Below are 57,494 nucleotides of genomic sequence, written 5' to 3'. Positions count from 1 at the left end.
CTTTGATCACTTTCTCCGCGGCGAACTTGGTGTAATCCAGTTGGTCCCGCTGGGCGCGCTTTTTATAGTTCTCGAATTCCGCGTACAGGCGCAGATAGCGCTCCTTCGCCTCGGCGAATTCCCGTTCCTTCTCTTCCAGCTTGGCCGCCGCATCCTCAGTAGGCGCTTCGGCGGACTCGGAGTGCCCAACCGCCTCCGAACCGGTTTCCGCACCAGACCTGACGTCTTCGCGTGGTTGCTCCATCCGTTCTCCTGGGCTGATACGTGTCGCGCCAAACCCGGCCGCAGGTACGTCAGTCGTGGGGACCGGCTACGCGCGGGCCAGCCAGGCACTCGCCGAGCAGGGCGGCGACCCGACTGACCAGGGGGATAACTCGCTCGTATTCCATTCGCATGGGGCCGAGGACGCCCAGCGTGCCGTACGTTTGCTCTCCGCAGCGATAGTTCGCGACCACCAGACTGAGATCATTGACGCCCAGCGAGGCGTTCTCCGACCCGATGGACACGGCCACGCCGTCGGCAGCGAGACTTTTCTCGATGAGCGTGGTCATCATGTATTTTTCTTCAAAGGTCTTGAACAGAGCCTTCATGCGCTCGACGTCCGAAAACTCCGGGAGTCCCAGAATATTCCCCGTGCCCTCGACGTACACTTCACCGTTATGCTGCGCCATGGCCCCCTGAGCCGCGGCCAGAACCCGTTCCATGAGACGGTCGTAATCGCGTTTGTGCTCGCGCATCTCCTCCAGCAGCGTCGCGCGGACCGCAGCCATCTCGTGGCCGGAGAACCGGGTGTTGAGCTCGTGGGCGATACGGCGGAGTTGCTGGGGCGACGGATCGGAATCCATCTCGATCCGCTTGTGCTGCACCAGGCCGTCGGCCGTCAAAAACACGGCGAGCACCTGGCCGCCGCCCAAACGGAAGAACTCCACCTGCCTCAATCGCAGGGTGACCGGTTTGGGGGTCACCACCACGCCGGTGTAATGCGACAGGAGCGACAACAACTTGGAAGCCTCCTGCAGCGTATCTCTGAGATCCTCGGCGGGCGCGAGGCGGACGGTTAATGCCGCGGCATCGTCGCCCAGTTCATTCTGTCCGGTGCTCAACAGGTCGTCCACGTAGAAGCGGTAGGCCTTCTCCGTGGGAACACGGCCTGCTGACGTGTGGGGTTGCGCCAAATACCCCAACTCCTCAAGGTCAGCCATCACATTCCGAATGGTGGCCGAACTGAGGCCCAAATCCGAGGTTTTGGTGAGGGTCCTGGACCCCACCGGAATCGCTGTTTTGATGTAACACAGGATCGTGGCGCGTAAAATCTCCTGATCCCGGGATGCGAGGTCCATGAATCTCCTAGCCAGATTCCTCTAGAAACACAACGTGTTAGCACTCATCGCTAACGAGTGCTAACAGCAATGTAGCAACCAAAGGGCCCAGTTGTCAAGGTTTCGCGCGGGGATGTTTGGAGCGACGGGGTCTGCCGGTCGACATGCGCGGCCGCGGAAGTATGCGTCCGGTCGACCGAGCAAGGAGGTCACCCGAATGTCGAAGGCGTTCGGCGATGAGGACGAGTCCCTCAAGCGTCAGATGGGGTCTGACGGTGTCGATGCACTCGGATGCGGGTTCGATCAGGGACGTCAGGCCACCGGTTGCCACCACCCGACAGCGCGTCCCGAGTTCTTTTTGAATCAAGCGCACGATACCGTCCACCAGGCACGCATGGCCCTGGATGACGCCCGTTTGCATGCTGCTGGCTGTGTCCCGTCCGATGGTGGTGGAGGGACGGACCCACTCGACCTTCGACAACTTGGCCGCCCGACTGGTGAGGGCATCGGCGGAAATTCCGACTCCCGGTGCGATCACGCCGCCGCGATACGCGCCGTCCGCCGTCACGACGCAAAACGTGGTCGCGGTGCCGAAATCCACAATGATAAGCGGACCTCCATACGCCGCATAACCCGCAGCGGCATTGACCAGCCGGTCGGCTCCGATTTCCTCCGGGTTCGGATACGCGATTGTCAGGCCGAACGGTGATTCGTGGGTCACCACGTGAGGCGTGATCCGAAAATATCGATTGAGCACGTCCTGGAACACCGGAGTGAGGTTCGGGACGACACTGGAGAGAATTCCCTCCGATGGTGTGGATGGTTTGAGGTCGCGGACCAACTCGCGCACCGTGAGCCCGTATTCGTCGGCGGTCCGACCGGCTTGGGTCGCCAGGCGCCACTGGCTCAGCAGGGTACGACCGCGGAAGATGCCGATCACGATATTGGTGTTGCCGATGTCGATGGCGATCAGGGTCGGGCCGGTGCGGGGTGTCTGTTGAGCGTGTGGCATGGGAGGTTACGCCACGGGGGGTGACATGGTGCGAAGCAACAACACTTCTCCGGTATGCACGGCATGGGTGCGGCCATCGCGTGTCCGAATGATCAACCGGCCCAGCGAATCCAGCCCATCGTCCACGCCCTCGATCAGGCCGGTTGGGGTGGACACCGCCACCCGGCTGCCCGCCGTCGCACTGGCGGCCGTCCATCGAGACCGCAGGGCATCTGCGCTGTGCGGCAGTCCGTCGAGTTCGGTCGCCAAACCGTTGAGCATCTCGGCAACCAAGACGCTGCGATCGATGATCGTCCCGGTGGCATCCAAAATCGATGTGGCGGAAGCGGCGAACGATTCGGGAAGGGTCGCCGCGCGATTGTTGACGTTGACGCCGATGCCCACCACTACGGCGCGACGCTCCGTCTGGAGAGGGTGCCATCGTGTTTCAGTCAGCACGCCGGCCACTTTTCGTCCGTTGAGCAAGATATCGTTCGGCCACTTGAGGCGCCCCACCGCTCCGGAGACGCGTTCAACCGCGTCCCGGGTTGCGACCGCTGCAACCAGACCGATCCACGGCCACCACTCGGGACCTGAAGAGGGTCGAATGATCGCCGAGAGCGCGATCGCGCTGCCTCGATGCGTTCGCCACTCGCGGCCTTCTCGGCCGCGCCCCGCGATTTGGGAGTCGGCCAGTACCGCGGTACGGTCCGGTGCTCCGGCCTCCGCCAGGTCCAAGGCCACTGTGTTGGTGGACGTGACTTCGTCGAAAAAGTGAAGGCGCCAGACAACAGAGCTGTCCAGGTGCCGCTGCACCGCGGCCGGCGTCAGGTCCGCCATAGTTCGAGGTGCAGATCCGCTGCGGGCGCCGAGTGGGTCAACGCGCCGACTGAGATACAGTCAACGCCCAGGGCCGCGATGTCTCGAACCGTGGCCAACGTGACACCCCCGGATACCTCGATCACAGCGCGGCTTTTGACCGAAGCGACCGCGGCACGGATGTCGTCCAGCGACATGTTGTCGAGCAAGATCGCGTCCGCACCGGCTTCCAGGGCTTCTCGAGCCCCCGAAACGGTTGAGACTTCGATTTCGACTTTGACGAGGTGTCCCGCATGGGCTCTGGCCTGTCGAACCGACTCTGCAATGCCGCCCGACAGCGCGAGGTGGGTGTCTTTGATCAAGATGCCGTCGTCGAGCCCGAAGCGGTGATTCGAGCCGCCCCCGCAGCGAACGGCGTACTTGTCGAGCATCCGCCATCCCGCCGGCGTCTTCCGCGTATCGGTGATTCGGCAGGCGTAGCCGCGCACGGCGTCGACAAATTGGCGGGTCAAGGCGGCGATCCCGCAGAGACGTTGGAGAATATTCAACGCGACGCGTTCGCCGGTCAGAATCGAACGGCCGTCGCCGCGGACCGTGAGCAGTGTCGTCCCGGCCTCAACGGACTGGCCGTCTTCTGTGTCCACCGTTGTCCAGATCGTCGGATCCAGGGTCTGAAATACCAGCGCGGCGACCGGGCCGCCAGCCATGACCGTCGATGCCTTCGCGGCGATTCGGCCTTCGGCCAGCACCGCTTTGGCGAAGAGCGCATCGGTCGTGGCATCGCCGCGACCGATGTCCTCGGCAAGGGCGCGCTCGACGAATTCTCGGAGTGCTGACAGTGGGGCGATCAACGCGCCGCGCTCCCGCCGAGTTTGGAGAGTTGTTCAGACAGTATTCGATTCTGCTCGGAGAGGTCGGCACGGCGACGCTCGTGATCAGCCACCACATCCACCGGTGCTTTGGCGGCAAACTGCGGGTTGTTCAGTTTGGCAGCGATCCGTGACAGTTCGCTCTGTACCTCCAGAAGGTTCTTCTGGAGTCTGGAACGCTCCTTCTCCAGATCGATCCCCGCCAGTACGAGAAACACTTCGCCGATCGGTATCGCGTAGGAGACCGCGTCTTCGGGTTTTTCGATGTCCGGTGCCGCCTGGAATGCCGACAAGCGGGCAAGGCGCATGATGTCGCCCTCGCCGTGGTGCAGAACCAGCTGCGCCATACGCTCCGTGGTTCTTAGCCCAGCTCGGAGCTTCTGGGAAGGAGAAATATTGAGCTCGCTTCGCATCGTCCGAATGGCTGTGATGACGGTGATGATCTCGCCCATGACGCCTTCGAGGGATTGGTCCTCGATGGAAACGGGGGCGGGGCGGGGATATGGCGCCAGGACGATCGTTTCTCCCGCGTGGGGCACTTTCTGCCAGATTTCTTCCGTAATGAACGGCATGAAAGGGTGGAGCAACCGCAGAATCGTCTCCAGCGTGGAGACCATGGTCTCCCGGGTAGCGGTCGCCTGATGCGGGGGCGTTTCAGGTGATAGCCGCGACTTGGCGAGTTCGATGTACCAGTCGCAGAACTCGTGCCACACGAATTGGTATAGGTGGTTCGCCGCTTCGTCGAATCTGTAGGTCTTCAGATCCTCCGTCACTGTGTCGATCGCGTGATTGAGACGAACGGTAATCCACCGGTCGGCAAACGAGCGGTGTTCCGTTCCCACCTCGGTCGGACGCTGGCCTAGATTGATCAAGACGAACCGCGAGGCATTCCAGAGTTTGTTCGCGAAGTTGCGATAGCCTTCGATCCGCTGTTCCGACAGTTTCACGTCACGTCCCGGCGAGGCCATCGCCGCGAGCGTGAAACGCAGCGCGTCGGTCCCATACTGATCCATGATGCTCAAGGGGTCGATGACGTTACCCTTGGACTTGCTCATCTTCTGCCCTTCAGCGTCGCGAACCAGGGCATGGATGTAGACGTCTCGGAACGGCACGTCGCCCATGAACTTGAGTCCCATCATGATCATCCGTGCGACCCAGAAAAAGAGGATGTCAAAGCTCGTCACCAGCGTCGACGTGGGGTAGAACCGTGAGAGTTCCGGCGTCTGCTTCGGCCAGCCCAGCGTCGAGAACGGCCACAGCGCCGAGGAAAACCACGTGTCCAGTACATCGGGATCTTGAATCAACGTCTGTGACCCACACCGGGGGCAGGTGCGAGGGTCTTCCTGCGGGCGGTCGCCAGCCGGTTTGATCGCCACGGCATCTTTCCCGATGTGGAAGGCAGTGTCATTCTTCTGTCCGACCGGCGTGATGGCCGGGTCACACGTCGTGCAGTACCACACCGGGATGCGATGCCCCCACCAAATTTGCCGTGAGACGCACCAATCCTGGATGTTGGTCATCCAACCCAAGTAGTTGTTGACCCAACCTGGAGGGATCAGTCGGACTCGTTCATTCTGGACGGCTTCGATCGCGGGGGCGGCAAGAGAGTTCGCCGGGTTATTCATGGCGACGAACCACTGTGGCGAAGAGAGGGGCTCCACGATCGCCTTGCACCGGTAGCACTTGCCGATTGCGTGACGGTGTGTCTCGGTTTTGATCAAGAAGTTGTCCTGTTCGAGTCGCTGAACGACCTTGGTGCGGGCGTCTTTGATCGCCACGCCGGTCAGCGAGCGTAGCTCTTCGATCACGTTGGCACTCTGGCGCAGGGTATCCCCGTCGACTCGTCCGTGCGTGTCGAAGAGGGAGATGGTCGGCAAGCGGTGACGTTGTCCTGCTTTTTCGTCGTTGAAGTCGTGGCCGGGAGTGATCTTGACGGCACCGGTCCCGAATTCGCGATCAACCAGGATCGCGTCACCGACGATCGGGATCGTCCTCTTCGTGAGGGGGAGCGAGAGGTGTTTCCCGATCAACCGATTGAACCGCGGATCGTCAGGATGGACCGCGACCGCGGTATCACCGAGCATGGTCTCGGGGCGGGTCGTGGCGACGGTCAGGGACTGGGACGGATCCTCGGCAAGGGGATACCGGATGTAGTACATGGTCCCGGCAGCGTCTTCGTGTTCGACCTCGATGTCCGACAGGGCCGTGCCGCACCGCCAGCACCAATTGATCAATCGTTCGGCGCGGTAGATCAACCCCTCGTGGTGGAGGCGTACGAACACTTCGCGTACGGCCGCAGAGAGCCCCTCGTCCAGCGTGAACCGCTCCCGGCTCCAATCACATGACGCCCCAAGCCGCTTGAGCTGTTCGACGATTCGACCGCCGGACTCTTTGCGCCACGCCCAGACGCGCTCGATGAATCGCTCGCGCCCCAATTGTTCGCGCGACGTGCCTTCGGCCTTGAGTTGACGTTCGACGACATTCTGGGTCGCGATTCCCGCGTGATCGGTGCCGGGCTGCCACAACGTAGCGTCGCCGCGCATACGATGCCAACGGATCAGGATGTCTTGCAGCGTGTTGTTGAGGGCGTGACCGACATGCAGCGAACCGGTGACGTTGGGCGGCGGGATGACGATACAGTACGGGGTCCCTGGGGTCGAGGCGTCGGCCCGGAACAGATCACGCTCAAGCCAGAAGCGGGACCAGCGAGCTTCGACGTCCTGCGGGCGATAAACGGTCTCGAGGTCGGCCATACGCATTTAGGCGCGCTGGGCGCGCGAAAAGTGAGGCCATCATATCATCCGGGCCGAAAGCTTGTAAAGAAAACGTCTGGCTGAAGATACCGGGAAGGACTGTATGGCGAGCGTGGTGGCGGCGCGAACGAGTTACCCGTTGTCGCGGGTGAGTCGCTCGATCTCTTTTTTGATTGCCGCTTCCGCGATCGATGGGACCACGTCCCAAACGATGCGTTCGACGACCTCGTTGACCACTCGCTCCAACGACTGTTTTGCCAGGCCGGGGAGCACGTCCCAGGCCACTTTTTCCACCACGTTCCGCGCGATCGCTTTCGCCGTGTCCTCGACGGCCCGTTGAGGAGGCACGCCGCGCTCTGTACCGGAGAGTCGTTTGGACGGTGTCAGGGGGGCCGATATCTCGGGCTCGTTCGAGCGCGCGACGGGAGCCGGGGCTGGCGGGGAGTCTGCCGCGTCCGTCTCCGGTGTCAACGGGAGGTCGGGGAGTCCGGCAAACGCCTCGTCGGCGTCGTTGACGCTGGTGGGGTGATCAGTCGGCGTGAGCTCGTTTCGGTCGAGGAATTGAGTCGTGTCCAGCGCGCCCGAGGAAGTATCCGCGGAGGGTAGACTGAAATCGAACCCTGCGGACCGATCCTGGGAGAGCTCTGAGAAAGGCGACGGCGCGTCCTGAGACCATCCCAGCAAATCCTCGATCTTCCCTGGAGCTGGTTCAGCCGGGGCCGCGGCCGCCGCCGTGGGCGCCGCCGAGACCGGTGTAGGCACCGGATTGTACCGTTTCACGCGGTCGATCATCTCTTTGGGGTTGAGCGGTTTGCGAAGGAAATCAGTGACCCCGACGAGACGAAGGGTCAGCTCGTCGTACACGTCCCCGGGACTGACGAGCAGGAGGAGCGCGACGTTTTTCAGCACATTTTTTTGCTTCAGCTTTTCGAGGAATCGGAAGATGTTGGTGCCTTCCATCCGATAGTCGGCCAAGATCAGATCCGGAGTGGTGGCGAGCGCCACGTCGAGTGCCGTGAGGCCATCGCCCACGGCGGTGACTTCACAGCCTTCGGCGCCCAACGTCGCTTCGACGGCACGTTGGACCGACGGGTCGTGGTCAATTACAAGGAGTCGGGGTGCGCTCATCGCGTGAAAAGGTTGTTTGAGTCCGAGGTGTCCGGACGCTAAGCTAGCATTCGCCGCAGGGGTTGTCAAACAATCAGAGGACTGCTTGCGCTGGGGCGCCTCGCAAACCGCTCGGCGGACGCCTCAGGAGCCGCGAGTCGGTCACTTTTGCGCGAGGGTGCGCAGGTAACTCACGACGTTCCAGCGGTCTGATTCTGTCAGAGTCGAGCCCCAGGCGGGCATCCCGGTTCCGGGACGCCCGGCAGTCACCACGTCGAAGAGATGCTGATCGCTCAACTCGGCCATCCGCTTGGAATCGGTTAAGTTCGGCGTTGCTCCACCCAGGCCGGCCCCGGTCTTGCCGTGGCAGCCTTGGCAGTTTTTTTCGTAAATCATTTTGCCGCGCAGAACGTCTCCCTCAGCCAGCGCGACCCGCCCGCCCGCGACCGTGGTCGCGGTTCCGAGTACAGCGGCTGCAACCATCGTCCACCCGTAAGTTAGCTCGCGCACGCCGCCGATTGTGGTCCGACAATCTCTCGCTGTCAAGAGGCTTGGTTCAACGGACCGTCAGGGAGGGGTCACGGGTTGGGACATCAGGACGTCGAGTTGACGCAGGGCCTCGTCCATGCGGTACATGCGCTCATCGAGTGCCTCGATCAGAGCACGTGCGTCACCGACTTGCCGATCCAACGTCTGCCAGTGCGTTTCGAACCCGGCCTCGCGTTCCGCCAGCGTGCGATAGAGCGCCAGTTCCTCCGTCAATAAATAGTGGACGGCTTCCGCCCGTCGCCGAAGGACATCGTGGCGTTCTCGCTGGTCGCGGAGCAACAGGGTCTGCTCGGTGAGCGTCGCGGGGTCCGGCGGAAGGAGGAACGCCGTCGATTCGTCGCCCGGAGGCATCGAGGGAAGCGTGGGGGAAGGTGGGTAGAGGGTGAGAAGAGCGCGGATTTCCGCTCGATCGTCCGCATCGGTTGCACCCGAGGTCTCGGACACGATCTGTAGAATCTCGTCACGGACCCCTGTCCGGAGCCGCGTGAGCGCCTCGTCGATGCGAACGCCCAACTCGGTGCGTTGCCGTTGGAGCGATTCGCGCTCGTCCAGGACCGCGCGCAGTTGCTGGAGGGCGGTCTCCAGTCTTCGCGGTCCGAACGGCCCGGACTGTCCGCGCGAGGTTGACTTGAGCTGTTTGATGGCGCGACTGAGTTCCTCCTGTTTGTCCAGGAGGCTCTGCTCGCGGTGGTCAAGGGTGGCCTGCGCCGTTTTCAGCGTTCGGAGTTCTTGACGGAGGTCTTCGATCGGCGCGGAAAACCCGCTCGTGCAGAACCACACGACGCTGACTACCGCGATCCCCCGAAGGCGCCTCATCGTCGTTCGGGCGGGAGATCGGCGCAGGGCGGGGTGGAATCGACCGGCTGGCGCCGATCTGTGGCCGGCGTACTACGACGAAGGAAAATAGAGCCCATATTTTTTCAGTTTGTATTGGAGCGAGCTTCGTTTGAGACCGAGGAGTTTGGCGGCGCGGGTCTGGTTGTGCCCGCAGTCTTCGATCGTGCGACGAATCATCTCACGTTCGAGTTGGCCGATCCGATCAGCGAGCCCGTCGACCGACGCGGGCTGCGGCGTGGAACCGAACAGTTCCTGAGGAAGGTCCGTATACTCGATGCGGTCGCCTTCCGCCAACACGATCAGTCGTTCGATGAGGTTCTCGAGCTCGCGAACGTTGCCCGGCCACGCGTACGACATGAGACAGGTCAAGACCTCCGGAGCCAGTGTGACCGGCTTGTGCAGAGCAGCCGAGTACCGCGCCACGAAGTATTCGACCAGCTCGGGGATGTCTTCGAGCCGCTCGCGAAGAGGGGGGAGCGATATAGTAACTACATTGAGGCGGAAAAACAAGTCCTCCCGAAACCGACGCTCGGCAATCTCGTTGCGAATGTCGCGATTGGTGGCTGCGAGAATCCGTACGTCGACGGTGAGCGGTTTCGTTCCGCCGACCCGTTCGAAGGTCTTGTCCTGCAGCACCCGGAGCAGCTTGACCTGTAGCGCGGGGGACAACTCGGCGATCTCGTCCAAGAACAGCGTGCCCTTGTCCGCGAGCTCGAAGCGCCCCCGTTTCTGGAAGAGGGCTCCGGTAAAGGCGCCGCGCTCGTGGCCGAACAGCTCGCTTTCGAGCAACCCTTCGGACAGTGCCGCGCAGTTCACCGCGATAAACGGCTGACTGGCGCGCGCGCTCTGTTGATGAATGTCCCGCGCCACCATTTCCTTCCCGGTCCCGCTCTCACCCAGAATCAGCACGGACGGGGAGCTGGCGGCGACCTTGCGGATCAGCCGATGAACCTGCTGCATCTTTTCGCTGCGCCCGATCATGCGTCCGACCTGATGCGAGAGCGTTTCTCTGAGGTAGTCGTTCTCCGACAAGAGGCGGCTTTGGTCGAACGCACGCTGCGCTTTGATCTCGATTTCGCTGATGGAAAACGGTTTGACGATGTAGTCGAACGCGCCTTGGCGGATCGTCTCGACCGCCTGTTCGATCGTGCCGTACGCCGTCATCACGATGACGGGCGTTCGAGGCAGGACCGCCCGGCACTCCTTCAGCACGGTCAGGCCGTCGGCCTTGGGCATCTTGACGTCGGTGATGACCAAGTCGAGGGAGCCTTCGCGGAGGCGGGCGACCGCTTCGTCGCCGTCAGCCGCCTCCACCACCTCGAACCCTGTTTCGTGGAAGACCTGGCGCAGCATGTGCCGCATGGAGGCCTTGTCGTCAACGATGAGGATACGCTTCATGAGCAACCCTTTCCAACGGAATGCGAATGGTAAATGCCGATCCTGCGCCGGGGGCGGTGTCCACCTCGATGACGCCGTGGTGACCCTCGACGATCTTGTGCGCGATGGCCAGGCCCAACCCCGTGCCCTGGTCCTTGGTGGTGAAGAATGGGGTGAAGATCTGTTCCTTGACGTGTTCGGGAATGCCGGGACCGCTGTCCCGAATGGTGACGGTCAGGTGGTCGTCGGAAAGGTCGGCCGCGACATCGAGCGTACCCCCTGAGGGCATGGCCTCCAGTGCGTTGCGGACGATGTTGACGATGGCCCGACGAAATTCGTTCGGATCGAGCACCACCGGTGACAGCTGCGGCGGCAGCGTCGTCTTGAGCGTGACCGGTTGCGGGTGGGTGGAAAGCAGGAGGGTCAGCGTGCCCTCGATCAAGGCTCCGACGTCGGTGGGCTCGAAGTGGAGCTGCGGCTCTCGGGCGAACGTGAGGAAATCGCCCACGATCCGGTTGAGGTGTCTGACCTCCTGCACGATCTCATCGAGCAAAATGCGCGCGCTGTCGTCCTGGATTCGTCGGACCAGGAGCTCGGAGAACCCCTCGATCGCGGCGAGGGGATTTCGAATTTCGTGCGCGATCCCCGCCGTGAGCTGACCAATCGCGGCGAGCCGGTCCTTGCGCCGCACCTCTTCCTGCAGCTTTCTGACCGCGGTCAGGTCGGTGAGCAGCGCGGAGGCGCCGATCAGCACGCCGTCAAGATCGTGTAATGGAGCCGTGTGGACCCCCACCCACTTCTGACGGCCAGCGCCGGTCTGCAAGCGGATCTCTCGGAGCGGCTGGCTGCTGCGGCCGGCGAGCGTGTCGTCCAGTAAGACCATGATCGGATGATCGCGTTCCAGGACCGTCCCGGATCCCTCGACGGCGGCGTCGGCGGGAAGGTCCAGAATGTCGAGCGCAGCCGGATTCACGCGGGTCAGACGTCCGGCGAAATCCACCCCGATAACGCCGGTCGTCATGCTTCGCAAGAGGAAATCGCTGTATCCGCGGTGACGGTCGGCGCGTTGGCGTTCCTGTTGGTACAGTTGGGTCAGGAGGCGGTCCTTCTCCGCCAGCGCATCCACCATCTCGTTGAACCGTCGACCGAGATACCCGATTTCATCCTGGGTCAGAATCTCCACTTTAGCGGGGGGCTGTCCCTTGCCCACTCGGTCCATCGCGGACACCAGGGCCGAGAGCGGTTTGAGGATCGAACGCGAAAGCCACCATCCGATGGGAAGGAGAATGAGCAGGCTGATCGCGACGGTTCCCGCCACGTGCCGTTTGGTGGCGGTGAGGGCGTCGAAGAAATCGGCACCGGCTTCCACGGCGACCACCGCCGCGATGCCCCCGTCTTGGTCGCGCAACGGCGCATACCCGGATTTGTAATACCGGCCGTCTTGGCCGCGATACAGCACCGAGGCGGCCGACCGTCCCTGCCACACCTCGTCCAACTCGGCCAAATCGAGTTTGACGAACAGGTATTCGCGGCCGACCGGAGTGTGCTCGTTGGAGTCCAGCAACATCCGATGCTGGCGGTCCAGCACGTAAATGTGGCTGGCATTGGACGCTTGCTGGACGCGTTTGAGATCGCCGAGCAACAGGGCGTAGAGCGTGGTGCCCTCGCTGCCGGGCCGCATCTGCATGAGATAACGGGGATTGATGGCGGAGCGCACCGTTTGTGCGACCGTAATCAGGCGCTTGGTCAGCTCCTGATCCAGCGCATCCTGCGCCGCGTCGTAAAAGAACCAGCCGCTCACCGCGAGCGTGCCGATGATCAGCAACGCGTACGGGAGCACGAAACGCCGAACCAGGCGGTGACGTCCGAGTGGAGGATGGACGTCCATGGACGCCCATGAGCTTAGGGGAAGTCTCGGCGGGAAGTCAACGGCGCAGGTGGGATATACTGGCGGTCGCTATGGTAGAGAGCAGGGTTCAGGGCGACAGCCCGCGTCAGCCCGCAGGCGTGGCGCTTGCGTTGAGTGGCGGCGCCGCGCGCTCCGCGGGACACGTCGGCGTGCTCTGCGCGTTGGCCGAGGCAAAGGTCCCGATTGCGGGGCTGGTGGGCACCAGTGGGGGAGCGTTCGTGGGGGCGCTGTTTGCGTCCGGGCGCTACTCGACGCAGGAACTGGATCGCATCGGGCGCGGGCTGAAGTGGCGCGACGTGGTGGCTCCTGCGCTGTCCCCTCGGGGGTTCTTTGCCAGCGAGCGGGTGGGAGCGGTGCTCCGTCGCTTGATCGGCCGGATCGGATTTGACGATCTGCGATACCCGTTTGCCGCGGTGGCCTGCGACATCCGCACAGGCGAAAAGGTGGTGCTCGGCCACGGTGAAGTGGCCTTGGCTGTCCAGGCCAGCTGCAGTCTGCCCGTGTTTTTCACCCCGACGCTCGTGGGTGGGCGTCTTCTGGTGGACGGTGGCGCCGTGAGCCAGCTCCCGGTTTTGGCGGCACGCGAACGATTCCCCGCCGCGCGCGTGGTGGGCGTGGACGTCAATTACCGGGCGGCGGAGACCGCGCGACTGGGTAACCTGGTGTCGCTCGGCGTGCAGGTCGTCTCGTTGTTTGCCCGACAGAACGCGGCCCGGGAACGCCAGGAGGCAGACGTGATGATCGATGTCGATGCGTCGGACGTCTCCCTCTACGACCTGGCCAAGAGCTCGCTGATGATCGGCCGCGGCCGCGACGCTGCAGCCGCCGTCCTCGCGAAGGGCAGGTTGACGACGGGCGCAGCGACCGGTTGGCGCTGATCGACCCGGAGCGACGTCGAGGATCAGCGGGCGCGTGCGAACCCCAAGGATTTTGGGGGAAATCGGCTCGAATAAACCTCAGAAAGGAGGTGTCTTAGTGCATGTGGACCAGACCACGGTCATCCGAAGGTGCGTCCCGAGTCCACGCCGTGCGGTGCTAGGGCTCGGCGCGGGCTTGCTGTTGGTTTTCACGGTGGTCGGCGCGCGCGGTGTGCACGCCACCATGCCGTCTGCCCCGCTTGAGATGGTCCTGGAGTCCACCGGAGTGGTTGCGGTTGATGCTGATTTGACCGTCACGCTCACGGTTCGTCCCCTGGTTGATGCCGAGCGGGTGGCGCTCGCGATTACCCTGCCGGAGGGGGTGGATCTGGTGGCCGGTGAGACGGCGTGGGTCGGACCCGTTCGCGCCCAGGAGAATCGAGTCCTTAGCGTGACGGTTCGTCCTCGCCGGGCCGAGTTCTCCGTGATCCAAGGCGCCGCGCGGATCGAGTTTCCCGATGGAACGGTACTCGGCGACGTGCGCTCATTGAGCCTGTCGTTGGGCGAGCGCTCCAAACAAACTCTCGGCCTTTCCCCTCCTAAAAAAACGACCACGGGTGAATCCGTTATCGAATTTCGCGACGCGCCGTAATCGACCACGGCGATGGAGCGCGACATTGGGCGCCATCCTGCTCGTGGGCTGCGGCGTCGGAGGCGGCACGCCGACCGATGATCTGATCTGCCGCGGCAGCGGGGTCATCGTCGGCGGGAAGGTCACGTTCATCAAGCGCCTCTACAACGAGCGGGGTCTCACCGGAGGGCGCGACGTCAAGCCGGTCCGCCACGCGCTCGTCGAAATGGTGCTCGAAGTCGACGGGCGGGTGGTGGGAACGAGCTATACCGATGAAAACGGGAACTACTGCGTTCAGGCGAGGGGTGTGCCCATCGAGTTTCCCGCCGTGTACCCTCGCGTAGCCACCAGGACGAACCCGTCCCGCTTCAAAATCGCGGTCGTCGACAGTATCAATAACCCCCAAGCGAGTCTGTACAGCCGCCCCGGCGCGTCGCTCGACGGAACAAGACCGGGAACGTATAATCGGGACATCGCTGTCCCGGTACTGGCGGATCTGGGATCGGGTCTGGTGTTCCCGCTTTCGGGAGCGTTTAATATTTTGGACGTCGCCACCGAGGGAGCCGAGGCGGCGATCGCTCTGGCCGGCCGCCCACCAAGCGCCGAACTGCTGGTAGGCTGGACCCCGGGCACGGTGTTCGGGTCCGGCACGATCGGGACGTACTTCGTGGGGGATGATCCGACCCAGCGCCTGGCCGGGATCGAGCTTTCTGGCGGAGCGGGAGGCGCGGACCCGGATTCCGGTGATCACGACGAATTCGACGACGACGTGATCCTTCACGAGTTCGGACACTTTATGGCGTACAGCTTTTCCAAGCCGGCGGAAGCCGGCGGGACCCACTACCTCAACGACAATACCCAGGACATCCGCCTGGCGTGGTCTGAGGGCTGGGCCACCTTCTTTTCTGCGGCGGTGAGGAATCGGAGCGTGATGGTCAACACGCGGGGAGGTGACCCCGGCCATCCCGAGCACGACTTTAGTTATTCCTTTGAAATCGAGACGCCGCACTCGGACATCCTGTCCGCGCCGCAGATCGGGACGCCGCTTGAGGACCACGGCATCTATACGACCAGCGAAGTCTCGGTCTCGTCTGTGCTTTGGGATCTCTACGACTCGCGGAACGAATCCGGGGATCGCTACGCCATGGGTCTACAGGGCGTGTGGGACCTGTTTACGCGCCTGGTGACCGCTCCGTCGAACGTGTCGCTGGAAACGTTGGCCACGTTGTTTGAAAACCAGGTTGGCCCGTCCGGGATCACGAATCTGGCCGCAACCGCCAAGCTCCGGCGGGTGCAGTTCTTCCCCGACGAATATGAGACTGGGTATGGCGATTACGACGACAACCAGATGGCCGATGCGCCGACAGTTGGTCCGGGTGTTCCGGGGGTGGTCAATGAATTCACCACGTGTCACACGCTCTATCCTGCCGGGGACGTTGATTTCGTCCGAATCCAGCTTACGACGCCGCGTTCGGTAACGATTGAGACGTTTAATCTCTCAAACGGTGCTGACACCGTCGTGCAACTTCTGGATGCCAACGGCAATGTGGTGCAGATCGACGTGAATGGTGACGGCACACTTGAGCGACTTGACAGTGACAATGCGCCCGCCCCCAGGCTGTTCACCCCGACGATCTGTGGAAATCGCGTCGCGCAGATCCCTCAAGCCTATTTCGATGCTGGAATCAATAATGGGGCTCGGTTGGCCTCGACGGTATCGACGGGCCAGGTCGTCCTTCCTGCGGGAACCTACTACGGAAAAGTCATTTCTCGGGCCACCGCCGGCATCGGGCGCAATCCAGCGGCTGGTACCCTCGGGTCGTATGACTTGATCGTGACCCTTGATTAGCGGTAGACCGCTAATTATCCACAAGCTGTAAACAGGAATTCTCAGCCAAGACACAGTATAATCCACAATATCTTGGTGCCATGTGTCGCCACTAACCCACGATATTGTGTTTTTCCCCTTGACACCCGGAATGCGAAGGGAGTACGATCACGCCTCGCGTTTGGCGGAGCGCGATCCGATCTGCCACGATCCGACATCCTAAATTAATTCCCCCGACGTCGTACCTGAAACCAAGGAGGGTACTGTATGAGTGAACGCGCCCAGATGACCGGCGATTCGGCCCCGACCGTCTCGAAATCTCCCGCTCCACGCATCTCGCCGAATGCGCTGAAGGTCCTTCAGAAGCGGTACTTGGCGAAGGATGAGCAGGGCCGCGTCGTCGAGTCCCCGCAGGAACTGTTCGAGCGCGTGGCGCGGAACATCGCGCAGGCCGAGCGGTTGTACGGGACCGACGCCGAAGTGGATCGCGCGTACGAACGGTTTTATACGATCATGGCGGAGTTGGACTTCCTGCCCAACTCCCCGACCCTGATGAATGCAGGCCGGGAGTTGCAACAATTGTCCGCCTGCTTCGTCCTGCCGGTCGGCGACTCGATGGAGGACATTTTTGAAACGGTCAAGCAGGCGGCGATCATTCACAAGACCGGCGGAGGAACGGGATTCGCCTTTTCACGGTTGCGGCCCAAGGATGATGTGGTGCGCACAACGGGGGGCGTGGCTTCGGGGCCGGTCTCATTTATGAAAGTGTTCAACCACGCGACCGAAGCCGTCAAACAAGGGGGGACACGCCGCGGGGCGAACATGGGCATCCTGCGCGTGGACCATCCCGACGTGCTCGAGTTCATCACCTGTAAGACGGATACCAAGGAGATTACCAACTTCAATATCAGTGTAGCGATTACCGATCGATTCATGGCGGCGGTTGAGCGGGGGGAAGAGTACGACCTCGTGAGCCCCCGCAACGGTCAAACCGTGCGACGACTGCCCGCGCGTGAGGTCTTCGACCGCATCGCGTCTTCGGCTTGGCGCAACGGCGAACCCGGATTGTTTTTCATCGATGTCACCAACCGCACCAACCCGACGCCGCACGTCGCGGCCATGGAAGCGACCAATCCTTGCGGGGAGCAACCCCTGCTCCCATATGAATCGTGCAACCTGGGGAGCATCAACGTCGAACGCCACGTGATCCGGCAGAACGGCTGCTACGAGATCGATTGGTCGCGATTGGAACAGACGATTCGAACCAGCGTTCGATTTCTGGACAACGTGATCGACATGAACGCTTACCCGATTCCGCAGATCGAAGCCATCACCAAGGCGAATCGGAAGATCGGCTTGGGGATTATGGGGTTCGCCCGGCTGTTGTTTAAGCTCGGCATCGCTTACGATTCCAATGACGGCGTTGCGATGGGGCGGCAGATCATGAAGTTCTTCCGCGATATCGGCTACGACGAATCACGGCGGTTGGCGGACGAGCGCGGGCCGTACGCCTATTGGGAGGGATCGCTGCACCAGAAACAGGGCCACCGACTGCGCAACTCGTACGTGACCACCGTAGCGCCGACCGGGACCATTTCCATGATTGCGGATACGTCGGGCGGGTGTGAGCCTGAATTTTCCTTGATCTGGTACAAGAACGTGATGGATGGGGAGCACCTCCCGTATGTGCTGGAGGACTTCATCGAGGTGGCTAAGCGGGAGGGATTCTGGCGCGATGACCTCATCCAGCGCATCCTCGACAACCACGGCTCGGCTCGCGGTTTGAGCGACGTCCCCGAGCATTGGCAGCGGGTGTTCGCGACCTCTCACGACGTCGCGCCGGAATGGCACGTTCGGATGCAGGCGGCGTTTCAGGCGCACACCGACAGTGCCGTGTCCAAAACCATCAACTTGCCGGCCAGCGCCACGGTGGAGGACGTCAAAAAGGCCTACCAACTTGCGTATACGCTCGGTTGCAAAGGAATTACCGTCTACCGAGACGGCAGCCGTGACGAGCAGGTACTCAATATCGGGCAATCAGCGAAGACATCCGTCTCCGTCGGATCAGAGGCAGCCCTCGGGGCACCGGCCGCCACATCGGTGGTCGACCAGGTGGCGCTCCCGGTTGTGCCGCCGGTCCTGCCACCTCCCGCGGGAGGAACGCCGTCGCTGATCATGCCCAAGCCGCGCCCTCGTACGACGACCGGCAGCACCAGCCGCACGAAGACATCATGCGGGGATCTGTACGTGACCGTCAATCAAGACGAAACCGGTCGCGCGTTTGAGGTATTCAACATGATGGGAAAATCCGGTGGTTGCGAGGCCTCGTTTAACGAAGCCATCGGTCGCCTGATTTCCCTGGCGTTGCGAGCCGGCGCTGACCCTCGTGCGATCGTCAAACAGCTGGTCGGCATCCGCTGCGACAAACCGTATGGCGTTGGTCCCGACCGGGTGTTGTCCTGCTCAGACGCCATCGCGAAAAGCGTCGCGGAGTATCTGGCGGCGAAGGCTCCAACCACGCTGGACGCCGAGATAGAGCCGCTTGCCGTGTACAAGCGGACGGGAAAAGTCGCGTTTCCGTGTCCCGATTGCGGCTGCGAACTCAAGTTTGAGGAAGGATGTGAGAAATGTGGGATATGTGGGTATTCGCGTTGTAGCTGAGGACTATGTACTGACTTACACAGGTGAGAGCATGGTAGGGGATTTCCCTTCCCATCCTCTCACCTTCCCTCCCTATGCATTGACGGTGGATTAGCTGTTGAAAACTGGTCCGCGTCAGGCCTAATAGTGGAAAAGTTTGGGAACCTTTTCCCATTAGACGCACTCCCAAGCTCCAATAGACCCCCAAAAACTGCCCTGAGAGTTCTGGCGTCAGGCTTGCAGCGTCTCCACCCTGTCCGTGGGCAAGATCGAATCACCTTTCTGGGGGGCGGGGTAGAGACGATGGAAAACGCAGTGATGACGCTGGAAGGACCCGGAGCAGCAAAAAAAGCCGAGTTTGAGGATCTGACGCTCAAGTATCTGGACTCACTGTATGGTTTTGCGCTGGTTTTAACCGGCAACAGCGATGACGCACACGATTTGGTTCAGGATGCGTATCTTCGGGCTTTCCGTTTCTACCACCGGTATGAACACATCGCGAATTATAAGGCGTGGTTGTTTACGATCACCAAGAATCTCTTCATCAACCGCTACCACCAGCGTGCCCGTGAGGTCTCGCTGACAGAGCTTGAGATTGTGGAGGACGACCCCTACGAGTCTCCGAAAGAAATTTTGGTCGCCGCGAGCGACCGCCATCAACGCGGGCTCTTCCGACAGGACTTCCAGCGGGCCATGGATTCTTTGCCGCACAAACTTCGTTTGGCCGTTCTCCTCAAAGATGTCGAGGGGTTTGACTATAAAGAGATCGCTGAAATCATGAGTTGTCCGCTCGGCACCGTGATGTCGCGCTTGTCCCGCGGGAGGAACCTGCTGAAAAAATCCCTCAAGGATTATTGGGCCCATCGCCAACCCCGCGCGGTGTCAGCGAGCCACCAACACGCGGTGGCCTAGCCAATACTCCGCGTTCCGAATCCCAGACGCGCCCACTCCCGCCCACCACACGTTCTCGTGGTGTCCTGTCGCCAGGACACTTGCAGCGTAATGAGCGACTGCGACGGCATCATGAAGTTCTTGTATCCGTATCTGGACGGAGAGCTCGACGAGCGTGACCGCACTCGAGTCTACACCCACCTGCTGGGTTGCTTGACCTGCCAGAACACCTTTAACGTGGAACGGTCCTTTCTTCACCTTCTGAGGACCAACACAACGAGTTCTCCGGCGCCCATGACGCCTCGCCAAGTCGCAGAGTTCGTTCACAAGCGCTCTTCCTCCGACCCCCAGCAGTAGACCCCTCCCGCTGCCTGGAGGTCGGGTCGCTTCGATGCGGCCCGGCGGATCCCGACACTCCGAACAGTCGGGATTTGAGATTTCTACGGCGGCTTGATAGCGTCGCACCGTGCCCCCGTGGAACTGCGCAGAGGGTCAGATCGTCGGGTCCCCGGTAATTTGTGGATATCTGGGGGCAAAGCGGGTGAGCCGCATCACGCTTCTTGCCGCGTGGGGAGTGCCGTGTTCGTGCTCTACCTTGGGGCCTGACGTCTTCGTGCCGCGTCGCCGAAATTCTCGCTCCGATGGTTCCACGTCCACCTTCCGGTGCTGGCGGTGGTTCCCCTGCGACAGTGGTTCGAGCTGACCTTTTGGGCCGTTCCATTCTTGGTCGGGATATCGGTGATGGGCCAAGTCTGCGGAGGCCGAATGAGCTGGAGCAATTGAAAAGACAAAGGAAATATCCTTGACTTTCGGCGGTCGCTTCTCTAGACTGTTTCGGTTGCGGTAACGACGACGCCCTCGATGAAAGAGGCGTCAACGGCTCCGAGCACGCTGGGGCACGCGGTTTAGGTGGCGGTGCGCTCGATGCGACTCGTAGCAACGGGAGTCATTTGACGGTGTGGACCGGGGTCAGGGAAAAGTTTGAAAACGTGTTCAAGCGCTTGCGTCGCCGCGGTTTGTTGGACGAAGCCGCGGTAACAGAAGCCCTTCGCGACATCCGACTGGCATTGCTTGAGGCCGACGTCCACTATAAGGTTGTCAAAAGTTTGATCGATCGTGTGAAGCCGCGCGCGCTTGCGCAGAACGTTCTGCAAAGTCTGTCGCCCGGCCAACAGGTCTTGACCATCGTCTGGGAAGAGCTGGGGGCGTTGATGGGGCACTCGCATCGAGCCATCCAGTTGGCGGCTAACCCGCCAACCGTGATCATGCTGGTGGGACTCCAAGGCGCGGGCAAGACCACGACGGCTGGAAAGATCGCCAGGGTTTTCTCGTCAAACGGCCGACGCGTCCTGCTGGGCGCCGCGGACCTCAAGCGGCCGGCGGCGGTCAGGCAACTCGAGGTAATAGGTCAGCAAATCTCGGTGCCGGTTTACGTGGCTGGCGAGGAAACGACGCCAGAGGCTGTTTGTCGGGCCGCGGTGGCCAAGGCTGACGCGCTCGCCATGGATATCGTGATCCTCGACACCGCGGGTCGTCTCGAGATTGACGACGCTCTCATGGCCGAGTTGTCGGCAATTCGCGAGGTGGTGGCTCCTCACGAGGTCTTGTTGGTGGCTGATGCGATGACCGGTCAGTCGGCCCTGTCCATCGCTGAGCAGTTCGAACAACGCATCGGATTGACGGGAATTGTGCTGACGAAAACAGAGGGTGATGCTCGAGCCGGGGCGGTGTTGTCGATGCTGGCGGTCACCGGAAAGCCCGTCAAATATTTGGGGACCGGGGAGTCGTTGACGGCGTTGGAGCCGTTTCACCCGGATCGCGTCGCCTCTCGGATCTTGGGGATGGGTGATGTAGAGGGATTGGTCGAGCGAGCGCGCGAAGCATTTTCGGCAACCGACACGCAGCGGATCGCCGACTCGGTCAACGCCGACTCGTTCACGCTGGAAGACTTTAGGGCGCAAGTCCAACAGGTCAAGAAGCTGGGGCCGCTCGCGGACGTGCTGGCGATGATTCCCGGAGGGGATAGACTTACCGGCCGCCTGGAGGGCAGCGCGCCGGAGCGAGATCTGGCGCGCGTTGAAGCGATTGTGAACTCGATGACGCCACGCGAGCGGCGCCATCCCGAGGTGATCAACGGAAGTTGCCGAAAACGCATCGCCCGGGGAAGCGGGACCACGGTTCAGGATGTCAATCAGCTCCTTCGGCAGTTTATCCAAGCCAAACGGATGATGAAGACGCTGAAGACCGGACGCGGCCGACACCTGGCGGCAAGACTGTTTTCCGCCTGACGCCCCAGGCCGCATCACCGCCGACTCAGGAGGGACCCGTGGGGTTCGAGATCGAGCGGGAACGGGTGAAAGAGTTGTTTCAACACACCTCGGACGGGGTGATGGTCATCGACCGGGCCTTGCGCATCGTGGCCCTCAACCCGTCGGCTGAGCGGCTCACCGCGTGCTCGGCTGACACTGCGTTGGGGCAGCGAGTGTGCAACGAGGTTGCGGTGTGTCAGAACGCCGAGGGGTTCGAACTGTGCGAGACGGCCTGCCCCGGTCTGGCGGCGCTGGAGCGCCAGGAGACGAGTCCGGTCCTCGAAGTGAATTTGCCCGGTCGCGGCGGACAGACCGCGCCGGCGGCGTGTGTACCGTTGAAGGCGGTAGACGGGTCAGCGTTGGCCATGATCCTGATCCGAGACGTGACAGATCGCGCTGCGCTCGAAGAGGAGATTCTGTCGGTCGATCGGGTGGATCGGGTGTCGGGGTTCTACGCCCGAACCTACTTCGACGACCTCTATCGGCGTGAGGTCAAGTTGGCCGAGCGCCAGCGACGGAAGCTGGCGGCCGTCGTCGTCTCCATGTCCGGGGAGGTCTTGGACGGGCCGGACGCCGATCAGGCCATCCGGGCGGTCGGTGAGGCGGTCCGTGCGTCGCTTCGGAAGGTTGACATCGCGGGACGGTATGATCACGCGGCGTTCGCGATGGTATTGCTCGACACGGATTCGGACGGTGCGGCGAGTTTGGTGTCTCGGATCGAGGCGAGACTCAAGGCTCAGAAGGCCGAAGGTCGGTTGCGCGGCGATTTGTCGGTTTCGTACGGCGTGGGCACCGTGTCAAACGACGGCTACGCGGGCTTGATCAAGGCGGCCAAACACGCGGTCAAGCGAGTGGAGTAACCGCTGTTTCGGCGGGAATTTCCTGAAACGAAGGAAGCAGGCAGAAGGAGAAAGGACGAATATGGTCAAGATTCGGTTGGCACGACACGGTCGACACAAGCGACCGTTGTACCGCATCGTGGTGGCGGACTCGCAGTCGCCACGAGACGGACGGTTTATTGAAGTGTTGGGCACCTATGATCCGTTGCCCGAGCCTCCCGCGGTCCGCGTGGATGCGGCGAAGGCGAAGGCTTGGTTGGAGCGGGGAGCACAGATGACGACCACGGTTCGCCAGCTGTTAAAGCGCGCCGGAGTCGGAGCCCCATCCGTGCGCGCGGTGTGACCGACGCGGCGCCGACGAGTGCAGGGGTGAAAGAACCCCGATCTGGGCCTCGCGAACCGGTGATGGTGGCTCGCCTGTTGAGGCCTGTTGGCCTTCGCGGCGCGGTCAAAGCCGAATCGTGGTCCGACGTTCCGGGCCGGTTTCAGGTCGGAGCCGGTTTCTGGGTGATGGCCCAGCCGCCGGTGCGTGTGACCTTGGCCGGGGCCGAAGGTGCGTCGGGGGGGACCCTTACCCTCCGGTTCCAGGGGTGTACGTCGATCGACGCGGTCGACGGTTGGCGGGGATGCGCTTTAGCGATTGAGGAGTCCGAGCGCGCGCCATTGGAGAATGATCGCTTCTATTACGACGAACTGAAGGGCATGGCGGTGGCGACGGAGTCTGGCGTATCCGTTGGGACCGTGCGGGACGTGTGGTCCACTGGACCGTACGACCTGTTGGTGCTCGACGACGGCGGGACCGAACGCTTGTTTCCCCTGGTGCGAGAGCTCGTGATCCGTGTCGATCGTGAGACGCGTCGGGTGACGGTTCGGCCGCCGAATGGATGGTTGGATGACGCTGCAGTGTGACATCATCACGTTGTTCCCCGACATGCTGCGGGCCGTATTGGGGACGAGCATCTTGCGGCGCGCGTGCGAGCTCGGGCGGTTGGCGGTGCGCGTGATCGACTTGCGGGACTTCACCGAAGATCGTCACCGCACGGTGGACGACGTTCCTTATGGGGGCGGCGCCGGCATGGTCTTGAAAGTCGAACCGGTTGCCCGCGCCGTGGACGCCCTTCGAGTCGATGCGCAGCCCAGGCACTGGGTGTTGACGTCGCCGCGCGGGCGGCTCTTTACCCACGATGTCGCTGAAGCGTGGAGCCGTGAAACCCGGCGGCTCACCTTCTTGTGCGGTCACTACGAAGGGGTGGACGAGCGCATCCACGGCACGGCGCCGTGGGAAGAGGTCTCGATCGGCGATTATGTGTTGACAGGCGGAGAGTTGGCGGCGCTGGCGATGCTGGACGCCACCACGCGGCTGGTTCCCGGTGTGCTCGGCGACCCCCAGTCGACCCGTGAAGAGTCGTTCGTGGAACGGCTGCTCGAATACCCCCAGTACACCCGCCCCGCGGAGTTCCGCGGCATGCGGGTGCCCGAGGTGTTGCTGTCCGGTCATCATGAGGAGATTCGTCGATGGCGGCGGGAACAGTCGTTGCGGGAAACCTCCCGTCGGCGGCCTGACCTCTGGGTCCGCGCGCACCTCAGCGACGAAGAACGGGCGCGGATTATCCGAGACGATGCCGCGTCCGTGGCGACCGGTTCGATGGGTGAACCGAGCGAATTGACTTGATCGATGCGAACGGGAACCGGAGCAGTGGCTCCCGATGTTCTCCGGGCAAGGAGGATCCATGAACCAGATGCAGCGGATCGAAAAACGATGGCTCAAAACCGGGGCTCCGGAGTTTGAGGTGGGCGACACGGTCCGCGTCCACGTCAAGGTGATCGAAGGCGAGAAGGAACGGATCCAGGTATTCGAGGGCGTGGTGATCGCGAGGAAGGGCACCAGCAATCGGGAAACGTTCTCCGTCCGGAAGGTGTCATACGGCGTTGGCGTGGAGCGGATCTTTCCGGTACACTCTCCGTTCGTTGAGAAGGTGGAGGTGGTCCGATCGGGCCGGGTGCGCCGCGCCAAGCTGTATTATCTGCGGTCCAAACAGGGACGGGCGGCACGGATCGCCGAACGGGGTATGGAGGCGACCGCGTCAAAGGCCGTGGTCGGCGCGGAAGAGACCGAGACGGTCGCCGCCGAGACGCTTCCCGTTTCCTAGCAGGCTGCCGAAAAAGCCTGCGAGGGGGTTGCTCGAAGGGGGTGGGCTCCCTTCGAGGGGTCACAGGCCCCGCTCTTCGGGGCCGTCCTAGGGGCGCGAGCCCCTGGGAAAGCAGGGTGCGGAGTTTTTCAGCACCCTGCTAGCGCAGCGACCGTCCGCTGGAGGCGGTTCTCGGGTGCTCAGGTATGAGCAGGAGCTAGTCGCCTCGGGTTACGTCACCATCGCCGGGATCGATGAGGCGGGACGGGGTCCCCTGGCCGGGCCGGTCGTGGCGGCAGCCGTGATCCTGCCCTGGAGCCAACCGATACCCGGCGTGCGTGACTCGAAAACAGTCACGCCGCGTGAGCGGGAGCGCCTGTATTACGAGATCGTCGGACGCGCCTCGGCCATCGGCCTGGGCGTGGTGGATGTCGGGGACATCGACCGGATCAATATCTTCCGCGCGACCGTGAAGGCCATGGAACAGGCCGTCAACCGTCTGAATGCCCAACCCGACGCCGTACTGGTTGATGCGGTGGCCCTCCCGGGTGTTCCGTTTCCGCAGCGCGCGATCGTCCACGGCGACGCCACCAGCTACCTGATTGCAGCGGCGTCAATCGTGGCCAAAGTCGCTCGGGATCGGTTCATGATCGATTACGACGCCCGCTATCCCCAGTACGAGTTCGCCGTCCACAAGGGCTACGGGACCCCGCGTCACCTTGAGCGGCTCGCACACCTGGGACCTTGTCGCATTCATCGTCGAACCTTTCGTCCGGTGCTGCACCAGGCGGTGGGTGATGCGTAGTGAGACGGGTGCATTTGCGCGGCGTGGCGAGGCGGTCGCGTCCGACGCGTTGGTTCGCCTCGGGTATCGAATCATCGAACGCAACTGCCGGTCGCGTTGGGGCGAATTGGATGTCGTGGCGTACGACGGCGATACGCTGGTATTTGTCGAGGTCAAGGCGCGTCGCGCGGTGCAGTTTGGCGACCCGGCGTACGCGGTCGATGGACGAAAACAACGACGAATCGTTCGGCTGGCGCAACGCTATTTGTCCCGGCGACGACTGGGAGAACCGCCGTGCCGGTTTGACATCGTGGTAATTGATGAACGAGCGACATGGACGCCGCGTGTCGAGGTCATCACCAACGCCTTTGACGCGTCGGGATTACTGTAGCGTGCGGAGCGCCGTGGCCGTGACGAGGTGAGCGAAAGCCTATGCTGAGCGGAATCAATACGGATATTGAACACGACGGGAAAATTTATCACGTCCAGACCGAGGACGGGGGCCAGCAGAATCCGGTTATCGTGACCCACCTGTTCGCGGGGGGCGCTATCCTCTCGTCGCGCAAAGTGTCATACGCCGATGTGCTCCAATCCGGGCCCAACCCCGACGTGATCCGGGAAATGATGAAGGAGCAACACCAAGCGATGATCAAGAGTCTGGCGTCGGAACAACGTTCCGGCGTCGGCCGAACCACGGCCGCTCAGCAAACGGCATCGTCCCCGCCAACGCCCCCGCCGTCGATTCCGCGCGGCCGTCGGACGCTCGATGAAGTGATCGACGAATACCTGCAGTCAAAGCGGAGCCGGAGCGCGTGATGCCCACGCCGACCGTATTCGGCCGTCGACTGGACACGGCGTCCGAACGCACGGCGGCACCGTCTCCGTTGGGGGTCCAGGTCGTCGACGTCTGGAAGTCGTTTTTCTCCGGTATCGACGTGTTGCGTGGGGTGTCGCTCCGGATGATACGGGGCGATCTCGTGGTGGTCGAGGGACCGACCGGGGCCGGCAAAAGTACCCTGCTCCGGTTGGTGGCCGGAATCGAGCGTCCCAGCGCCGGGGAAATTGCGGTGGGCGGGGTTGAGGTCAGCGCGAACGGACCAGCCGCTCTGGCGCAGGTCCGGCGCACGATGGGCTTGCTCGTGACCGGGATGCCCCTTCTCGTGCACCTGACGGTGGGAGAGAACGTGGCTCTGGCTCTGCGGGCGGTGAGAACCCCGTTACGCGAACGGCGGGTACGCGTGTACGAGTTATTGAAAACGTTCGGGCTTGAAGGGCGTCGCGACGACTACCCGGACCAACTGTCGGCGGGTGAAGCGCAACGCGTTCTTCTCGCCAGAGCCTTGGCACCGCGCCCCGCGGTGGTCCTCGCCGACGAACCCACCGCCCTGCTCGATCGGGCGACCGCCGCCTCGGTGCTGGCGGTGCTGCGGGACGTGCACGCCCGGGGCGTGACGATGCTCGTGGCGTCGCATGATCCAGAAGTGGCCAAGGTGTTGGGAGCCCGTCGCCTGTTCCTGCGCGAGGGGCGCATTGAGGAAGGGCCCGCGAAAAGGGGGTGCGCGTGAAAGCGGGTTACCGCGGTCCCACGATCTGGGTGACGATCACCACCGCGGTGGTCCTGACCCTCACCGGGGGGTGCTGGCTCGTCGCGTGGAATGCGTGGGTGCTCATGCGGGGGTGGCGCGCTGACGTGAAGGTTGTGGTGTATCTCACCGACGCGGCGTCTTCGGACGAGGTCAACGCCGTTCGCGCCGCGATCGCTTCGGAGCCTGCGGTGGGCACCCAACGCATGATCTCCAAGGCCCAAGCCCAGGAGGAATTTCTCCGGTTCATGCAGCTCGACCGTTCTTCTCTGGAAGGGCTTGGAGAGAACCCGTTTCCGGCTTCGATCGAAGTGTCCATGAGAGAGAATGCCCAGCGTCCCGAGGCCATGGGACGCCTCGCCTCACGCTGGTCCGAGTTCCCAGGGGTTGAGGAGGTCCGGTACGGGGAAAGCCTGATTCGGGATCTCAGCGTCGCGGCCCGCGCCGTGTCGATCCTGGGCACGGCGGTCGGAGTGGCACTGGCCTGCGGGGTGGCCGTGGTGATCGGCGTGATGGTCCATATCTCCTTTCGATATCGAGCGGCCGAGGTGTCGCTCCTGCGCCTTTTTGGCGCTTCCGAAGGCGTGATCGTCAAACCCTTTTTCTTGGAGGGGGTCACCATCGGGCTCTTGGGCGGCCTGATCGCGTCTGCCTTGTTGAGCGGGGTGTGGCTGGCCATTCGATACCGATGGGGGGCCGCGTTCGAAGGCTTGTTGGCGGGATGGGTCGGTCGGCTGGACTTCCCAGCCGGACTCCTTCCGGGCTTGATCGGTCTGGGCATCTTGGTAGGAGGGATTGGAAGTCTTGTGGCGGTTCGCCGGGTACGACACGCAGCCCCGTAAATGCGGCCTCGCGGGTCGGGGTCGGGTTGTCGCGTTCGCGGTACTCGTTCTGCTTGGGGCACCCGCGGGCCACGGATGGGCGAAAGACTCGCTGGCGCAGCGGATCGCGAAGGAGCGCCAAGAACTCGCCGAACTTCAGCAAGAGCTGGATCGGATCAAAAAAGAGCGTGATCGGGTTCATTCGAAGGAACGGACCGTGGCAGAGCGCCTGCGCGAGTCGGAGCGGGTGCTGACCATTCAACGCCGTGCCCTCCGCCTTGCGGAGTTGAGCGTGGACCACAAAGATCAAGAAATCGCCGAGGCGGTGCGCACGTTGGTCGACCTGCAGGACCGAGCCGATGAAACCCGTCGGGTGGCCAGGACGCGAGTTCGCGAACTGGCTAAGTGGAAAGGGGTGTATGATGGAACGTTCGTTGTTGCGGCCGCGCCGGCGGAAATGACGGTTCGTTATGATACGGTTCGACGGGTGGTCGAACGAGACCGTCGTGCGGTGATCGAGGCGCAGGCGACGGCGGTTTCGCTGTCCGAGCAGGTTCAGACGTTGGAACAATTGCGACAAGACCTCGAAGACGTTCGACGCGAGGAGCGGGCCGCGCTGAAGGCGGTGCTGGCCGAGCGGGCAGCCCGGCGTCGTTTGCTGAGTGAGCTTCGGACGGAGCGAGTGGCGTACAGCAAATCGATCCGCGATCTCGAAGAGGCATCGCGGCGGCTCGAGGCGCTCATCAGTGATCTGGTTCTCACGTCCAAAGCGCCCCGAGAAGGGGTGGGACTGGCCGCGTTGAAGGGACGGCTCGTCTGGCCGGTCCAAGGCGAGGTGGTCAGCCTGTTCGGCCGCCAGAAGCATCCGCGTTTCGGGACCTATGTAGATCGCAAAGGGATTGAAATCAAAGTGGCCAAACGGGAAGCCATCCGCGCCGTCGCGGAGGGGACCGTCGCCTACGCGGATCGGGTCAAAGGGTATGGCATGGTCGTGATTGTCGATCACGGCGATCAATACCTCTCTCTGTACGCCAACGCCACATCCGTCCAGGTCCAGCCTGGTTACGCGGTTGGGCCTGGCGATCGACTTGGTGAAGCGTCTGCGGCGGAGAGCGATGGCCGGGTATACTTCGAATTGAGGCACGGAGAGAGTCCTCTCAATCCGTTGGGGTGGTTGGTGAAACGAGGAGGAACAGAATGACCGATTATCGACGCGCCGGCTGGGTGCCGCTCGGCGTTTTCGTGGTGTTCGTCGCCGGGCTCCTATCCGGGCGAGTGTTGGAGGGGAAGGGGATTGCCCAACAGGTCGAGACCTACGAAGAGCTGCGGCCGTTTACCGAGGTGCTGAACAAGGTTCAGCGTGATTACGTGGAAGAGACCGCGACCCGAGACATCGTGTATGGCGCGATCCGGGGAATGCTCAATACACTCGACCCCCACTCGGCGTTCATGCCCCCGGACGTGTACAAGGAAATGCAGGTGGACACGAGGGGAGAATTTGGCGGGCTGGGCATCCAGATCGGCCTGAAAGACGAGCGACTCACCGTGATCGCTCCGATCGAGGGGACGCCGGCAGACCGGGCTGGAGTCCTTGCGGGCGACAGAATCGTGAAGATCGACGGGACGACCACCAAAGACATGACCCTGATGGATGCCGTCAACAAGATGCGAGGGGCCAAGGGCACCAAGGTCACGTTGACGATCGAGCGCGAAGGGGCTGAGTCCCCGCTCGATGTCACGCTGGTCCGCGAGATCATCAAGATCCAGAGCACCAAGCACAAAGTGTTGGAGAACGGCATCGGATACGTGCGTCTGACGCAGTTCCAAGAACAGACGGGAGAGGACCTGGACCGAGCGCTCGACAGCCTGCGGCAACAGCGGATGCAGTCGCTGATCTTGGACCTTCGGAACAACCCGGGAGGGCTCTTGACCGCCGCGGTCGAGGTCTCCGAGCAATTTTTACCGAAGGGCAAGGTGGTCGTTTCGATCAGGGGCCGCCAGGGTAAAGCCGAAGAGTACACCGCAGACGGCGCCCACCCCATCCTCGACCTCCCGATGATCGTCCTGGTCAATGAAGGCAGCGCCAGCGCGTCGGAGATCGTAGCGGGTGCGATGCAGGACTGGGGGCGAGCCGTGGTCGTGGGCACTACGACCTTCGGGAAGGGGTCGGTCCAGACCATCATTCCTTTGAGCGATGGATCGGCGCTTCGGTTAACCACGGCGAAATACTTCACGCCGAAGGGCCGGTCCATCCAGAACACGGGAATTGATCCCACCATCGTGGTCCGGAACGTGGTAAAGGGCGACGTGAAGCGCCAGGTAATCCGCGAACGAGACTTGGAGCGCCATCTCGAGAACGAGTCCGTGCCGCAGGCTCCTGACGAGTCGAGTGAACCAGCAGAGATCGCGCCGATTCCCGATCTGCCGCGAGAAGGTGCGGACCCTGATGACGATCTCCAGCTTCAAAAGGCCATTGAATTGCTAAAGAGCTGGGCGATCTTCAAGGATTACCTGACACCGGCGACCCCACCAACAGAAGCCTCGCAAGGAAAAGATACATAACATACTGAAATAGTTAACAAAAAAATTGCTTGATTTTTTTTCTCCCCCTCTGTACTATCGCTAGCACTCATCGCCGATGAGTGCTACTAAAAGATCAAGTCACCAAGTCACAAGGAGGAGAGTCGATGGGCGCAGAGACGGCAGTGCGGAAGAAAGTTGCGTTTAAACCGCTCAAGGAACGGGTGTTTGTCAGCTATTCGGAGGAACAGGAGCGAACGAGCGGCGGACTGTACATCCCGGACGCTGCGAAAGAGAAACCCCAGCGGGGAAAAGTCGAGGCCGTTGGCGGCGAGGTGAAGTCCGTGAAGGTGGGCGACGAGGTCCTGTTCGATAAATACTCGGGGAGCAAGATCTCGTTCGAGGGGACCGACTACCTGATCCTCAAGGAAGACGACATCCTGGGGATCCTCGAAAAGTGACGAAGAGCCGACCGGCGATTGAACACGGCCGAGCAGGATCGTATCGAGCAGAGAGGGAGGAACAACGATGGCGAAACAGATAACATTCAGCGAAGACGCGCGAGCGTCGATCCTGAAAGGGGTCAACCAACTCAGTAATGCCGTGAAAGCCACCTTGGGCCCCAAGGGCCGTAATGCGGTGATCGAGAAGAAGTTCGGTGCGCCGACCATCACCAAAGACGGCGTGACCGTGGCCAAGGAGGTCGAGCTCAAAGACCCATATGAGAACATGGGCGCCCAGCTCGTCAAAGAAGTGGCCAGCAAGACGAGCGATGTGGCGGGTGACGGAACCACGACAGCGACGGTCCTCGCTCAGGCGATCTTCCGGGAGGGAGTAAAGAGCGTATCCGCCGGAGCGAACTCGATGGACATCAAGCGCGGAATCGACCGCGCGGTCGAGGTGGTGCTTGACGAACTGAAAAAGATCAGCCGACCCTGTCAAACCAAAAAAGAAATTGCGCAAATCGGCACGATCTCGGCCAACAACGACAAAGCCATCGGCGATCTCATCGCCGAGGCGATGGAAAAAGTGGGCAAGGACGGCGTGATCACGGTGGAGGAAGCCAAGAGCATGACGACGTCGCTGGATGTCGTCGAGGGGATGCAGTTTGATCGCGGCTACCTCTCTCCGTACTTCGTGACGGATCCGGAGCGGATGGAAGCGGCGTTGGACGACGCGTTCATCCTGATCAACGAGAAAAAGATCAGCACGATGAAAGACTTGCTGCCGATCTTGGAACAGGTGGCGCGCATGGGGAAGCCCCTGTTGATCATCGCCGAGGAAGTCGAAGGCGAGGCGTTGGCCACCCTGGTAGTCAACAAGCTGCGGGGCACCCTGAATGTTGCGGCGGTCAAGGCGCCGGGCTTCGGCGATCGCCGCAAGGCGATGCTCGAGGATATCGCCATTTTGACGGGTGGCCAGGTGATTTCCGAGGATCTCGGCCTCAAGTTGGAGAACGTCAAGATCACCGACCTTGGACGGGCGAAGCGGATCACGATCGACAAAGACAACACGACGATCGTGGAGGGCGCGGGAGACTCGGGCAAGATCCAGGGACGGGTCAAGCAGATTAAGGCCCAGATCGAGGAGACCACCTCGGACTACGACCGCGAGAAGCTCCAGGAGCGATTGGCCAAGCTGGTCGGCGGCGTGGCCGTGATCAACGTCGGAGCCGCGACCGAGACCGAGATGAAGGAGAAGAAAGCGCGAGTCGAGGATGCGCTCCACGCCACCAAGGCGGCGGTGGAAGAGGGGATCGTACCGGGCGGCGGGGTCGCCCTGCTGCGATGTGTTCCGGCCCTCGAAAAACTGAAGTTGGATCACGACCAGCAGATCGGCGTCACCATCATTCGGCGCTCACTCGAAGAGCCGATCCGTCAGATCGTGGCCAACGCCGGGCTGGAGGGATCGGTGGTGGTGGATAAGGTACGCCACGGGTCCAAGCCCACGTACGGATTCGACGCCGCGACCGAATCCTATGTCGATATGATCGAAACCGGGATCATCGATCCGACCAAAGTCACGCGGACGGCGTTGCAAAATGCCGCGAGTGTGGCGGGCTTGATGTTGACGACCGAAGTGATGGTCGCTGAGATTCCCGAGAAAGAGGCCAAAACACCTCCTATGCACGGCGGCGGAGGCATGGGAGACATGTACTAGACTCGACTCCGCGCGATCGGATCGAGGAAATCGGCGTGGCTCCCTGTTCCGCAGGGGGCCACGCTTTTTTTCTAGCCTGCGTTGACAGGCTCGTTTTTCTTAGGCTAGGATCATACCCACGAACGGAGGGCTTCATGAGCCAAGCAGTGAAAGTCGATACGTCCACATGGGATACGGTGGTGTTGAAGGCTGCGGGACTGGTCATGGTTGACTTCTGGGCAGCTTGGTGCCGACCTTGCCAATTGATCGCGCCGACGATTGAGGAGCTGGCGAAGGAGTACGAAGGACGTTTGACCGTCGGAAAACTCAACACCGACGAAAACCCCGATCTTGCCAGCCGGTATCAGATCATGGGGATTCCGACGCTGATGTTTTTTCGAGACGGCAAGCCCGTCGAAAAGATTGTGGGGGCGGCTTCCAAGCAACAGTTTAAGGACAAAATCGAGTCGTTACTGGCGGCCTAGTTTCGCCGCGTTCCTCTTCCGACAGAGGGCGAGCGGATGCTCCGCGATCTTCGAGTCCAACACTTCGCCCTCTTCGACGACCTTCACATCACGTTCGGCCCACGACTGAACGTCTTGACCGGTGAGACCGGGGCGGGCAAGTCGCTCGTCATCGACGCCGTCACCATGGTACGGGGCGGTCGCGCGTCGCCAGACTTGATTCGCGCTGGGTGCGACGAAGCCATTGTGGAGGCCTCGTTCACCGTTGTCCACGGATCAGACGCCGCCGCGCAACTCGCAACGATGGGTTATCCTGCCGACGACGATCTGGTGGTCCAGCGTGTGTTGTCAACCTCCGGAAAAGGGCGCGTCTACATCAACGGCCGCCCCGTGTCGGCCTCGGTACTGGCGCAGGTCACGAGTTCGCTGATCGACCTCCACAGTCAGCACGAGCACCACTCGCTCGCCCGGTCGGACACCCCTCTCGCCGTGCTGGACGCCTACGCCAGGGTGGAGGAACTTCGGCGGACGTATCAGGATACCTGGGCGGAGTGGTCGACCCTTGACCAGGCCCTCGCGTCACGCGCCACGCGTGAAACGACGAGAGCTCGAGAGACGGCGTTGCTCGCCCACGAGGTCGATGAGCTGAGCCGTGCCCGCGTTCAGCCCCACGAATGGGATGATTTGGAGCGCGAACGGATGGTCCTCAGGCACGCCGAGCGCTTGAAAAACGTCTCGCACGACGCGTTCAGCCGCCTGCAGGAACCGGACGGGGGAATATTGGAGGGCGTGGCCGCAATCGCCGCCGAACTGGGTGGGGTGGGCACCCTTGATCCCAAGTTGGCCGACGCTGCGGATCTCGCAGGCTCCGCCCACGTGCAGCTTCAGGAGGTCGCTGCCGTTCTCAGGGCGTATGTGGACGGTTTCGATCAGGACGAGGGGCGGTTGGATACGATCGAATCACGGTTGGCCGAGTTGCAGCGGCTTCGGAGAAAGTACGGTGTTCCGGTGGATGAGCTGCCCGTTCTCTTGGAGGGTAAGCGTACGGAACTCTTGGCGCTTGAGCGAGAAGAAGAGTCGGATCACAGTCTGATTCCTCGATCCCAAGCGGCGCGACGTCGCTTAGAGGCGTTGGCTGATGAGTGGCATCTTCGACGCACGGACGCAGCGGCGAAGATCGAGTCACTGGTGGATGAGGAACTCGCGCGCCTGGGTATGTCGGCACGATTTCACGTCGAGGTGGCCCCGCTGGGCGAAGCCGAGATCGGACCCGGCGGACGAGATCGCGTCGATTTTCTCATCAAGACCAATCCCGGTGAACCGGCGAAGCCTCTTCGAAAAATCGCATCGGGTGGAGAACTCTCTCGGGTGATGCTGGCGCTCAAGTCGGTTCTCGCGAGCGTGGATTCGGTCCCGACATTGATCTTCGACGAAGCGGATGCGGGGGTGGGTGGTGCGGCAGCGGAGGTGGTTGGGCGCCGTCTCCGAGCGATCGCGGATTTCCGACAGGTACTCTGCGTCACTCATCTCCCTCAGGTAGCGAGCGGAGCCGAAACCCACTTTCTGGTGGAGAAGTCGATCCAACGCGGCCGGACCAGCACCACGATTCGTCAGCTCCGAGACCGCGGGCGGGTCCGCGAGGTCGCGCGCATGCTGGCCGGTCAACGAATCACCACCACCGCTCTCCGGCACGCGGAAGAAATGATCCGATTGATATCCGCCCCGCCGGATCAACGCGGCGTGCCCGGCCACCAATCCCGCGCCGTCGATTCCGCGGCACGGGACTTCAATGCCTGATCCTACGCGTTCCCCACCGGGGTCTGCGTGGACTGCCGCCGATCGAGCACGCGCCTGATGGTGGTGAGCATCTCGGTGATATTGAAGGGCTTCAGCAGGTAGTCGGACGCGCCGAACCGGATGCCGTCGACCGCGGTCTTGAGCCCGCCGAATCCCGTCACGATGACCACCTCGGTGTCCTGATGATCACGTTTGATGGCTTGGAGAACCTCCGTTCCATGCAACCCTGGCATCTTGAGGTCGAGCGTGACCAGATCGATCTTGTGGATTTTCATCAGCGCAAGGGCATCGCTGCCGTTTTCGGCTGTGTAGACGTGATAAAAGGGTTTCAGAATCATCTTGAGCGACTCGCGAGGGCCAACCTCGTCGTCCACGACCAGCACATTGACGTTTTCTCGAACGGCTTTTTCCATGACGCCTCCGTTGTCAGACAATGGGTCACCGCCTCGTGGGCGGCGGAACAGTCGGTAAGCATAGCAAAACAACGGCGTACGTCGAGTCGGTTCCTTGACCGTTTCCGGCAAAATCCGTACAATGCGCCGCCATGAGAGCGTGGACGCTGGCGGCGGTCTCGGTCGTGTTGGTAGGGACCCTGGCCGGCGGTCCCGCGTGGGCGGCCCGTCCGTTTCTTTCGACCGAACGAGGTCCCACGCTCGATCACGGGACGTCTCGAGTGGAGGTTGGGCTCGACGCGGCGCGCTTTTCGTCCCAGACCACCCGGTATACGCTGAAAACCGAGCTGACCTCCGGCCTGTTGACCAAACTCGACTTTAAGGTCGAAGCTCCCTACTTGTTCACCACGGGACCTGGTGGTACGCAGGGAGAGGTGGGGGACGTCCTGCTCCGTCCCAAGCTGCTTCTATTGGAAGGGCGTGAGGCCAACCCGCTCTTCATCGCCGCTGAGCTGGTCCTGAAGTTCCCGAGCTGCGACGAGGGCTCGACCGCCGCGTCGGTGACTCCCTCGTGCACTGGAGAGGCGGATCTGGGTGTGCTCGCAATCGCCTCCAAGGAGTTTCGGCCGGTGACCGTCCATCTCAATCTGGGATACACCTTTGTCGGCAGCCCGCCCGGCCGCACACTCGATGACGTCGTCAACTATTCCTTGGCGTTTGAATACGACACCGTCCTGCCCGCGATCACAGTTGTCACGGAGCTTGCAGGGGTGACCAGTCGGGAATCGAGCGTCTCCGATGACCTGCTCGATGTCATGATCGGGGTGACCTACGAGGTGAATCGACGGGTGGTCTTGGACACCTCGCTTGCGGTCGGGCTGTCGTCCGCGAGTCCGGACTACGCGGCCGCACTCGGCGTGTCCTACACGTTTTGAGGCATCCGCCTGCCCTCTGGGTGGGGACGCAACGCCTTCAGACGGCTTTCCGGACCCTTTGGGATTTCAGACAACCGGTGCAGACCTTGAGGCGCTTGACCGCCGCGCCGACGATCGCGTGAACCGAGTGGAGATTGGGCTCCCAAACCTTTTTGGTCTTGTTGTGGGCGTGACTCACGTTAAATCCCACCTGTCGTCCTTTACCGCAAATCGCACATGTCCGGCCCATGAAACGCTCCTATCTTCTGGTCATCAAAGGTCGTGAACGATAACACGGACCCCAAAAAAGTGCAAGCGACCCAACCCTCATCGGCGTCTCACGCGTCGCTTCGCTCCAGTCCGTCGGTTGAGGCGTATCTTCTCCGCTTGGCGCGCCCGGTCGACTTTGCGATTCGAGATGGCGGCAGGGGGCTGGCGGTGGTTCGCAACCTGGGGGCCTTTCTCGTCCATTGTGCGGCGGAGGGGCTGGCGATTCCGCGCCTTCGCTCGATTCACGCCGATCTCGAGCGACTGAGCGCACTTGCCTCCACCTATGACGGGTTATCGCCTCCGAAACGCAGAGAGCGACTGGAGGCCGTGCGCGAGGTTCTGAGCCGTATGAGCCGGCGTTCGCTCGGGGGGCGGACGGCGAGTGTCCCGGAGTCGAATCCTGGGGATCGCGGGCTTGCCCTGTCGGACGCGATCGAGGCGTTGCCCGGGATCGGTGTTCGTCGCGCTGCGTTACTCCGGACGCTCGGGATCGAGCGGGTGGAGGACCTGCTGTGGCAGCTCCCGTGGCGGTACGAAGACCGCGCGGCCACCACGCCGCTGGCCGCTCTTCGCGTCGGGCAGGACGTCACGGTCTGCGGGGAGGTAAACGCGGTCGACGAGATGGTGACTGCGCGTCGTCGGCTGCGTATCCTTCGGGCGATTTTGAGCGACGGGAGTGGGACCGTGACGCTCAAATGGTTCAATCAACCGTACCTTCGACGTCGCTTGGCCCCAGGTCAGCAGCTTATGTGCAGCGGCCGAGTCAAAGGAACGGGTGGTCTTCTGTTTCCCGAAATAGACAACCCGCAGTTTGAGGTCATGGGCGTCGGCGATAGTTCCTCGCTGCATACCGGACGCGTCGTTCCTGTCTACCACGAGACTCGAGGCCTCACGTCCCGGGTCCTTCGGGTCCTGGTCGATCGGGTGTTGACCACGGCCCGTGGCCTGAACGAAGACTGCCTGCCAGCCTCGATCCGCGATCGACACGGCTTGATTCCGAAACAGCAGGCGCTCCGCACCGTTCATTTCCCGCCGCCGGACGCTGATCTTGCACAATACACCGCCGGCATCGGTCCCGCCCACAGACGCCTGGCGTTCGAAGAGCTGCTGCTGTTGCAACTGGGGCTGGTCGCTCGGCGCCGCCAGACCGAACGCGATTCCTTGGGTATCACGTTCGAGTGTTCGCCGGGTCGCCTCGCGCGGTTCTGGACCTCGCTGCCGTTTGAGCCCACCGCTGCCCAGCGGCGGGTGGTCGACGAGGTGCGTCGCGATATGACCTCGTCCCGCCCCATGAACCGGTTGATCCACGGCGACGTGGGATGCGGCAAGACCGTGGTGGCGGCGGCGGCGATCTGGATGGCGGTCGGCGACGGCTATCAAGCTGCGGTGATGGCTCCGACCGAGCTGCTCGCCGAGCAGCATTTCCGTCAGTTGTCGAACGTGCTCGGTGGGCTGGGGGTCCGGGTGGCCCTCCTCACGAGTGAGTCCCCTCGCCGAGACCGGCGGCTGGTCCTCGATCGCCTGGCGAGCGGCGATATCGATTGTGTGGTCGGCACGCACGCTCTCCTGCAGCCTGGAGTTCGCTTTGCACGGTTCGGTTTGGCCGTGGTCGATGAACAACACAAATTTGGCGTGTTGCAGCGATCGCATCTGGTCAGGAAGGGGTACCATCCCGATGTGCTCATCATGACTGCGACCCCGATCCCGCGCACGCTGGCGATCACCGTGTATGGCGATCTGGACGTCTCGGTGATCGACGAGATGCCGGTCGGTCGAATACCCGTCGAGACGCGATGGTACCGTGAGGCCCAGCGCCCGGCGGCGAACGAGGCGGTTCGGCAGGCGCTGGCGAGGGGACGGCAAGTCTACGTGGTGGCCCCGCGAATCGACGAGTCGGACGACGGAGAAATCCGCTCGGTTGCCGCGCTCGCCGAGCGGCTCGGCAGGGAGTGTCCCGGCGCCCGCGTCGGCCTGCTGCACGGTCGCCTGAACCGAAGCGACAAAGACGCCGCGATGCAGGCGTTCCTCTCCCGCCGGCTTGAGGTGTTGGTGGCCACCACGGTGGTTGAAGTGGGCATCGACGTGCCGAATGCGACGGTGATGGTGATCGAGCATGCCGACCGCTTCGGTCTGGCCCAGCTTCACCAACTTCGCGGCCGCGTCGGCCGGGGGGCTCATGCCTCGCTCTGTCTCTTGTTGTCTCCGGATCGCGTCTCGGAGGAAGCGAGGCAGCGCCTGGAAACAATGCAGGAGGTCCGAGACGGATTCCTGATTGCCGAACGCGACCTCGAAATGCGCGGCCCGGGGGAGTTCCTCGGCACCCGTCAGTCGGGCGTGCCCGATTTGAAGGTGGCGAAGCTGACTCGCGACGCCCGCCTGGTTGATCTCGCCCGGCGGGAGGCGTTTGCCGTGCTGGACACGGACCCGACGCTTTCCCTTCCCGAACACGCGCTGTTGCGGACGGCGCTCAAGCGAGCTTGGGGAACCCGCTTCGCGCTCGCGACCGTTGGATAGGGAGGCGATCAGGTGCACGTGTCTCGACTGGACGTGTGGCGAAAGATTCGAGAGGACGGAACCACCGGCCTTCTGGCGGTCTTCGCCGCAGTGGCGGGAGCGGTTCGCGGCGGCCGCTCCGTTCCGGAGATCGTCCGCCTCCGGTGGCGCCTCCGCAACACACGCGCGGAGCTGGCGGCGGCCCACGCTGATCTGGGGATCTACCTCGCGTCGTGTTTGAGCGCGGGAGGGGCGGTGGAACCAACAGATGAACAGGTGGTCCGTCGATGCCGAGGGATCGACGCGCTGCTTGCCGAGGAGCGCAGATTGATGGACGATCTGGCGGGGGTTGCGGAGCCGTAGGGACGGAGACGGGAGGTGGGGAGACGCGACGACGCGGTGGTCGGGGCCATCGACCTCGGGACCAACGCCTTTCGGTTGCTGATCGGCGCGGTGACGGCCGATGGCCGGGTGAGCACGCGCCACGTGTATCGGGTGATTCCGCGCTTGGGGGAGGGGGTGGGGCAGACCGGGAGACTCACCCCCGAAGCCATGACGCGTGCGGTCGAGGCGCTGCGGGAGATCCGCGCCATCGTCGATCGCCATTCCGTGGATGCCGTGGTCGCCGTCGCCACCAGCGCGGTTCGCGAGGCCGTCAACGCCGAGGACTTTCTCGCTCGCGTGAAGCGAGAGGTGGGGCTCGACGTGGAGGTGATCTCCGGAGAGGAGGAGGCCCGTCGTACTTGGCTGGGCGTGCGAACAGGATTGGCGACCGCCGACCGGCCGGTCACGGACGCGATCATCGTGGATATCGGCGGCGGAAGTACCGAGCTGATCCGCGTGTGCGACGGGCGCATTGACTGCGCGCTCAGCCTCGACCTTGGGGTGGTCAAGCTCAGCGAACGGTGGGTGCATCATGATCCGCCGCTCGACGACGAGGTGCGCGCGCTGGACTCGGCCGCTCGGAACGCGTTACGTGAAGCGGCGAGGCTGCGATCCAAGAATGGGCCACGTCAGGTCGTGGGCACGGCTGGGACGGTAACCGCCGCGGCCGTGCTGCACCTCGGGTTGACCCGATACGAGCCGGCGCTCGTTCACGATCGCTTCGTCCCCAGGGCTGCGCTTACCGGCATCACCTCCCGGCTGGCGCGAATGACGGGTGAAGAACGGCGCCAACTCCCCTCATTGGAGCGGGGACGGGAGGACGTCATTCTCGCCGGCTTGGCCGTTCTGGCCGGGGTTCTGGACCTGTTCGAGGCTCACGAGGTGCGGGTCAGCGAATACGGTCTTCGCGAAGGGTTGGTCGTGGACTGGGCCGAGCGCAACCTGGCGGGATAGCGCGAAACGGCTTGAGTCGCCTGTCCGGCTGTGGCATAATCCGCCAACTCGTCCGCACGGTCAGCGTGCCGGCCGACACACACGAAGGAATCCACGCGTGCCGCAACCGATCAAAACGCCCGCCAAACGCCCAATGTTGGCGCCGGAAGATTTCCTCCGGCCCGAAGGACTCCAGCATTGGCTGATCGAGAACCTCAAGACCATCATGGCGACCGCGGGCGTGCTGGTGCTCGCTGGCGCTGCCTGGGGCATCGTCGAATTTGTGCAGCACCGCGCGGAAGAACAGGCCGCGGGGTTGTATGCCGAGGCGATGAGCGCGTACCAGACGGCGCTGGCCCCCGAACGTCAACTGCGGGAACTCTCGCCGGAGACGAAAGAAGCCCTGGAGCGGGCGGCCGCCGCGTTTCAGACAGTTCGCGACAAACATCCTCGAACCCGACACGCGGCGCTGGCCCTGTTCCACCAAGCCAACGCGTACGCGTCGCTCGAACGCGTTGACGACGCGATCGCCAGCTACGAACAGTGGCTCGCCACCTATAAAGGACACGAGTTGGCTCCGCTCGTGATCCAACGACTCGCTTATGCGCTCTGGGCCAATGGCAAGCCCGAGGAAGCGCTCGCTCGATTCGACGAAGTCGCCAAGACCCCAGACGCTCTGAACCGCGACCTCGCCTACTTTGAAAAAGGGCGCGTGCTCGAACAGCTCGGGAAGAAGGATCAGGCGATCGAGGCCTACACCGCGCTGGCAAAGGAATTTAACGCCTCGCCTTGGACCAGCGAAGGAAACGCCAGAATCGTGGCCCTCGGAGGAACTCCTCCCGGTCGTGAGCCCGAGGAACAAGCAGCCGGTGCGAACGCTGAACCGCAACCCCCTGGTCCACCGGCTGAGGCCACGCCTCCCCCATCATCAGCTCAACCGCCGCAATAGTCGCTCGTCTCGCCGGGATGTGTCGGAAGCGTGCGGGTCTTTCGCGGATCTCGGTCGGCTCGCTGGAGCCCGCGCGGCCTAACGGGGGAAGTCGGTAGAAACTTACGATTGTTCCGCGTTCACGTAGAGCCTGAGTCGTTGACCTACCCGGATCGTGCTCTTCGAACCCAGGCCGTTCCACTTTCGAATGTCCGCCACCGAGGTGTTGAACCGCTTCGCGATGCTCCACAACGAGTCGCCCCGTTTCACTCGGTAACGAAACGGTTTGGGCGCTGCCAGCGGTTCTTCCAGCACCAGCGCGGCGCTGGAGATCGACGTGCGGGGGCTGGCGTCGGCTTCCGCGACGTCGGTGCTGTTGCCGGTCGGAACCAAAATAGTGGCGCCGACCCGGATGTTGGACCCCTTCATGTGATTGATGTCCCGAAGCGTGGCCACGGTGGTTCCATACTTCCTGGCGACCGACGCCAGGGTCTCCCCGCGCCGGACCCTGTGTTTGACCCAGACCGATTTCTCCCATTCGGGGATTTTTGCAAACGCGTCTTCAAACGTCGTTTTGGTCCCGGAGGGAAGTTTCAGCTGGTAGTTGTCGTAATTGATCGGAGTGACGCTCTGTCGGAGTTCCGGGTTCAGTTCTTTGACCGCCTCGTACGAGACTCCCGCCGCCTTTGCGATCAATTTCAGGTCGGTCGGACGATCGATCGTCACCTGATCGAAACTCAGCGGCTCGTGATAGTTGAGCGTGAATCCGTATTTCTCGGGATTTTTGGCGATGATCGTGGCCGCCATAAATTTCGGGACGTAGTTGCGGGTTTCAGGCCGCAGATAGTGGGTGGAGCGAAGATCCCAGAAGTCGTCCGCTTTGGAGCGCGCCATGGCCCGGCCCACGCGACCCTCCCCGGCGTTGTACGAGGCCAGCGCGAGCGGCCAGGAATTGAACATTGCATACAGGTCTTTCAGATACGCGGCCGCGGCGTGCGTGGATTTCACGGGATCGCGTCGTTCGTCGATCCATTCGTCGATCCGGAGGTTGTATTTGCGTCCGGTTCCCTTCATGAACTGCCAGGGGCCGACCGCACGCGCGCGCGAGTAAGCGTACGGGTTGAACCCGCTCTCGATCAGCGCGACAAAGACGAGGTCTTCGGGAAGGCCGTGGCTGCGGAAGATTTCCCGCATCAACGGCAAGTATCGCCCGGAACGACTCAACCACAACTCGAATTTGTCTCGGATGCGCGTGTTGAAATAGTCGATATGCGCTTCCACGCTCGCGTTGAGGATGATCGGGACGTCGTAGGTCGGGAAGTCCTCCTCCTCGTCGATTTCCGGCACCGGCTCGTCGATGATCGCCACTTGAGGGGGCAGCGATTCCGGCTCAGGGAGCGGGGCGGGAACAGGGGGGAGAGGGGCCTGGTCGTCCGCGGCCGGCATTCGCTCGGAACCAGCGGGCGCGGACCATTGCGTTGCCGCGCTGGGGCTGGAAACAGCGGGCGGCGCGACCACTGCCGCCGAACGCGCGAGCGTTGCCGTGCGTGGCGGCGTGGGCGAGGCACAGGCGGTCATGCCCAGCAGCACCACCAGTCCAGCCAGCGCGGTGGTCGGTCTCACCGGAAAGCCCGCCGCATCGCGGGATGCTACCCAGTTCAGCATGCGACTGTCAATCATAGGAGCGTGTGTAAGGGGAGTGTTTTTCGTGCCTCGGGAGTACCCGTAAGTATAGAGGCCGGAGGGCGGATGTCAACACTGAGCGCGCCGGAAGGGCCGCGCCGGAAGGGCCGCTTGACAGCCCGCGCGGGACCGTGCTACACGACTCGCGCCCGGCCGTGTTCAGACCCTGCCCTCATCCTCCGTTGCTGAGCCCCCGGTTGCGACCGCCTTCCCGTGTCTGTCCTTCCTCGTTGACGATGTTTCCGCGGTCTGCCGCGTGAGTCGCATGCGGGGGGGCGCGGTTTCCGCAGCGGCGCTCCTGGCGGCCGTGGCGGTGGCGACGGGCGGGTACCGGGATGCGGCGTGGGGCGCCGTCGAGATCTTCCCGAACACCGCGCTTTTTCGGCCGCTGCTCGCCGACCCGCGAGAAGCCCAAAGCAGTCTTCGTTACCTCGTGAATTCCGGAAATGCGCGCGGCCAGGCCGCCTTCGGGGATACCTTCGGCCTGGTGCGGGTCGGGAGCGCGCTTCCGGTGCAGTTCGGGCTGCAGGGCTCGGTGTACACGCGCTTCAACCGCGACCCTGATTCATCCGGATTTCTCGACATCAACACCGCGGACTACACCTTGTTCCTGCCCTTGGACGTGAAGTTTGACGGATGGGTGCTGCGGACCGGAGTGGGACACCTCAGCTCGCACTTTGGCGAAAGCGAAGTGCAGCGCCAGATTCTGGCCGGAGACGCGCTGTTCTATGACGAACGGTTTCTGTACCGACGGGACTATGTCCGGATGATCGCGTCGTGGGATGCGACGGAATCGCTCCGACTCTACGGCGGGGGGAGCGTCGCCATCCACGTGAGGCCGAACGCCCCGCGGACCACCCTCCAGACCGGGGCGGAGTGGCGTTGGGCGCTTCGTCCGCTGGGGAGCATCATGCAACAGTGGTACCTCGCAGCGGACCTTCAGTCCTGGGCCGAGTCGGATTGGGCTGTGAATGCCAATGCGGAGGGAGGCCTGCGCTTGGCGCGAGGCGATGGAACGCGCGCGGTCCGCATTGCCGTGTCAGGATACGCCGGTCGCTCGCTCCAGCGCATCGTGGCGTCCGAACGCGAGCGGTACGTCAGTTTCGGGCTGGTTTTCGAATTTTAAGGGGGCGCTACCCCGCCTCGCGGGTCAGCAAGCGGGTCAGGTCTTCGGGGAGGCGGCGAGGCCTGCCCCGTTCATCGACGCAGACCAAGCGAGCGGCGCCTTCGACGATGACGCGGTCATCTCCAGAACGTCGAATGGCGTGGCCGAACGTCAGGCTCGTGCGCGTCGCGTCCACGACGGCGGTCTCGATGTCGAGCAGGTCGTTATAGCGCGCGGGCGCGTGGTATGCGACCTCTGCGTGCGAGACCACGAACAGCAACCCCGCGGCCGCGTAGGCCGCAACCTCGAAGCCGCGTTCCCGCAAAAATTCCGTGCGCGCCCGCTCGAAGTACCGCAGGAAATTGGCGTAGTACACCACGCCGCCGCAGTCGGTGTCTTCGTAGTACACCCTGATCTGCATCAACGGTCTCCGACCCGCGTGCCGCTGGCGGCGACACGAACCAATCCCTTGCGCCGGACCCCGCACGCCATGTAGCGGGTCGTGTGTACAAGCGCAAACGCACCGGCGCCGGTCGCGATAATGGCGCCCGCCTCGCCCCCGATCCGACGGCGCATCCACGCCAGAGCGCGCTGCCCGGCGGCCCGCGGCGTCCGCCCCAGCGCCAGGTCGCTTGCGATGAGGCGGGCGAGTGCCCCTCGGATGATCGCTTCGCCGACTCCGGTCATCGACACCGCGCCCGCGCCGTCGTCCGCGTAGGTTCCCGCTCCGATCAGGGGGCTGTCGCCCACGCGTCCCGGCAGCATGCGACGAATTCCGCCCGTTGAGGTCGCCGCGGCCACGTGACCCGCTGCGTCGCGCGCCACCGCTCCCACCGTACCCGTGTCGGCGGCACGCGGCGCAGCGAGCCGTTGGTAAAGCCCCTTCCACGAGAGGCGGCGCCGGGGCGTGGGCCCCGCCCATGCCGGAATCCCGTGGTGACGGGCCAACCGTCGGGCCCAGGGTCCGGCCAATAAGACGTGGGGTGTGGCGTCCATGACGCAGCGAGCCACGCGCACGGGATTCAGCACGCCCTCCAAGGACGCCACGGCGCCGGCGGCGAGGGTGCGTCCGTCCATAATCGAGGCGTCCATGCGCACGATGCCGTCCAGTTGGCGTTGGGAACCCTTCCCGGCGTTGAATCGTCCACTGGCTTCGAGGACGACCACGGCGGCTTCGACCGCGTCCACGGCCGAGCCGTCGCGCGCGAGAATCTCAAAGCCGGCGGCTAGGGCGCGACGGATCTCGGCGACGGCGCGCGACGATGGCCGTCGTGGCCCGCACCCGCCGTGAACCAGGATCACGAGCCCGCGATCCGCGCCCGTCACGCCGCGGACTCGGGTTCCACGCGACCGCCCATGTGCGCGGCAAGGAACCGCTCGGCGACGGCGTAGAACTTCAGGCGGTTCTCGGGTTTGGCGAAGCCGTGTCCCTCGTCCGGGAACAGGAGATATTCGTAGGGAATGCCCTTGCGTTTCATCGCGTCGACGATCTGTTCGGACTCCGACTGCTTCACGCGAGGGTCGTTCGCGCCGTGGGCGATCAGGATCGGCGCTTTGATGCGATCGACGAAAAACAGCGGCGAGCGGCTCTTGAGAAATTCCGACTCGGTCTCCGGGTTGCCCACCCGCCGATGTTCGATGGCCAAGAACGTCGCCCAATACGGCGGGATCGTTTCGATCATGGTGATCAAGTTGCTGGGCCCCACCACGTCCACGGCACAACAGAACAGCTCCGGCGTGAACGTGGCCCCCACCAGCGCGGCATAACCGCCGTACGACGCGCCGTAGATCGCCACGCGGGTGGGGTCGGCGATCCCCGCAGCGATCGCCCAGCGCACCGCGTCCACCACGTCATCGTGCATCTTGCCGCCCCACTCCTTGTCGCCCGCGTTGAGAAATCGTTTCCCGTATCCCGTGGAGCCCCGGAAGTTGATCTGCAGACACGCATAGCCCCGGTTGGCGAGCCATTGGGCCTCGGGGTCGTAGCCCCAGGTGTCGCGAGCGTGCGGCCCGCCGTGCACGTTCACGACCAGCGGCAGCCTGCGCCGCTCCAGACCGGGCGGATACGTGAGGTAGCCCTGCAGGGTCAGTCCGTCGCGCGCCATGAGCCGGATGGGCTCCATCGGCGCCAACGTGTAGGTCGTGAGATCCGGCTTGCTGTAGAACAGAAATCGCCCGTGTTTCGCGGACCGGTCGTAGGCAAAAAACGCGGCGGGTCCGTTGTCGGCGGTGAACGCCACGATCCAAAGCCGGTCGGCGTGGTCGCGGGCGGTCACAGAGAAATCCCCATGATGGAGGCGTCGGATCGCCTCGAAGTCCGCGCAGATCGCGTCGTCGAGCACGGTCCACTCGGTTCGCGCACGGTCAAAGGCCACGGCTTGGATCTCGTCGGTATCGGGGTGCACGAGCACGGCGCCGATGTCGTAACGCGGGTCATGGGCGATCAGGCGCGTCGCGCCCGTGTCCAAGCGCAGCTCGATCAAACGATTGGTGTCGCTGTCACGAGAATCTTCCAGGTAAATCGCCTGGCCGTCGTTCGAAAAGCCCACGGGCTGGCTGGTCAGGCTGTCGTCCGCGCTCCACGTCAGCAGCGTCTTCCACGGCGAGTCATGGGTGTTGCGGATCGTCAGCTCGAATCCGCCGTCCGGCGTGGCTTTGAGCGCGCCGCGCACCTGAAAGCGCGCGTCCGTGACCCAGGACGCCACGTCGCCCGGATTTTTGGCGACCAGGTGCAATTCGCCGGATCGCAGATCGAGATGATAGACGTCGTGGTATCGGGCGTCGTCCTTGTTCATTCCGATCAGCAGTTCGTGCGGAAAGCGTTTGTCGCGATCTACGATCTGAACCTGAACCTCCGGAAACGGGGTGAGGTCGCGCACCGCCTTGGTGTCGATCGCCACGGCGTACAGCCGCCAGTTTTCGTCCCCTCCAATGTCTTGGAGGTAGAGGATGTGTTGCCCGTCTGCGGCCCACAGATAGAACCGGATACCGCGGTCGCGGTCGTCGGTGACCGGGCGGGCCTCGTGCCCATCGAGCGAGCCTACCCACACGTTCAAGACGTTGTTCACCGGCGCGAGGTAGGCGAGACGCGTCCCGTCGGGGGAGATCTGCGGGCTCGTTTTGACCGGGTTGCCGAACAACACTTCCCGAGGAATGAGCGGAGGTTGGCCCGCGGTCATGGTCGGGTGTGGGGCAGGTGAATCAGCGCCATCTCCACGGCCTGCCTCGCGTAGGCCCTGCGGGTGAGGTGGCCTCTCGTCAGCACGCCGATTGCGCCCTCCGCGGCACCCAGGCGCGAGTTATTGCTCAGACCCGCTTTGACGAACGCCTGGGTGATGTCCAGGCCTTCTTCGATGACGAACCGGGTCACCTCCGCCGGGTATTCGAACGCCGAGGCCAAGCCCAAATGCTCCCGGTTCCCATCAAAGATCGCACACGCGCAGACGTTCATATACCCGCTCTGGGTGTACGGCACCGCGAACAGCCCGTCTTCGATCCCCACGCTCAAATCGCAGTCCGCAAACGCGGATCGCGCGCGGGCGATCGCGCCGCGCAGCGTCTCGTCCAGCGAGAGCGGTTGTTCGCGGACGCTCGACGTCACGTTGCGAGCGCGGATCTCGATGGTCCCGAAGCGTCCCGACGCGGTAAATCCTTCGCGTACCGCGTCCAGTTTCACGGGGTTGATCGAGCCTACGGCGATGATTCGGCGCGGAGGCGTCACGAGCCGATCTGACCCGGTTGCGGCGTCACGGATTCGCCGAATTTCTTGCCAAGATCCACGAGGTACTCATCGATCGTGGCGGTTTGGTCGATGAAAAATCGCGACACGACCCGGAACACGGGGTTCGACACGTCGCCGTGCTCCGTGATCGTGACGCGGCTGCCGCGCTCCATGGGCGCGATCTGGTACACCCAGCGGCCGCCAAACGGCAAATCGGGATCCGTGATTTCCCGCACCAACCACGAAGGCGCGACCGACTCCACGGTGGCGAGGGTCAGCGCGTCACCGCCTTGATAATGCTCGCGCCAGACAGGGAAGCTGTTTTGAGCGGGCAACTGTTCCACTCGGACAACGTTGGGGCGCCAGGAGGGGACGTGTTCAAAGTCCGTAATGGCCTGCCAGGTCGCCTCCGGCGGCTGGTGCAATGTGACGGTCCGCGCCACCACGTGGCCGCGCGGCAACATGAGCCCGACAAGAGGAACCGCGACCAGAAACGAGATCAGAACCAGAACCGCGATGAAGGCGCGTTTCATGTCCCGCTATGCTAGGGATTGACGGGAGCCGTGTCAATCGTGAAGCGGCGTAGGCAAGCGCGTTACTTGGGCACGGTGATGGTCAACTCGGCGAGCACCAGACGCTCGGGGTCCCGGGTCGAACGAGCTTCTCGTAAGAGCACGCCCGCGTCCGGCCTGATGAGTCCGTCGAAGCTGACCGTTCCGTTGGTCAGGACCACGACCGGTTGGTCCAAGGCCACCGACTCTTGGTTGAGCAGCAGCGTGTAACGCGCGACGCGGTTGGTGCGAACCGCAATGGTGTTGCCCTCGATGCGAGCGTCTACCTGCGCCCAAGCGCCCTCTTGCAGCCGGGCGCTCTCCTCCTTGTCGGTTTCGGATGCCCAAAACGACGCGGCGCCGCGGCTCTCGTCGATCCTGATCCAATATAACCCTCCGGTATGATCGCGGTCGCGCACCACCGTGAGCACGCGGGGTACGGGCAGGCGATGGCGGACCGAGAGCCACTCGACCAGATCGGGTAGCTCCTCTCGCGGGAAAAAGTGGCCCCCGGCCATGGGGTGTTCTTTCTGGTGTTCTCGGTAGACGACTTGAAATCCGTTCTCCTGAAGGTAGGACACGAGTTCACGGCTGTACCGAACCGGCATGACGTCGTCGCGCGCGCCGTGGATGATGTAGAACCGCGTCGCGCGCGCGTTTTCCAACAGAGGGTAGAGCGCCCGCGGCAGAGCCGAGGCCATCGGCACCAGCGCGGCGAACCGGTCGGCGTGGTTGAGACCGATCAGAAACGTACCGGTTCCTCCGTTGGACATGCCGGTCAGGAAGACCCGGTCCGGATCGACCCAGTAGGTGCGGGACACGTCCGCGATCACGGCCATCACCAAGTCCTCGGCTTCTTTAGTCCACCACGCGCCGTCGTTAATCGTGGGGCAGGCCAACAGGAAGTCGTCCTGGAGGCGCGGCTGCCAGCGGTCCAGATAGGTCTCGCCTCCGAAACCAGCGCCGTGTAGGCAGACGACGAGAGGGTACACGTGTCCGCCGTCGTACGTTTCGGGAACATACAGCGCGTAATGGAACGTTTGCTTGCCGACCTGGATTCGGTGGCCGGGTTGTTTGCCCACAGGCGGCTGACCCGACGGCCGCGCCGCCAACAATCCGCGCAAGGCCGTTTCGATCTCATCGATGGGGTGTGTGGCCACCGTGGGCAGGAGCCGCTCGGAGTCCGCGTCGCTCGCGGCAAGGTATGCCGTGACTTCGGCCAGCGTGTCGCCATGGACGTGGGTCAAGACCCGATAACCCTGGCAGGCCGCGAGCGTCATGGCAACGGTCCCGGCGACCAGCAGGATCCACGTGGGCGGCCTGTGCAACGACGTGCACCGCACGACGCCACGGTACACGGGCGCCACGCCATTGTAAAGATGTCCAGAACCCGAGAAATCGGTGGCGGCGGGTTGGCAATTCCGTTACACTGGGGCCACGCGTTGGTCCGAGGGGTCGGCATGAGCTCCCGTGACGCCATCAATCCCCCAGCGGCATGGCAGGTTCCCGTCGGGGTCGCCATCTTCACGGTCACGGGCGTATTGGTGGGCCTCTATCTTCATCATTGGGCCACTGCCGTGGGCGGGGCGGTGTTCGGCGCGTTGATCGGCCTCGGTCTCGGCAAGCTCGGCGCGCACCGATTTTTCATCAGCGTGGCGGCTGGAACCGTGATCGGCGCATTGGTCGGGTGGGAGGCCGGCGGTCCGTCCGTGGTTCCGCTGATGGCCGGGACCGGCGGCGCCGTGGGCGGATTCGTGGGTATCACCATCGAGATGCTCACCGGCCACCGCCGGAACGATTGGGAGAAACGAGCCCCATGACGGCCGGAGGGGTAGCGCGGTTCATGGGGCGACTCTTCTTCGTCACGGGTTTCATCATCGCGATCTTTGGTCTTACCCGACACGACCGCTTTCTCACCAACGCCAGTCTGGCGCTGCTCGTGACCGGGATCGCCGCCACGGGCTTCGCACTGTATCGGCGCGTCAAAGACGCGCAGTCGGAGCACCGCCCGCACGACTAGCCCCTCGTCAGAGTTGGCGAGCTGTGGACGTTTCCCTGCGCCTGAGATCGTTACGAAGCCTTGGCGGGAATGTCGGGCGAGTAGAGTTGGTAGTTGTTGCGTCCCCGCGCCTTGGCCTGATACAGCGCGCTATCCGCGTGTTTCAGGAGTGTTTGGGCGTCGGTGCCGTCGACCGGATAACAGGCGATGCCGATGCTGAACGTGACCAACATCTGGTGGCCGTTCAAGTCCAACGGCTGCACCATCGCGTTCAAGATCTTTTGCGCGACCAATGCCACGTCGTCGATCTGCGCCATGTCGATGAGAATGATCGTAAACTCGTCGCCACCCTGGCGGGCCACGGTGTCACCGTCACGCACCGACGTCGCTAATCTGGCCGCCACGGTCTTCAGGAGCCGGTCTCCGGCGTCGTGACCCAACGTATCGTTGATGGTCTTAAAGCGGTCCAAGTCCAGAAACATCACCGCGACCAGACGTTTGTTCCACGCCGAGCGGGCCAGCGCCTGCTCCAGGCGGTCCGCGAACAACGTCCGATTCGGGAGGCCGGTCAAGGCGTCGTGAGTGGCCAGGTAATCCAGTCGTTCTTCGGTCCGCTTGCGTTCCGTGATGTCACGCATGATCCCGGTGTAGAATCGCTGCTCACCTTGCGTCCAGGTGGACAGCGACAGTTCGAGCGGGAACTCGCCCCCGTCTTTCCGTCGTCCCATCAGCTCCACCGTTTCCCCCGTCAGCCCCGATCCACCACTCGATGCGACCCGCGTCAGGGCCTCTTCCTGAGCCTGCCACGCGCGCTCCGACGTCAAGACGGATAAGGGCTGCCCCAAAATCTCGCTCTCGGAGTAGCCGAAGATGTTGCCGGCCGATTTGTTCCACACGACGATCCTCCCCCGCCCGTCGGCCGAGACGATCGCGTCGTGGGCGTGGTCGGTGACGGCCCGAAAATGCGCTTGGGCCTTGCGAAGCGCGTCGGTCATCTGTTCGGCCAAGGCCAACGCCCGTTCGCGTGTGGTGGTTAGGGACCACGTAATCCCGAAGAGCAACAGGCTGACCACCAGACCGCCGATCAGGACGATCATCGGTTCATGGTGGTATACGGCGTCGTCGAAACTCGGCCAGGTACTGAAGACGAAGGTCCACGGCCGTCCGCTGATCTCCGACGTGATGGTTTGCTGGAACGTCGGGCGATAGGGTAAGGGATCGCCGTCCAATTCATCCCCGTAAAGGAGACGGTCGCGTGCAGCCATGGTCCCGTCGAAGACCTCGACGCGAATGTCGCGGGCGGTCCTGCCGAGCACGCCGCTCATCAGGTCGTTCATCCGAAACGCGCCGTAGCTGAACCCCCACAACGCGGCGCGTCGTTCCTCGAAGGTGGCGTGGGGCATTCCGTGGCGGTAGATGGGGACGTACAAGAGGAATCCGGGCTGCGCGTCCGCCTCCGACTCCTGCACGAGTCTGACGCGTCCGGACATCGCAGCCTCCCCCGTGTCTCTCGCCCGCTCGATGGCCTCGCGGCGCACGGGTTCCGAGAACCCGTCGTAGCCGAACGCGCGCAGGTTGCGGTCGGCGAACGGTTCGATGTAGGTGGCCACCACGTACTCCTCACGCTCCCCAGGCGGGGTGATCTGATAGGCGGGGAACCCGTTGCGACGCACTCCGGCGAGGTACGACGATTTATTCTTGCGGTGAACGTGCTGCGCAACGCCCACGGCTTGAATGCCGGGATGCCGTCGCTCGATGTCCAAACTCTTGACATACGCGCGCCACGATTCGCGATCAACGGAGCGCGACGCGGCGAACAGTCCTCGCCCCCCGATCAGAATCTGTTCGTAGTTCTCCATTCGATTGATGATGGCGGCGTGCGCTTGATGGACGGTCTCGTCGAACCGAGCGCGGGCCCGGTCGGTCACCCCGTCGGCGGCGACGGACCACGCCAATCCCGTGGCGGCGACCGACAGCACCAGAACGATCCAGGCGATGCGACCCGCGTGTAAGGAGCGCGCGCCATCCGGCGTGCCGGTGAGGTGGTCGCGCCACGCCGCAACCATGGTCGCTGCGCCGAGTATGCTGAGGCTCAACGCGGTGTGCGGCGCCATGGCGGTCGAGGCTCCCCAACGAACCCCCACGGCCATCATCGTGGCGTACAGCAGACCCACCGACAATGCGATGCCCAAGGTCAGCAGTCCGAGAGCGCCCACCAACATCGGGCGACCGCGGAACGGGGCGCGACGTCCGAGCAAGGCCAAGGCGCACCCCAGGAAGAACACGCACAAGGCGGCGTTGGCCCCCATGCGCCCCGGATACAACGTGCCCAGGTTGATGTCCGAGCGGTGGAACAGTTGGTCGATGCCGAGGTTGATCCCCCAACCGTACTGTGCCAGCGTGAGCACGCCGATTGCGATGGGCCACGATGCGCTGGCGACCACCACGCGTCTACGATCGAGGGCCAGCCCGACCAATCCGACTCCGCCGGACAGGACCGCGAGAGCGGTGTTGTATTGCATGGCGAAAAAGCCGGAACGGATCTGAATCAATGTCAGGTTCTGGGTGTGCCACCCGACCATCACGATCAGGCCCAGGATCGCGCAGGAGGCCCCTGCTCCCAAGAGAAAGGTCTGTTGCTGTCTGGTGAAGTCGACTGGTCGAGGCATCGCCGCCTTTACGACCATCGTGGGCTGGTCGGCCGCGGCGCGGAGCAGCAACCAACCGCCGCGGCCGCCGTCACGAGGTCGTTCGCGAAGGCAAAATCAGTATAGCGCGCACCTCGCAGCCAGCAAGCCGACGGGTGTCCGAAGCGGCAAAGAGGGGAGAACTCAGGAGGGCGACGGCGTCAGGAACGAGTTGGCCGCGAGCAGCCGGCGCACCCCTGGCGTGGTTCATAGTCCACCACGCCGCCCCGGCGGTCCACCTCGACGTGACAACAGGCCAAGAGCAAGGCTTTGAGCTGCTCGCGCCCACGCTGCACGCGCGTTTTGGCGCCGGAGACGGACAGCTTCAGGGCGCGGGCCAACTCGCGCTGGGTGCGGCCTTGGAGCTCGGTGAAGGTCAGGGCTTGGCGATACGGCTCCGGGAGTTGGTCGATCATGGGGCGAACGCACTCGGCGAGTTCGCTGAGCGCGGCGACCGGTTCAGCGTCGTCGGCGAGATCTTCGGGGAGATCAACGAATCCAGGGGCCGACGCCCGACTGCGGAAGTGATCGATCAGGGTGCGGCGCGCGATCTGAAAAATCCACGCCGGCAGGCGCTCGGAGTCGGCGAGTGCGCCGATCCCCGAGTGGATTTTGGTGAACACGATCTGGAGGAGATCGTCTGCGTCAGCGTCGTTCCCCACGCGTCGCACGAGGAACCGCCGTAGCGGCTCGGCGAACGCGGCCCACATCGCGTCGATCGACGAGGCATCAGCTCGTGGGCCGGTCGATTCGTCCTTCATCGAGGTCGATCAAGTCAAACAGACTCAGCGTCGCCACGTCAAAGCGCGCAGCCAACTCGGGATAAAGCTGGGCGCGGCGTCGTGTGCGATCAGGATCAGGGCGATACGCGTCGATCGCCGAAATCCAGGCGCGGTTCTCGTCCTCGGAGTGGGGCACGGCGTGTTGCTCAACCCACGCCAACACCGCAGCGTCGTCGGGGGCCGACAGAATCGCTGCACGCAGCGCCTCGCGGTCCAGGCCTGTGAACACGACGAATCTGCCGTCGAGCGTCCCGCTCTCGCCGAGAAGCTGCGGGAGGTAGGCCGGAGGCAGTGCGCCGCGGGCATGAAGGCGAACCTTGTCGATCAGTCGCGGAAGAAACACGTACCCACCCAGCGTGTCGCGGGGGGAGCGCAGCGGTGGGGGAGGGCTCACGCCGTCATCGTCGCGGAGCCCAGTCACCCCTCGAGCGCCTGGGCAAGGTCAGCGATCAAGTCGTCGGCGGCTTCGATGCCGATCGAGAGCCGGACCAGTCCGTCCGAGATCCCCAGCCGCCGCCGATCGTTGGCTGACATGCCCGCGTGCGAGGTGGTCGCCGGCCGTGTGATGAGCGATTCCACCCCGCCGAGGCTCGGGGCGCGAATGGGGAGCCTGACGCGCTCCAGAAGGCGGTCGGCTGCAGCTACGCCGTCGCGCAACTCAAGGCTCAATACCCCGCCGTATCCACTGAAAAGCTCAGCCGCGCGCATGTGATCCGGATGACTCTTCAGGCCCGGATAGTTGACGGCGACGACCGCGGGGTGTTGCGCCAGAAACTCCGCAATGCGCTGCGCGCTCGCGTTGTGGTGGCGCATGCGCACCGCGAGCGTCTTCATACCGCGGTGCAGAAGAAACGCGGCGTGCGGATCGAGCGACCCGCCCAAATGGTTAAGCCGGTGTGTGATGCGGGTGATCCAGACCTTCGCCCCGATCACCGCGCCGGCGACGATGTCCGAATGTCCGTTGAGATACTTGGTCGCGCTGTGCAGTGAGAGGTCGAACCTCACTCCGAGTGGCCGGAAATTGACTGGGCTCGCGAGTGTGTTGTCGATCAACGAGACCAGTCCGTGTTGTTTGGCGAACGCCGTGACCGCCTCCAGGTCCGCCACCTCCAGCAGCGGGTTGGTCATGGTCTCGACGTAGATCGATTTGGTGGTGGGCTTGAGCAGCCGCGCCCATGATCCCGGGTCGTTGGCGTCGATAAAGTCATGCGAAATGCCGGATGAAGGCAGATCCTTGGTGATCAGATCGTGTGTGCCGCCATACAAGCACGCCTGCGCCAGCAGGTGATCGCCCGATGAGAGGACCGTCAGCAACGTGGTGGAAATCGCAGCCATCCCGCTCGCCGTCACCAGCGCCGCCTCGCCGCCCTCGAGTGCGGCCAGCTTCTCGTGTAGCGCCAGATGGTTGGGCGTGTTGTTCAGACGGATGTAGGTGAGGTCGTCGTAACTGGCCTCCCCGCCATATTCGAAATTGGCGGATTGAAAGATCGGCATGGACACGGCCCCGCCGATGCGCGGGTTGGGCTCGCCGGCGTGAACTAGAAGCGTGTCGAGGCGGTCGGGCTGATGGGATGCGGTCATGAGAAGGTGCCTCCGGGAGACCCAGGATATGGCGAGCGGGTTCCTGGGGTCAAGCAAGAGACGATGGTGCGGTGGAACGGGGCGGTCCGGTAGCAGGCGTCACCTGGTGAGAGGAACTTCGGGTCGACACGGCTAGAAAAGCGGGCAGGGCGTGACTGTCAGGGGCTGACCTTGGCCGCGTGTCCGTCCGGCAAAGACAGCTCCCCGTCCCACAAGAACTGGAAGAGGGTCTCCCCAAGCCTAATGACGTCGCCGTGGACGAGCAGCGCGCGCGGGACCTTGACGTCGTTCACGAAGATCCCGTTTACGCTCCCCATGTCGTGGATCACGTAGCCCGAGAGGGTTCGGGAAATGATCGCGTGTTCACGCGACACGTTGGAGTCCCAGATCATGATGTGGACGTTCCGACCCCGCCCGAGGACGTAATGGTCTTCAGTCAGGGAACACTTCCAGCCTTCCAGGATGCCCTTGATCCCCTTCAGAATCGGGAACCACTGTGGCAGACTTCTGACTTCGTCCGGGACCTCCTCGGACTGAAGCGTCTGTTCCTCGTCAAACGAAGGATTCTCCAGCGGGGAGCCCACGCCCTGAAATCCTAGCAGAGCGAGGAAAGCGGTCAACCGAAATGACTTGGTCGGAGAGACTCTACTGCACTGTCTTTGCGCTTCTCACCATAATTTTGGTACCGTACCTCGATGAAGCGCTGCCCATATTGTGCCGAGGAGATTCAGGACGACGCGATCAAGTGCCGGTATTGCGGATCGTTTTTGAGCCCGCCCGGCAGGCCCAAACGTCTCTTTCGTTCGCGACGCGACCGCAAGCTGGCTGGCATCTGCGGCGGGATGGCCGAGTACATGGGGATCGATCCCACCATTGTGCGGCTCTTGTGGGTATTGGCGGCGTTTTTCTCGGTCGGCGTGGTCGTGCTCCTGTATCTCATCTTGATCTTCGTCATCCCGAACGAAGACGAACCGCAATCCCCTTCCCCGCTTTGACAAAGGGGGGGACTGGTCGCTCCTACAGGAGCGTGCGCTGGGCGGACGTGGCGTCCACCTCGATGGATGGCGGGGGCGACGCGGGTTCGATCGGGGCGTGTGCGGTCGAGTCGTCCACGCTCGCGAGCTTTTCTTCAAAACGCTCCAGCCGCTTGGCCGCGTCCTCGTATTTCCCACGCGTGTTTCCCAGGTGTTTGCCGAGCACCTCGAAGTCCTCCCGGAAGCGCTGGAAGTCGCCCTGTAACCGCTTGAGGTGCTGGATCATTTCCTGGGCGTTCTTTTCGATGCGCAGGCCCTTCAAACCCAACACGATGGCCTGGAGATAGGCGTAGAAGCTGTTGGGCGACACGGGAATCACCCGTTGCGCGAGCGCATACGCGCACAGGCCCTTGTCTTCGCCGAACGCGTCGTCTTTCAAGATCACCTCGTAATAAACGTTCTCAGCCGGGATGTACATGAGCGCAAAGTCGAACGTGCCCTCGTCGGGCAGGATGTATTTGGTTGCGATCGCGTCGATGTGTTTCTTCACGTCTGCGCCGAACTTTTTCTTGGCGGCTTTGCGGTCTTCTTCGCTTTCGCTGGCGATCACGCGGCGGAAGTTCTCCAACGGGAACTTGCTGTCCACTGGCACCAGGCCGTGGCCCAGGCTGATGGCCGCATCCACGGCCTCGCCGCTTTTGAACTTGTGTTGCAGCGCGTAGTGCGTGGGCGGCAGGATTTGAGCCAGAAGGTCCCCAAGAAACAGCTCGCCCAACACGCCTCGTAACTTGGGCGCGCGCAGGATCTCCTGCAAACCCGCGATGTCCTTTCCCACGTCAAAGACCCGCTCCGTGGCCTTGGTCAATTCTCCGAGATTCTGGCGGACCTCGCCCACCACTCGCGCGGCGTTGTCCAGCCGCGTGCCCATCTGGCCCGTGGCTTCCTGGACCTGCTTGCCGATGGCGACGAGCTGTTGATTGACCTGCGCGGTGATGACGCTGAGCTGGCTGTTGACTTGGGTGGTGATGCTGGCCAACTGGCCGTTGACCTCCTGGGTGACCTGGCCCAGGCGGTCGTGCAGGAGTTTGTTGCCGCCGGCTGACTCGCTGAGCTGACGGCTCACGGTGTCGATCTGTTGTTGGAGCAAGGGGGCGACCGAGTCAGGACGACGGCGAAGCAGCGCGAGCCCTCCGATCACCACCAACGCAGCCAGAAGGACGACGATCACCCAAACGGGATCCACGGCCGGATCGTAACACACGGCCCGCTGGAAACCAACCGGCGACGAGCGGTGGGGATGACGAAGAGAAAAAAGAGAGGGGCGCTGCGTGAGCA

58 protein-coding genes (1 of these 58 running past the window's edge) are annotated in these 57,494 nt (G+C 63.1%); 32 read left to right on the top strand and 26 right to left on the bottom strand.

The features are described from left to right. From grpE to AB1451_11720, 11 genes are all read right to left on the bottom strand, one after another. Positions 1-244 carry the 5' end (the start) of a nucleotide exchange factor GrpE gene (grpE, locus tag AB1451_11770; GenBank protein MEW6683582.1) on the bottom strand. Its footprint begins 329 nt before the window's first position, so 244 of the gene's 573 nt are visible here — the first part of the coding sequence; it begins with the start codon at positions 242-244; its stop codon lies off the left edge, out of view. Positions 245-293: 49 nt separating this feature from the next. Next, positions 294-1,340 (bottom strand): heat-inducible transcriptional repressor HrcA, encoded by a 1,047-nt coding sequence (hrcA, locus tag AB1451_11765; GenBank protein MEW6683581.1) that lies wholly within the window; start codon positions 1,338-1,340, stop codon positions 294-296. Positions 1,341-1,434: 94 nt separating this feature from the next. Continuing rightward, positions 1,435-2,331 (bottom strand): type III pantothenate kinase, encoded by an 897-nt coding sequence (locus AB1451_11760; protein ID MEW6683580.1) that lies wholly within the window; start codon positions 2,329-2,331, stop codon positions 1,435-1,437. Between the two features lie 6 nt (positions 2,332-2,337). After that, on the bottom strand, positions 2,338-3,150 hold the full coding sequence (locus tag AB1451_11755; protein MEW6683579.1) for a biotin--[acetyl-CoA-carboxylase] ligase: 813 nt from the start codon (positions 3,148-3,150) through the stop codon (positions 2,338-2,340). Next, positions 3,138-3,980: a carboxylating nicotinate-nucleotide diphosphorylase gene (gene nadC, locus AB1451_11750; protein ID MEW6683578.1), complete on the bottom strand. Its 843-nt coding sequence runs from the start codon at positions 3,978-3,980 to the stop codon at positions 3,138-3,140. The genes AB1451_11755 and nadC overlap by 13 nt, the downstream gene beginning before the upstream one ends. Then, positions 3,977-6,757 carry a valine--tRNA ligase gene (locus tag AB1451_11745; GenBank protein MEW6683577.1) on the bottom strand — a complete coding sequence of 927 codons (2,781 nt, stop codon included), beginning with the start codon at positions 6,755-6,757 and terminating at the stop codon, positions 3,977-3,979. Before AB1451_11745 ends, nadC begins: the two co-directional genes overlap by 4 nt. Positions 6,758-6,883: 126 nt before the next feature. Further along, positions 6,884-7,879 carry a response regulator gene (locus AB1451_11740; GenBank protein ID MEW6683576.1) on the bottom strand — a complete coding sequence of 332 codons (996 nt, stop codon included), beginning with the start codon at positions 7,877-7,879 and terminating at the stop codon, positions 6,884-6,886. A gap of 141 nt (positions 7,880-8,020) precedes the next feature. Continuing rightward, positions 8,021-8,341 (bottom strand): cytochrome c, encoded by a 321-nt coding sequence (locus tag AB1451_11735; GenBank protein MEW6683575.1) that lies wholly within the window; start codon positions 8,339-8,341, stop codon positions 8,021-8,023. A gap of 84 nt (positions 8,342-8,425) precedes the next feature. Beyond that, the gene (locus tag AB1451_11730; GenBank protein ID MEW6683574.1) at positions 8,426-9,223 is read right to left on the bottom strand and encodes a hypothetical protein; all 798 of its coding nucleotides are present in this window, start codon (positions 9,221-9,223) and stop codon (positions 8,426-8,428) included. Between the two features lie 72 nt (positions 9,224-9,295). Beyond that, positions 9,296-10,642: a sigma-54 dependent transcriptional regulator gene (locus AB1451_11725; GenBank protein ID MEW6683573.1), complete on the bottom strand. Its 1,347-nt coding sequence runs from the start codon at positions 10,640-10,642 to the stop codon at positions 9,296-9,298. Then, complete coding sequence (locus tag AB1451_11720) at positions 10,620-12,509, bottom strand: ATP-binding protein (protein ID MEW6683572.1); 1,890 nt, start codon at positions 12,507-12,509, stop codon at positions 10,620-10,622. Before AB1451_11720 ends, AB1451_11725 begins: the two co-directional genes overlap by 23 nt. A 71-nt stretch (positions 12,510-12,580) precedes the next feature. Here AB1451_11720 and AB1451_11715 point away from each other — a divergent pair, with 71 nt between their 5' ends. From AB1451_11715 to recN, 23 genes are all read left to right on the top strand, one after another. After that, a complete protein-coding gene (locus AB1451_11715) occupies positions 12,581-13,408 on the top strand; it encodes a patatin-like phospholipase family protein (GenBank protein ID MEW6683571.1) in 828 nt (275 codons plus the stop codon). A gap of 103 nt (positions 13,409-13,511) precedes the next feature. Further along, positions 13,512-14,039, top strand: coding sequence for a hypothetical protein (locus AB1451_11710; protein ID MEW6683570.1), 528 nt, complete (start codon positions 13,512-13,514; stop codon positions 14,037-14,039). Between the two features lie 25 nt (positions 14,040-14,064). Then, on the top strand, positions 14,065-15,867 hold the full coding sequence (locus AB1451_11705) for a hypothetical protein (GenBank protein MEW6683569.1): 1,803 nt from the start codon (positions 14,065-14,067) through the stop codon (positions 15,865-15,867). Between the two features lie 264 nt (positions 15,868-16,131). Then, positions 16,132-18,507, top strand: a complete 2,376-nt coding sequence (locus AB1451_11700) for a vitamin B12-dependent ribonucleotide reductase (protein ID MEW6683568.1) — start codon at positions 16,132-16,134, stop codon at positions 18,505-18,507. Between the two features lie 282 nt (positions 18,508-18,789). After that, on the top strand, positions 18,790-19,398 hold the full coding sequence (locus AB1451_11695; GenBank protein ID MEW6683567.1) for a sigma-70 family RNA polymerase sigma factor: 609 nt from the start codon (positions 18,790-18,792) through the stop codon (positions 19,396-19,398). 90 nt (positions 19,399-19,488) lie between these two features. Next, complete coding sequence (locus tag AB1451_11690; protein ID MEW6683566.1) at positions 19,489-19,734, top strand: zf-HC2 domain-containing protein; 246 nt, start codon at positions 19,489-19,491, stop codon at positions 19,732-19,734. A 599-nt stretch (positions 19,735-20,333) separates the two neighbouring features. Continuing rightward, a complete protein-coding gene (gene ffh, locus AB1451_11685) occupies positions 20,334-21,665 on the top strand; it encodes a signal recognition particle protein (GenBank protein ID MEW6683565.1) in 1,332 nt (443 codons plus the stop codon). Between the two features lie 38 nt (positions 21,666-21,703). Beyond that, positions 21,704-22,546 carry a diguanylate cyclase gene (locus tag AB1451_11680; GenBank protein ID MEW6683564.1) on the top strand — a complete coding sequence of 281 codons (843 nt, stop codon included), beginning with the start codon at positions 21,704-21,706 and terminating at the stop codon, positions 22,544-22,546. A gap of 61 nt (positions 22,547-22,607) precedes the next feature. After that, complete coding sequence (gene rpsP, locus AB1451_11675) at positions 22,608-22,868, top strand: 30S ribosomal protein S16 (GenBank protein MEW6683563.1); 261 nt, start codon at positions 22,608-22,610, stop codon at positions 22,866-22,868. A 26-nt stretch (positions 22,869-22,894) separates the two neighbouring features. Next, positions 22,895-23,434, top strand: coding sequence for a ribosome maturation factor RimM (gene rimM, locus AB1451_11670; GenBank protein ID MEW6683562.1), 540 nt, complete (start codon positions 22,895-22,897; stop codon positions 23,432-23,434). After that, positions 23,424-24,197: a tRNA (guanosine(37)-N1)-methyltransferase TrmD gene (gene trmD / locus AB1451_11665; protein ID MEW6683561.1), complete on the top strand. Its 774-nt coding sequence runs from the start codon at positions 23,424-23,426 to the stop codon at positions 24,195-24,197. Before rimM ends, trmD begins: the two co-directional genes overlap by 11 nt. A gap of 58 nt (positions 24,198-24,255) precedes the next feature. After that, a complete protein-coding gene (gene rplS / locus AB1451_11660; protein MEW6683560.1) occupies positions 24,256-24,675 on the top strand; it encodes a 50S ribosomal protein L19 in 420 nt (139 codons plus the stop codon). Positions 24,676-24,850: 175 nt separating this feature from the next. Next, entirely contained in the window at positions 24,851-25,459 is a 609-nt protein-coding gene (locus AB1451_11655; GenBank protein ID MEW6683559.1) for a ribonuclease HII, read from the top strand. Beyond that, positions 25,452-25,829 (top strand): YraN family protein, encoded by a 378-nt coding sequence (locus AB1451_11650; GenBank protein ID MEW6683558.1) that lies wholly within the window; start codon positions 25,452-25,454, stop codon positions 25,827-25,829. Before AB1451_11655 ends, AB1451_11650 begins: the two co-directional genes overlap by 8 nt. Positions 25,830-25,870: 41 nt before the next feature. Continuing rightward, positions 25,871-26,254 (top strand): hypothetical protein, encoded by a 384-nt coding sequence (locus tag AB1451_11645; GenBank protein MEW6683557.1) that lies wholly within the window; start codon positions 25,871-25,873, stop codon positions 26,252-26,254. Then, on the top strand, positions 26,254-27,003 hold the full coding sequence (locus tag AB1451_11640; GenBank protein ID MEW6683556.1) for an ATP-binding cassette domain-containing protein: 750 nt from the start codon (positions 26,254-26,256) through the stop codon (positions 27,001-27,003). Before AB1451_11645 ends, AB1451_11640 begins: the two co-directional genes overlap by 1 nt. After that, positions 27,000-27,863 carry a permease-like cell division protein FtsX gene (locus tag AB1451_11635; GenBank protein ID MEW6683555.1) on the top strand — a complete coding sequence of 288 codons (864 nt, stop codon included), beginning with the start codon at positions 27,000-27,002 and terminating at the stop codon, positions 27,861-27,863. Before AB1451_11640 ends, AB1451_11635 begins: the two co-directional genes overlap by 4 nt. Next, on the top strand, positions 27,826-29,043 hold the full coding sequence (locus AB1451_11630) for a peptidoglycan DD-metalloendopeptidase family protein (GenBank protein MEW6683554.1): 1,218 nt from the start codon (positions 27,826-27,828) through the stop codon (positions 29,041-29,043). The genes AB1451_11635 and AB1451_11630 overlap by 38 nt, the downstream gene beginning before the upstream one ends. Further along, positions 29,040-30,404, top strand: a complete 1,365-nt coding sequence (locus AB1451_11625; protein MEW6683553.1) for a S41 family peptidase — start codon at positions 29,040-29,042, stop codon at positions 30,402-30,404. The genes AB1451_11630 and AB1451_11625 overlap by 4 nt, the downstream gene beginning before the upstream one ends. Positions 30,405-30,529: 125 nt before the next feature. After that, positions 30,530-30,823: a co-chaperone GroES gene (locus AB1451_11620; protein ID MEW6683552.1), complete on the top strand. Its 294-nt coding sequence runs from the start codon at positions 30,530-30,532 to the stop codon at positions 30,821-30,823. A gap of 67 nt (positions 30,824-30,890) precedes the next feature. Continuing rightward, positions 30,891-32,522, top strand: coding sequence for a chaperonin GroEL (gene groL / locus AB1451_11615; protein ID MEW6683551.1), 1,632 nt, complete (start codon positions 30,891-30,893; stop codon positions 32,520-32,522). Positions 32,523-32,656: 134 nt separating this feature from the next. Next, a complete protein-coding gene (trxA, locus tag AB1451_11610) occupies positions 32,657-32,986 on the top strand; it encodes a thioredoxin (protein ID MEW6683550.1) in 330 nt (109 codons plus the stop codon). Between the two features lie 36 nt (positions 32,987-33,022). Further along, positions 33,023-34,762: a DNA repair protein RecN gene (gene recN, locus AB1451_11605; protein ID MEW6683549.1), complete on the top strand. Its 1,740-nt coding sequence runs from the start codon at positions 33,023-33,025 to the stop codon at positions 34,760-34,762. Positions 34,763-34,764: 2 nt separating this feature from the next. Here the strand turns inward: recN and AB1451_11600 are convergent, their stop codons facing one another. Then, on the bottom strand, positions 34,765-35,175 hold the full coding sequence (locus tag AB1451_11600; protein ID MEW6683548.1) for a response regulator: 411 nt from the start codon (positions 35,173-35,175) through the stop codon (positions 34,765-34,767). Positions 35,176-35,306: 131 nt separating this feature from the next. Here AB1451_11600 and AB1451_11595 point away from each other — a divergent pair, with 131 nt between their 5' ends. After that, on the top strand, positions 35,307-36,089 hold the full coding sequence (locus AB1451_11595; GenBank protein MEW6683547.1) for a transporter: 783 nt from the start codon (positions 35,307-35,309) through the stop codon (positions 36,087-36,089). A 37-nt stretch (positions 36,090-36,126) separates the two neighbouring features. Here the strand turns inward: AB1451_11595 and rpmB are convergent, their stop codons facing one another. Then, positions 36,127-36,318 (bottom strand): 50S ribosomal protein L28, encoded by a 192-nt coding sequence (gene rpmB / locus AB1451_11590; GenBank protein MEW6683546.1) that lies wholly within the window; start codon positions 36,316-36,318, stop codon positions 36,127-36,129. A 32-nt stretch (positions 36,319-36,350) separates the two neighbouring features. On the opposite strand from rpmB, the gene recG reads away from it, so the two are divergent. The 4 genes from recG (at position 36,351) to AB1451_11570 (ending at position 41,097) form a co-directional block, all read left to right on the top strand. Next, positions 36,351-38,852: an ATP-dependent DNA helicase RecG gene (gene recG / locus AB1451_11585; protein MEW6683545.1), complete on the top strand. Its 2,502-nt coding sequence runs from the start codon at positions 36,351-36,353 to the stop codon at positions 38,850-38,852. Positions 38,853-38,864: 12 nt separating this feature from the next. Then, on the top strand, positions 38,865-39,194 hold the full coding sequence (locus tag AB1451_11580) for a hypothetical protein (protein ID MEW6683544.1): 330 nt from the start codon (positions 38,865-38,867) through the stop codon (positions 39,192-39,194). A 15-nt stretch (positions 39,195-39,209) separates the two neighbouring features. Continuing rightward, positions 39,210-40,169 carry a Ppx/GppA phosphatase family protein gene (locus tag AB1451_11575; GenBank protein ID MEW6683543.1) on the top strand — a complete coding sequence of 320 codons (960 nt, stop codon included), beginning with the start codon at positions 39,210-39,212 and terminating at the stop codon, positions 40,167-40,169. Between the two features lie 97 nt (positions 40,170-40,266). Beyond that, a complete protein-coding gene (locus AB1451_11570; GenBank protein MEW6683542.1) occupies positions 40,267-41,097 on the top strand; it encodes a tetratricopeptide repeat protein in 831 nt (276 codons plus the stop codon). A gap of 102 nt (positions 41,098-41,199) precedes the next feature. Here the strand turns inward: AB1451_11570 and AB1451_11565 are convergent, their stop codons facing one another. Then, a complete protein-coding gene (locus AB1451_11565) occupies positions 41,200-42,741 on the bottom strand; it encodes a LysM peptidoglycan-binding domain-containing protein (protein MEW6683541.1) in 1,542 nt (513 codons plus the stop codon). Between the two features lie 283 nt (positions 42,742-43,024). Between AB1451_11565 and AB1451_11560 the strand changes: the two genes are divergently transcribed. Further along, on the top strand, positions 43,025-43,885 hold the full coding sequence (locus AB1451_11560) for a DUF1207 domain-containing protein (GenBank protein ID MEW6683540.1): 861 nt from the start codon (positions 43,025-43,027) through the stop codon (positions 43,883-43,885). 7 nt (positions 43,886-43,892) lie between these two features. Here the strand turns inward: AB1451_11560 and AB1451_11555 are convergent, their stop codons facing one another. From AB1451_11555 to AB1451_11530, 6 genes are all read right to left on the bottom strand, one after another. Next, positions 43,893-44,285: a YbgC/FadM family acyl-CoA thioesterase gene (locus tag AB1451_11555; protein ID MEW6683539.1), complete on the bottom strand. Its 393-nt coding sequence runs from the start codon at positions 44,283-44,285 to the stop codon at positions 43,893-43,895. Further along, positions 44,285-45,190, bottom strand: a complete 906-nt coding sequence (locus AB1451_11550) for an isoaspartyl peptidase/L-asparaginase (GenBank protein ID MEW6683538.1) — start codon at positions 45,188-45,190, stop codon at positions 44,285-44,287. The genes AB1451_11555 and AB1451_11550 overlap by 1 nt, the downstream gene beginning before the upstream one ends. Further along, a complete protein-coding gene (locus tag AB1451_11545; protein MEW6683537.1) occupies positions 45,187-47,043 on the bottom strand; it encodes a S9 family peptidase in 1,857 nt (618 codons plus the stop codon). The genes AB1451_11550 and AB1451_11545 overlap by 4 nt, the downstream gene beginning before the upstream one ends. Then, positions 47,040-47,585: an inosine/xanthosine triphosphatase gene (gene yjjX / locus AB1451_11540; GenBank protein MEW6683536.1), complete on the bottom strand. Its 546-nt coding sequence runs from the start codon at positions 47,583-47,585 to the stop codon at positions 47,040-47,042. Before yjjX ends, AB1451_11545 begins: the two co-directional genes overlap by 4 nt. After that, entirely contained in the window at positions 47,582-48,118 is a 537-nt protein-coding gene (locus tag AB1451_11535) for an SRPBCC family protein (protein MEW6683535.1), read from the bottom strand. The genes yjjX and AB1451_11535 overlap by 4 nt, the downstream gene beginning before the upstream one ends. 62 nt (positions 48,119-48,180) lie before the next feature. Beyond that, entirely contained in the window at positions 48,181-49,494 is a 1,314-nt protein-coding gene (locus tag AB1451_11530; protein MEW6683534.1) for a prolyl oligopeptidase family serine peptidase, read from the bottom strand. A 102-nt stretch (positions 49,495-49,596) separates the two neighbouring features. On the opposite strand from AB1451_11530, the gene AB1451_11525 reads away from it, so the two are divergent. Further along, entirely contained in the window at positions 49,597-49,956 is a 360-nt protein-coding gene (locus AB1451_11525) for a hypothetical protein (GenBank protein ID MEW6683533.1), read from the top strand. Further along, complete coding sequence (locus AB1451_11520; protein MEW6683532.1) at positions 49,953-50,156, top strand: hypothetical protein; 204 nt, start codon at positions 49,953-49,955, stop codon at positions 50,154-50,156. The genes AB1451_11525 and AB1451_11520 overlap by 4 nt, the downstream gene beginning before the upstream one ends. A gap of 50 nt (positions 50,157-50,206) precedes the next feature. Here AB1451_11520 and AB1451_11515 read toward each other — a convergent pair whose 3' ends face one another. From AB1451_11515 to AB1451_11495, 5 genes are all read right to left on the bottom strand, one after another. Continuing rightward, complete coding sequence (locus AB1451_11515; protein ID MEW6683531.1) at positions 50,207-52,804, bottom strand: CHASE domain-containing protein; 2,598 nt, start codon at positions 52,802-52,804, stop codon at positions 50,207-50,209. A 179-nt stretch (positions 52,805-52,983) separates the two neighbouring features. Then, positions 52,984-53,583, bottom strand: a complete 600-nt coding sequence (gene sigZ / locus AB1451_11510; protein ID MEW6683530.1) for an RNA polymerase sigma factor SigZ — start codon at positions 53,581-53,583, stop codon at positions 52,984-52,986. Then, complete coding sequence (locus AB1451_11505) at positions 53,552-53,998, bottom strand: DUF5069 domain-containing protein (protein MEW6683529.1); 447 nt, start codon at positions 53,996-53,998, stop codon at positions 53,552-53,554. The genes sigZ and AB1451_11505 overlap by 32 nt, the downstream gene beginning before the upstream one ends. Positions 53,999-54,021: 23 nt before the next feature. Beyond that, positions 54,022-55,185 carry an aminotransferase class I/II-fold pyridoxal phosphate-dependent enzyme gene (locus tag AB1451_11500; protein MEW6683528.1) on the bottom strand — a complete coding sequence of 388 codons (1,164 nt, stop codon included), beginning with the start codon at positions 55,183-55,185 and terminating at the stop codon, positions 54,022-54,024. Positions 55,186-55,343: 158 nt separating this feature from the next. After that, entirely contained in the window at positions 55,344-55,769 is a 426-nt protein-coding gene (locus AB1451_11495; GenBank protein ID MEW6683527.1) for an FHA domain-containing protein, read from the bottom strand. Positions 55,770-55,880: 111 nt separating this feature from the next. Between AB1451_11495 and AB1451_11490 the strand changes: the two genes are divergently transcribed. Then, positions 55,881-56,180 carry a PspC domain-containing protein gene (locus AB1451_11490; protein MEW6683526.1) on the top strand — a complete coding sequence of 100 codons (300 nt, stop codon included), beginning with the start codon at positions 55,881-55,883 and terminating at the stop codon, positions 56,178-56,180. A gap of 22 nt (positions 56,181-56,202) precedes the next feature. Here the strand turns inward: AB1451_11490 and AB1451_11485 are convergent. Further along, on the bottom strand, positions 56,203-57,494 hold a 1,292-nt coding region (locus AB1451_11485), incomplete at its 5' end, for a DNA recombination protein RmuC (GenBank protein ID MEW6683525.1).

The organism is Nitrospirota bacterium (assembly GCA_040757335.1).
Taxonomy (GTDB): domain Bacteria; phylum Nitrospirota; class Nitrospiria; order 2-01-FULL-66-17; family 2-01-FULL-66-17; genus JBFLXB01.
Note: the sequence above shows the minus strand (reverse complement) of the source record. Positions and strands in the feature narration are given on the sequence as shown.

What these genes read in the sequence shown, in the direction of transcription:
- AB1451_11650 (MEW6683558.1), top strand. Translation starts at nt 25,452, where the DNA reads ATGCGTAGTGAGACGGGTGCATTTGCGCGGCGTGGCGAGGCGGTCGCG.
- AB1451_11535 (MEW6683535.1), bottom strand. Translation starts at nt 48,118, where the DNA reads ATGAAACGCGCCTTCATCGCGGTTCTGGTTCTGATCTCGTTTCTGGTC.
- AB1451_11715 (MEW6683571.1), top strand. Translation starts at nt 12,581, where the DNA reads ATGGTAGAGAGCAGGGTTCAGGGCGACAGCCCGCGTCAGCCCGCAGGC.
- AB1451_11500 (MEW6683528.1), bottom strand. Translation starts at nt 55,185, where the DNA reads ATGACCGCATCCCATCAGCCCGACCGCCTCGACACGCTTCTAGTTCAC.
- AB1451_11515 (MEW6683531.1), bottom strand. Translation starts at nt 52,804, where the DNA reads ATGCCTCGACCAGTCGACTTCACCAGACAGCAACAGACCTTTCTCTTG.
- rplS (MEW6683560.1), top strand. Translation starts at nt 24,256, where the DNA reads ATGAACCAGATGCAGCGGATCGAAAAACGATGGCTCAAAACCGGGGCT.
- AB1451_11600 (MEW6683548.1), bottom strand. Translation starts at nt 35,175, where the DNA reads ATGGAAAAAGCCGTTCGAGAAAACGTCAATGTGCTGGTCGTGGACGAC.
- AB1451_11620 (MEW6683552.1), top strand. Translation starts at nt 30,530, where the DNA reads ATGGGCGCAGAGACGGCAGTGCGGAAGAAAGTTGCGTTTAAACCGCTC.
- hrcA (MEW6683581.1), bottom strand. Translation starts at nt 1,340, where the DNA reads ATGGACCTCGCATCCCGGGATCAGGAGATTTTACGCGCCACGATCCTG.
- recN (MEW6683549.1), top strand. Translation starts at nt 33,023, where the DNA reads ATGCTCCGCGATCTTCGAGTCCAACACTTCGCCCTCTTCGACGACCTT.
- AB1451_11645 (MEW6683557.1), top strand. Translation starts at nt 25,871, where the DNA reads ATGCTGAGCGGAATCAATACGGATATTGAACACGACGGGAAAATTTAT.
- AB1451_11545 (MEW6683537.1), bottom strand. Translation starts at nt 47,043, where the DNA reads ATGACCGCGGGCCAACCTCCGCTCATTCCTCGGGAAGTGTTGTTCGGC.
- AB1451_11725 (MEW6683573.1), bottom strand. Translation starts at nt 10,642, where the DNA reads ATGAAGCGTATCCTCATCGTTGACGACAAGGCCTCCATGCGGCACATG.
- AB1451_11625 (MEW6683553.1), top strand. Translation starts at nt 29,040, where the DNA reads ATGACCGATTATCGACGCGCCGGCTGGGTGCCGCTCGGCGTTTTCGTG.
- AB1451_11695 (MEW6683567.1), top strand. Translation starts at nt 18,790, where the DNA reads ATGGAAAACGCAGTGATGACGCTGGAAGGACCCGGAGCAGCAAAAAAA.
- AB1451_11640 (MEW6683556.1), top strand. Translation starts at nt 26,254, where the DNA reads ATGCCCACGCCGACCGTATTCGGCCGTCGACTGGACACGGCGTCCGAA.
- AB1451_11555 (MEW6683539.1), bottom strand. Translation starts at nt 44,285, where the DNA reads ATGCAGATCAGGGTGTACTACGAAGACACCGACTGCGGCGGCGTGGTG.
- AB1451_11730 (MEW6683574.1), bottom strand. Translation starts at nt 9,223, where the DNA reads ATGAGGCGCCTTCGGGGGATCGCGGTAGTCAGCGTCGTGTGGTTCTGC.
- trxA (MEW6683550.1), top strand. Translation starts at nt 32,657, where the DNA reads ATGAGCCAAGCAGTGAAAGTCGATACGTCCACATGGGATACGGTGGTG.
- rpsP (MEW6683563.1), top strand. Translation starts at nt 22,608, where the DNA reads ATGGTCAAGATTCGGTTGGCACGACACGGTCGACACAAGCGACCGTTG.
- AB1451_11735 (MEW6683575.1), bottom strand. Translation starts at nt 8,341, where the DNA reads ATGGTTGCAGCCGCTGTACTCGGAACCGCGACCACGGTCGCGGGCGGG.
- groL (MEW6683551.1), top strand. Translation starts at nt 30,891, where the DNA reads ATGGCGAAACAGATAACATTCAGCGAAGACGCGCGAGCGTCGATCCTG.
- AB1451_11700 (MEW6683568.1), top strand. Translation starts at nt 16,132, where the DNA reads ATGACCGGCGATTCGGCCCCGACCGTCTCGAAATCTCCCGCTCCACGC.
- AB1451_11595 (MEW6683547.1), top strand. Translation starts at nt 35,307, where the DNA reads ATGAGAGCGTGGACGCTGGCGGCGGTCTCGGTCGTGTTGGTAGGGACC.
- AB1451_11755 (MEW6683579.1), bottom strand. Translation starts at nt 3,150, where the DNA reads ATGGCGGACCTGACGCCGGCCGCGGTGCAGCGGCACCTGGACAGCTCT.
- sigZ (MEW6683530.1), bottom strand. Translation starts at nt 53,583, where the DNA reads ATGAAGGACGAATCGACCGGCCCACGAGCTGATGCCTCGTCGATCGAC.
- AB1451_11745 (MEW6683577.1), bottom strand. Translation starts at nt 6,757, where the DNA reads ATGCGTATGGCCGACCTCGAGACCGTTTATCGCCCGCAGGACGTCGAA.
- AB1451_11720 (MEW6683572.1), bottom strand. Translation starts at nt 12,509, where the DNA reads ATGGACGTCCATCCTCCACTCGGACGTCACCGCCTGGTTCGGCGTTTC.
- AB1451_11740 (MEW6683576.1), bottom strand. Translation starts at nt 7,879, where the DNA reads ATGAGCGCACCCCGACTCCTTGTAATTGACCACGACCCGTCGGTCCAA.
- AB1451_11525 (MEW6683533.1), top strand. Translation starts at nt 49,597, where the DNA reads ATGAGCTCCCGTGACGCCATCAATCCCCCAGCGGCATGGCAGGTTCCC.
- AB1451_11565 (MEW6683541.1), bottom strand. Translation starts at nt 42,741, where the DNA reads ATGCTGAACTGGGTAGCATCCCGCGATGCGGCGGGCTTTCCGGTGAGA.
- AB1451_11490 (MEW6683526.1), top strand. Translation starts at nt 55,881, where the DNA reads ATGAAGCGCTGCCCATATTGTGCCGAGGAGATTCAGGACGACGCGATC.
- AB1451_11520 (MEW6683532.1), top strand. Translation starts at nt 49,953, where the DNA reads ATGACGGCCGGAGGGGTAGCGCGGTTCATGGGGCGACTCTTCTTCGTC.
- AB1451_11690 (MEW6683566.1), top strand. Translation starts at nt 19,489, where the DNA reads ATGAGCGACTGCGACGGCATCATGAAGTTCTTGTATCCGTATCTGGAC.
- AB1451_11760 (MEW6683580.1), bottom strand. Translation starts at nt 2,331, where the DNA reads ATGCCACACGCTCAACAGACACCCCGCACCGGCCCGACCCTGATCGCC.
- AB1451_11560 (MEW6683540.1), top strand. Translation starts at nt 43,025, where the DNA reads ATGCGGGGGGGCGCGGTTTCCGCAGCGGCGCTCCTGGCGGCCGTGGCG.
- rpmB (MEW6683546.1), bottom strand. Translation starts at nt 36,318, where the DNA reads ATGGGCCGGACATGTGCGATTTGCGGTAAAGGACGACAGGTGGGATTT.